The 54,686-nt window shown below is 70.2% G+C and carries 50 protein-coding genes, 9 pseudogenes and 1 riboswitch (1 of these 60 running past the window's edge); of the genes and pseudogenes, 24 read left to right on the forward strand and 35 right to left on the reverse strand.

Features of this window, described 5'->3' with window-relative positions:
* Window positions 1-409: 409 nt before the first annotated feature.
* From ACZ7HQ_RS31080 to ACZ7HQ_RS31110, 7 genes are all read right to left on the reverse strand, one after another.
* A complete protein-coding gene (locus ACZ7HQ_RS31080; RefSeq protein WP_470996995.1) occupies window positions 410-1,435 on the reverse strand; it encodes a transporter substrate-binding domain-containing protein in 1,026 nt (341 codons plus the stop codon).
* Window positions 1,436-1,498: 63 nt separating this feature from the next.
* A complete protein-coding gene (locus tag ACZ7HQ_RS31085; RefSeq protein ID WP_470996998.1) occupies window positions 1,499-2,296 on the reverse strand; it encodes an amino acid ABC transporter ATP-binding protein in 798 nt (265 codons plus the stop codon).
* On the reverse strand, window positions 2,293-3,273 hold the full coding sequence (locus tag ACZ7HQ_RS31090; RefSeq protein ID WP_470997001.1) for an amino acid ABC transporter permease: 981 nt from the start codon (window positions 3,271-3,273) through the stop codon (window positions 2,293-2,295). Before ACZ7HQ_RS31090 ends, ACZ7HQ_RS31085 begins: the two co-directional genes overlap by 4 nt.
* A 146-nt stretch (window positions 3,274-3,419) precedes the next feature.
* Window positions 3,420-3,581: a hypothetical protein gene (locus ACZ7HQ_RS31095; RefSeq protein ID WP_157857919.1), complete on the reverse strand. Its 162-nt coding sequence runs from the start codon at window positions 3,579-3,581 to the stop codon at window positions 3,420-3,422.
* Between the two features lie 30 nt (window positions 3,582-3,611).
* A riboswitch (SAM riboswitch) is annotated at window positions 3,612-3,720 on the reverse strand.
* Between the two features lie 367 nt (window positions 3,721-4,087).
* The gene (locus ACZ7HQ_RS31100; RefSeq protein WP_470997004.1) at window positions 4,088-4,723 is read right to left on the reverse strand and encodes an SMI1/KNR4 family protein; all 636 of its coding nucleotides are present in this window, start codon (window positions 4,721-4,723) and stop codon (window positions 4,088-4,090) included.
* A 138-nt stretch (window positions 4,724-4,861) separates the two neighbouring features.
* A complete protein-coding gene (locus tag ACZ7HQ_RS31105) occupies window positions 4,862-5,353 on the reverse strand; it encodes a hypothetical protein (RefSeq protein ID WP_470997581.1) in 492 nt (163 codons plus the stop codon).
* Window positions 5,316-5,504: a hypothetical protein gene (locus ACZ7HQ_RS31110; protein WP_470997007.1), complete on the reverse strand. Its 189-nt coding sequence runs from the start codon at window positions 5,502-5,504 to the stop codon at window positions 5,316-5,318. Before ACZ7HQ_RS31110 ends, ACZ7HQ_RS31105 begins: the two co-directional genes overlap by 38 nt.
* Before the next feature lie 409 nt (window positions 5,505-5,913).
* Between ACZ7HQ_RS31110 and ACZ7HQ_RS31115 the strand changes: the two genes are divergently transcribed.
* The 4 genes from ACZ7HQ_RS31115 (at window position 5,914) to ACZ7HQ_RS31130 (ending at window position 10,214) form a co-directional block, all read left to right on the forward strand.
* Window positions 5,914-6,438, forward strand: a complete 525-nt coding sequence (locus tag ACZ7HQ_RS31115; protein ID WP_470997009.1) for a hypothetical protein — start codon at window positions 5,914-5,916, stop codon at window positions 6,436-6,438.
* A 170-nt stretch (window positions 6,439-6,608) separates the two neighbouring features.
* Window positions 6,609-7,766, forward strand: coding sequence for a DUF4331 family protein (locus ACZ7HQ_RS31120; RefSeq protein WP_470997012.1), 1,158 nt, complete (start codon window positions 6,609-6,611; stop codon window positions 7,764-7,766).
* 169 nt (window positions 7,767-7,935) lie between these two features.
* Window positions 7,936-8,832 carry a tetratricopeptide repeat protein gene (locus ACZ7HQ_RS31125; RefSeq protein WP_470997015.1) on the forward strand — a complete coding sequence of 299 codons (897 nt, stop codon included), beginning with the start codon at window positions 7,936-7,938 and terminating at the stop codon, window positions 8,830-8,832.
* Between the two features lie 47 nt (window positions 8,833-8,879).
* Window positions 8,880-10,214: a Dyp-type peroxidase gene (locus tag ACZ7HQ_RS31130; RefSeq protein ID WP_470997018.1), complete on the forward strand. Its 1,335-nt coding sequence runs from the start codon at window positions 8,880-8,882 to the stop codon at window positions 10,212-10,214.
* Between the two features lie 72 nt (window positions 10,215-10,286).
* On the opposite strand, the gene ACZ7HQ_RS31135 is transcribed toward ACZ7HQ_RS31130, so the two are convergent.
* A complete protein-coding gene (locus ACZ7HQ_RS31135) occupies window positions 10,287-10,748 on the reverse strand; it encodes a hypothetical protein (protein ID WP_470997021.1) in 462 nt (153 codons plus the stop codon).
* A gap of 97 nt (window positions 10,749-10,845) precedes the next feature.
* On the opposite strand from ACZ7HQ_RS31135, the gene ACZ7HQ_RS31140 reads away from it, so the two are divergent.
* Window positions 10,846-13,296: an ATP-binding SpoIIE family protein phosphatase gene (locus tag ACZ7HQ_RS31140; protein WP_470997024.1), complete on the forward strand. Its 2,451-nt coding sequence runs from the start codon at window positions 10,846-10,848 to the stop codon at window positions 13,294-13,296.
* Between the two features lie 117 nt (window positions 13,297-13,413).
* On the opposite strand, the gene ACZ7HQ_RS31145 is transcribed toward ACZ7HQ_RS31140, so the two are convergent.
* Complete coding sequence (locus ACZ7HQ_RS31145; RefSeq protein ID WP_470997027.1) at window positions 13,414-13,986, reverse strand: TetR/AcrR family transcriptional regulator; 573 nt, start codon at window positions 13,984-13,986, stop codon at window positions 13,414-13,416.
* 237 nt (window positions 13,987-14,223) lie between these two features.
* Here ACZ7HQ_RS31145 and ACZ7HQ_RS31150 point away from each other — a divergent pair, with 237 nt between their 5' ends.
* The 3 genes from ACZ7HQ_RS31150 (at window position 14,224) to ACZ7HQ_RS31160 (ending at window position 17,203) form a co-directional block, all read left to right on the forward strand.
* Entirely contained in the window at window positions 14,224-15,240 is a 1,017-nt protein-coding gene (locus ACZ7HQ_RS31150) for an alcohol dehydrogenase catalytic domain-containing protein (RefSeq protein ID WP_470997030.1), read from the forward strand.
* A 72-nt stretch (window positions 15,241-15,312) separates the two neighbouring features.
* Entirely contained in the window at window positions 15,313-16,356 is a 1,044-nt protein-coding gene (locus tag ACZ7HQ_RS31155) for an SLAC1 family transporter (protein ID WP_470997033.1), read from the forward strand.
* Window positions 16,357-16,531: 175 nt separating this feature from the next.
* Window positions 16,532-17,203 carry an enoyl-CoA hydratase-related protein gene (locus ACZ7HQ_RS31160; protein WP_470997036.1) on the forward strand — a complete coding sequence of 224 codons (672 nt, stop codon included), beginning with the start codon at window positions 16,532-16,534 and terminating at the stop codon, window positions 17,201-17,203.
* 166 nt (window positions 17,204-17,369) lie between these two features.
* Here ACZ7HQ_RS31160 and ACZ7HQ_RS31165 read toward each other — a convergent pair.
* The 4 genes and pseudogenes from ACZ7HQ_RS31165 to ACZ7HQ_RS31180 all read right to left on the reverse strand — a co-directional run.
* Window positions 17,370-17,576, reverse strand: a pseudogene (locus ACZ7HQ_RS31165) (serine/threonine-protein phosphatase); the annotation flags it as partial.
* Between the two features lie 160 nt (window positions 17,577-17,736).
* The gene (locus tag ACZ7HQ_RS31170; RefSeq protein WP_470997039.1) at window positions 17,737-18,081 is read right to left on the reverse strand and encodes a MerR family transcriptional regulator; all 345 of its coding nucleotides are present in this window, start codon (window positions 18,079-18,081) and stop codon (window positions 17,737-17,739) included.
* A 769-nt stretch (window positions 18,082-18,850) separates the two neighbouring features.
* Entirely contained in the window at window positions 18,851-19,690 is an 840-nt protein-coding gene (locus ACZ7HQ_RS31175) for an RNA polymerase sigma factor SigF (protein ID WP_470997042.1), read from the reverse strand.
* A 534-nt stretch (window positions 19,691-20,224) separates the two neighbouring features.
* A complete protein-coding gene (locus ACZ7HQ_RS31180; protein ID WP_363218565.1) occupies window positions 20,225-20,395 on the reverse strand; it encodes a hydrophobic protein in 171 nt (56 codons plus the stop codon).
* A 134-nt stretch (window positions 20,396-20,529) separates the two neighbouring features.
* Between ACZ7HQ_RS31180 and ACZ7HQ_RS31185 the strand changes: the two genes are divergently transcribed.
* Window positions 20,530-20,703: a CsbD family protein gene (locus ACZ7HQ_RS31185; RefSeq protein WP_470997044.1), complete on the forward strand. Its 174-nt coding sequence runs from the start codon at window positions 20,530-20,532 to the stop codon at window positions 20,701-20,703.
* A 90-nt stretch (window positions 20,704-20,793) separates the two neighbouring features.
* Here the strand turns inward: ACZ7HQ_RS31185 and ACZ7HQ_RS31190 are convergent.
* The 4 genes and pseudogenes from ACZ7HQ_RS31190 to ACZ7HQ_RS31205 all read right to left on the reverse strand — a co-directional run.
* Window positions 20,794-21,004: pseudogene (locus tag ACZ7HQ_RS31190) on the reverse strand (glutamate synthase-related protein); the annotation flags it as partial.
* Window positions 21,005-21,064: 60 nt separating this feature from the next.
* A complete protein-coding gene (locus ACZ7HQ_RS31195; protein WP_470997047.1) occupies window positions 21,065-21,610 on the reverse strand; it encodes a hypothetical protein in 546 nt (181 codons plus the stop codon).
* Window positions 21,611-21,735: 125 nt separating this feature from the next.
* Window positions 21,736-22,377: pseudogene (locus ACZ7HQ_RS31200) on the reverse strand (methyltransferase); the annotation flags it as partial.
* A 113-nt stretch (window positions 22,378-22,490) separates the two neighbouring features.
* Entirely contained in the window at window positions 22,491-22,979 is a 489-nt protein-coding gene (locus tag ACZ7HQ_RS31205) for a GNAT family N-acetyltransferase (RefSeq protein ID WP_470997050.1), read from the reverse strand.
* A gap of 367 nt (window positions 22,980-23,346) precedes the next feature.
* Between ACZ7HQ_RS31205 and ACZ7HQ_RS31210 the strand changes: the two are divergent.
* The 5 genes and pseudogenes from ACZ7HQ_RS31210 to ACZ7HQ_RS31230 all read left to right on the forward strand — a co-directional run.
* Window positions 23,347-23,465, forward strand: a pseudogene (locus ACZ7HQ_RS31210) (MerR family transcriptional regulator); the annotation flags it as partial.
* A gap of 264 nt (window positions 23,466-23,729) precedes the next feature.
* Window positions 23,730-23,936, forward strand: coding sequence for a cold-shock protein (locus ACZ7HQ_RS31215; RefSeq protein ID WP_067116135.1), 207 nt, complete (start codon window positions 23,730-23,732; stop codon window positions 23,934-23,936).
* Window positions 23,937-24,178: 242 nt separating this feature from the next.
* Window positions 24,179-25,693, forward strand: coding sequence for a DEAD/DEAH box helicase (locus tag ACZ7HQ_RS31220; RefSeq protein ID WP_470997053.1), 1,515 nt, complete (start codon window positions 24,179-24,181; stop codon window positions 25,691-25,693).
* Between the two features lie 152 nt (window positions 25,694-25,845).
* Window positions 25,846-26,181, forward strand: a complete 336-nt coding sequence (locus ACZ7HQ_RS31225) for a CBS domain-containing protein (protein WP_470997555.1) — start codon at window positions 25,846-25,848, stop codon at window positions 26,179-26,181.
* A 118-nt stretch (window positions 26,182-26,299) separates the two neighbouring features.
* Window positions 26,300-26,545: an SCO5918 family protein gene (locus ACZ7HQ_RS31230; RefSeq protein WP_470997558.1), complete on the forward strand. Its 246-nt coding sequence runs from the start codon at window positions 26,300-26,302 to the stop codon at window positions 26,543-26,545.
* A 397-nt stretch (window positions 26,546-26,942) separates the two neighbouring features.
* Here ACZ7HQ_RS31230 and ACZ7HQ_RS31235 read toward each other — a convergent pair.
* Window positions 26,943-27,555: pseudogene (locus ACZ7HQ_RS31235) on the reverse strand (hypothetical protein); the annotation flags it as partial.
* A 50-nt stretch (window positions 27,556-27,605) separates the two neighbouring features.
* Between ACZ7HQ_RS31235 and ACZ7HQ_RS31240 the strand changes: the two are divergent.
* Window positions 27,606-28,226: a TetR/AcrR family transcriptional regulator gene (locus ACZ7HQ_RS31240; protein WP_470997560.1), complete on the forward strand. Its 621-nt coding sequence runs from the start codon at window positions 27,606-27,608 to the stop codon at window positions 28,224-28,226.
* Between the two features lie 190 nt (window positions 28,227-28,416).
* Here ACZ7HQ_RS31240 and ACZ7HQ_RS31245 read toward each other — a convergent pair whose 3' ends face one another.
* Window positions 28,417-29,484: an alkene reductase gene (locus ACZ7HQ_RS31245; RefSeq protein WP_470997056.1), complete on the reverse strand. Its 1,068-nt coding sequence runs from the start codon at window positions 29,482-29,484 to the stop codon at window positions 28,417-28,419.
* 248 nt (window positions 29,485-29,732) lie between these two features.
* On the opposite strand from ACZ7HQ_RS31245, the gene ACZ7HQ_RS31250 reads away from it, so the two are divergent.
* Window positions 29,733-30,266: a MarR family winged helix-turn-helix transcriptional regulator gene (locus ACZ7HQ_RS31250; protein ID WP_470997059.1), complete on the forward strand. Its 534-nt coding sequence runs from the start codon at window positions 29,733-29,735 to the stop codon at window positions 30,264-30,266.
* A gap of 16 nt (window positions 30,267-30,282) precedes the next feature.
* On the opposite strand, the pseudogene ACZ7HQ_RS31255 reads toward ACZ7HQ_RS31250, so the two are convergent.
* The 4 genes and pseudogenes from ACZ7HQ_RS31255 to ACZ7HQ_RS31270 form a co-directional block, all read right to left on the reverse strand.
* Window positions 30,283-30,724, reverse strand: a pseudogene (locus tag ACZ7HQ_RS31255) (ABC transporter); the annotation flags it as partial.
* 398 nt (window positions 30,725-31,122) lie between these two features.
* Complete coding sequence (locus ACZ7HQ_RS31260) at window positions 31,123-31,557, reverse strand: DUF2267 domain-containing protein (protein ID WP_470997062.1); 435 nt, start codon at window positions 31,555-31,557, stop codon at window positions 31,123-31,125.
* A 76-nt stretch (window positions 31,558-31,633) separates the two neighbouring features.
* Window positions 31,634-32,029, reverse strand: a complete 396-nt coding sequence (locus ACZ7HQ_RS31265; protein WP_470997065.1) for a DUF2267 domain-containing protein — start codon at window positions 32,027-32,029, stop codon at window positions 31,634-31,636.
* Window positions 32,030-32,132: 103 nt separating this feature from the next.
* Complete coding sequence (locus tag ACZ7HQ_RS31270; RefSeq protein WP_470997068.1) at window positions 32,133-32,564, reverse strand: Hsp20/alpha crystallin family protein; 432 nt, start codon at window positions 32,562-32,564, stop codon at window positions 32,133-32,135.
* Window positions 32,565-32,691: 127 nt separating this feature from the next.
* Here ACZ7HQ_RS31270 and ACZ7HQ_RS31275 point away from each other — a divergent pair, with 127 nt between their 5' ends.
* Complete coding sequence (locus tag ACZ7HQ_RS31275) at window positions 32,692-33,348, forward strand: type III effector protein (protein ID WP_470997072.1); 657 nt, start codon at window positions 32,692-32,694, stop codon at window positions 33,346-33,348.
* A gap of 156 nt (window positions 33,349-33,504) precedes the next feature.
* Window positions 33,505-34,725 (forward strand): metallophosphoesterase, encoded by a 1,221-nt coding sequence (locus ACZ7HQ_RS31280; RefSeq protein ID WP_470997075.1) that lies wholly within the window; start codon window positions 33,505-33,507, stop codon window positions 34,723-34,725.
* 180 nt (window positions 34,726-34,905) lie between these two features.
* On the opposite strand, the gene ACZ7HQ_RS31285 is transcribed toward ACZ7HQ_RS31280, so the two are convergent.
* The 5 genes from ACZ7HQ_RS31285 to ACZ7HQ_RS31305 all read right to left on the reverse strand — a co-directional run bounded on the left by ACZ7HQ_RS31285 (window position 34,906) and on the right by ACZ7HQ_RS31305 (window position 41,356).
* Window positions 34,906-35,523 carry a malonic semialdehyde reductase gene (locus tag ACZ7HQ_RS31285; RefSeq protein WP_470997078.1) on the reverse strand — a complete coding sequence of 206 codons (618 nt, stop codon included), beginning with the start codon at window positions 35,521-35,523 and terminating at the stop codon, window positions 34,906-34,908.
* Window positions 35,524-35,639: 116 nt separating this feature from the next.
* Window positions 35,640-37,658, reverse strand: coding sequence for an acetoacetate--CoA ligase (locus ACZ7HQ_RS31290; protein ID WP_470997081.1), 2,019 nt, complete (start codon window positions 37,656-37,658; stop codon window positions 35,640-35,642).
* Between the two features lie 16 nt (window positions 37,659-37,674).
* Window positions 37,675-39,279: a bifunctional 3-(3-hydroxy-phenyl)propionate/3-hydroxycinnamic acid hydroxylase MhpA gene (mhpA, locus tag ACZ7HQ_RS31295; protein ID WP_470997084.1), complete on the reverse strand. Its 1,605-nt coding sequence runs from the start codon at window positions 39,277-39,279 to the stop codon at window positions 37,675-37,677.
* Window positions 39,276-40,214 (reverse strand): fumarylacetoacetate hydrolase family protein, encoded by a 939-nt coding sequence (locus tag ACZ7HQ_RS31300; RefSeq protein ID WP_470997087.1) that lies wholly within the window; start codon window positions 40,212-40,214, stop codon window positions 39,276-39,278. The genes mhpA and ACZ7HQ_RS31300 overlap by 4 nt, the downstream gene beginning before the upstream one ends.
* A complete protein-coding gene (locus ACZ7HQ_RS31305; protein ID WP_470997090.1) occupies window positions 40,211-41,356 on the reverse strand; it encodes a VOC family protein in 1,146 nt (381 codons plus the stop codon). Before ACZ7HQ_RS31305 ends, ACZ7HQ_RS31300 begins: the two co-directional genes overlap by 4 nt.
* Window positions 41,357-41,493: 137 nt before the next feature.
* Between ACZ7HQ_RS31305 and ACZ7HQ_RS31310 the strand changes: the two genes are divergently transcribed.
* The 5 genes and pseudogenes from ACZ7HQ_RS31310 to ACZ7HQ_RS31330 all read left to right on the forward strand — a co-directional run bounded on the left by ACZ7HQ_RS31310 (window position 41,494) and on the right by ACZ7HQ_RS31330 (window position 46,253).
* Window positions 41,494-42,129: a TetR/AcrR family transcriptional regulator gene (locus ACZ7HQ_RS31310; protein WP_470997093.1), complete on the forward strand. Its 636-nt coding sequence runs from the start codon at window positions 41,494-41,496 to the stop codon at window positions 42,127-42,129.
* Window positions 42,130-42,273: 144 nt separating this feature from the next.
* Window positions 42,274-43,449: pseudogene (locus tag ACZ7HQ_RS31315) on the forward strand (glycoside hydrolase family 15 protein); the annotation flags it as partial.
* A gap of 33 nt (window positions 43,450-43,482) precedes the next feature.
* A complete protein-coding gene (locus ACZ7HQ_RS31320) occupies window positions 43,483-43,692 on the forward strand; it encodes a ferredoxin (protein ID WP_470997095.1) in 210 nt (69 codons plus the stop codon).
* Window positions 43,682-45,037, forward strand: a complete 1,356-nt coding sequence (locus ACZ7HQ_RS31325; RefSeq protein ID WP_470997098.1) for an NAD(P)/FAD-dependent oxidoreductase — start codon at window positions 43,682-43,684, stop codon at window positions 45,035-45,037. The genes ACZ7HQ_RS31320 and ACZ7HQ_RS31325 overlap by 11 nt, the downstream gene beginning before the upstream one ends.
* Before the next feature lie 31 nt (window positions 45,038-45,068).
* Window positions 45,069-46,253, forward strand: coding sequence for a cytochrome P450 (locus ACZ7HQ_RS31330; RefSeq protein WP_470997102.1), 1,185 nt, complete (start codon window positions 45,069-45,071; stop codon window positions 46,251-46,253).
* Between the two features lie 178 nt (window positions 46,254-46,431).
* Here ACZ7HQ_RS31330 and ACZ7HQ_RS31335 read toward each other — a convergent pair whose 3' ends face one another.
* The 6 genes from ACZ7HQ_RS31335 to ACZ7HQ_RS31360 all read right to left on the reverse strand — a co-directional run bounded on the left by ACZ7HQ_RS31335 (window position 46,432) and on the right by ACZ7HQ_RS31360 (window position 54,266).
* Complete coding sequence (locus ACZ7HQ_RS31335; RefSeq protein WP_470997105.1) at window positions 46,432-47,103, reverse strand: TetR/AcrR family transcriptional regulator; 672 nt, start codon at window positions 47,101-47,103, stop codon at window positions 46,432-46,434.
* 542 nt (window positions 47,104-47,645) lie between these two features.
* Window positions 47,646-51,230 carry a sodium/proline symporter PutP gene (gene putP / locus ACZ7HQ_RS31340; protein WP_470997108.1) on the reverse strand — a complete coding sequence of 1,195 codons (3,585 nt, stop codon included), beginning with the start codon at window positions 51,228-51,230 and terminating at the stop codon, window positions 47,646-47,648.
* A 325-nt stretch (window positions 51,231-51,555) separates the two neighbouring features.
* On the reverse strand, window positions 51,556-52,293 hold the full coding sequence (locus ACZ7HQ_RS31345; RefSeq protein WP_470997111.1) for a flavodoxin family protein: 738 nt from the start codon (window positions 52,291-52,293) through the stop codon (window positions 51,556-51,558).
* 738 nt (window positions 52,294-53,031) lie between these two features.
* The gene (locus tag ACZ7HQ_RS31350; protein WP_470997114.1) at window positions 53,032-53,628 is read right to left on the reverse strand and encodes an XdhC family protein; all 597 of its coding nucleotides are present in this window, start codon (window positions 53,626-53,628) and stop codon (window positions 53,032-53,034) included.
* Window positions 53,625-54,059 carry a MarR family winged helix-turn-helix transcriptional regulator gene (locus ACZ7HQ_RS31355; protein ID WP_470997118.1) on the reverse strand — a complete coding sequence of 145 codons (435 nt, stop codon included), beginning with the start codon at window positions 54,057-54,059 and terminating at the stop codon, window positions 53,625-53,627. The genes ACZ7HQ_RS31350 and ACZ7HQ_RS31355 overlap by 4 nt, the downstream gene beginning before the upstream one ends.
* 24 nt (window positions 54,060-54,083) lie before the next feature.
* Window positions 54,084-54,266: a TetR family transcriptional regulator C-terminal domain-containing protein gene (locus tag ACZ7HQ_RS31360; protein WP_470997122.1), complete on the reverse strand. Its 183-nt coding sequence runs from the start codon at window positions 54,264-54,266 to the stop codon at window positions 54,084-54,086.
* A gap of 16 nt (window positions 54,267-54,282) precedes the next feature.
* On the opposite strand from ACZ7HQ_RS31360, the pseudogene ACZ7HQ_RS31365 reads away from it, so the two are divergent.
* Window positions 54,283-54,444, forward strand: a pseudogene (locus tag ACZ7HQ_RS31365) (3-oxoacyl-[acyl-carrier-protein] synthase III C-terminal domain-containing protein); the annotation flags it as partial.
* A gap of 198 nt (window positions 54,445-54,642) precedes the next feature.
* Here ACZ7HQ_RS31365 and ACZ7HQ_RS31370 read toward each other — a convergent pair.
* A pseudogene (locus ACZ7HQ_RS31370) lies at window positions 54,643-54,686 on the reverse strand (serine hydrolase); its annotated part runs 152 nt beyond the window's last position; the annotation flags it as partial.

The raw sequence follows: 54,686 nt of genomic DNA on the forward strand, positions 1-54,686 counted from the left end.
GCGATGGTTGGGCCGTGTGTTGTGTTGTGTTCGCCCTCGCATCCTTGCGGGTTTTTGCTCGCCCCGCGAGCGGGGGGGGGGCGGCGGGGGGGGGGGGGGGGGGGGGGTCCCCCCCCGGCGCGCGGGTCGTCCTCGTCGGAGACGGCGGGGAAGGGAGCCACGCCCTGGTGAGAGCGAGCGGCGTGGCCGATGCGTTCGGCGATGGGGGTACCGCCCATGCCCTTAAGGCTATGAGGGAGGGCGTGGGGGCCGGTGAGCGCGGCCCAGGCGGGGTTGTCCAGGATGTGCGAGGAGGTGGTGTCGAGGGTGGTGACGGACATGGTGTGGCGGTCTCCGGGGTGCGGCTCGGGGTGTCCAGCGCGCGGGGACTCCACCGCGGGGCGACGGTGGAGTCCCCGGCGCGTGGTGGTCAGGAGTTGTCGAGCGGCAGGCCCGGCGGGTTGACCTCGGACTTGGCGACGGCCTCGTTGGAGAGGTTGTGCGCCTTGAGCCACTCGGCGTACTGACCGTGCTTGATCAGGTAGTTGATGGCGTCGGCGAGCGGCTTGGCGAGTCCGCTGTCCTTCTTCGCCGTTGCCGCGATCAGGCCCTGCAGGCTCGCGCCCGCGCCGGAGTAGGTGCCCGCAGTGCGGGTGGCGTTGGGCGTGTTGGCCACCTGACGGTTGTGGTAGGCGAAACCGGGGTTGGGGCCGAAGGAGGCGTCGACCTTGCCGCTGTTCAGGGCCAGGTAGGTGCTGGTGCTGTCCTGGAAGTACTTGACGGTGAGCTTCTTGCCCTCCTTGGCCAGCTTGTCCTTCCACTCCAGGAGGATCTTCTCCTGGTTGGTGCCGGAGCCGACGGCGATCGTCTTGCCGGCGAGGTTCTCGTAGTTGCCGTCGAAGTTCCAGGTGCTCTTCTTCGGCACGATGAAGGCGAGGTTGTCCTTCCGGTAGGAGGCGAACTCGTACTTCTTCTTGCGCTCCTCGGTGTCGGTGACGTTCGAGAAGGCCACGTCGGCCTTGCCGCTGTCGATGCCGACGAAGAGGTTCTCCCAGGTGGAGTTCCTGACCTCGGCCTTGAGCCCGAACACCGCGGCGACCAGACGGCCGAGGTCGGGCTCGGAGCCGGTGAGGGTCTTCTGGTCGTTGCCGACGTACGCCAGCGGCGGGAACCCGGCGGGCAGGGCGCCGATGCCGATCTCCAGCTTGCCGCTCTTCTTGACGTCGGCGGGCAGTTCGGCGCTGATCGCCTTGACCTCGGAGACCTTGATGGTGGTCTGGGTGGCGGCGCCGTTGGAGACCCGTCCGATGACGACCTCGCCGGCCTTGGCGGCGTCGGTGGAGGTGGCCGCGTCGCTGTTGCCACCGCAGGCGGCGAGCCCGGTGGCGAGGGAGGCGACGGCGGTCGCCGCGGTGATGCCGCGTATCAGGCTGCGTCGGGTGAAGTGGGTGCGCATGGACGTTCCTTGTCGCTGGAGGTGGTGAGGGTGGTGTGGGGGAGGTCTTGGGGATGCGGCGGGTCAGAGGACCTTGCTGAGGAAGTCCCGGGTCCGCTCGTGCCGCGGTTTGTCGAGGACCTCGGAGGGCGGCCCCTGCTCGACGATCCTGCCGCCGTCGATGAAGACGACCCGGTCGGCGATCTCGCGGGCGAAGCCGATCTCGTGGGTGACGATGAGGAGCGTGGTGCCGCTGGTCGCCAGGTCCTTGATGACAGCGAGGACTTCACCCACCAGTTCGGGGTCGAGGGCGGAGGTGGGCTCGTCGAAGAGGATGACGCCGGGGCGCAGTGCGAGGGCGCGGGCGATGGCGACACGCTGCTGCTGTCCGCCGGAGAGCTGGCGGGGGTAGGCGCCGGTCCTGTCGGCGAGGCCGACGCGGCCGAGGAGTTCGCGGGCGAGTTCCTGTGCCTCGGACTTGCCGAGCCGGCCGGTGGCGACGGGTGCCGCGGCCACGTTGTCCAGCACGGTCAGGTGCGGGAAGAGGTTGAAGTTCTGGAAGACGAAACCGATCCGGCCGCGCTGGGTGAGGATGGCCCGCTCACTGAGTTCCTTGAGCCGTTCGCCGTGCCGCTTCACGCCGATCAGCTCGCCGTTGACACTGACGTAGCCGATCTCCGGCTTCTCCAGGTGGTTGATGATCCGCAGCAGGGTGGACTTGCCGGAGCCGGAGGGGCCCAGGATGACGGTGACCTCGCCGGGGCGCACGGTCAGGTCGACGCCGTCCAGCACCCGGTGGGTGCCGTACCACTTGTGCACGTCGTGGACCTCGACGGTGGCGGCCTCGACGTCCGCCAGGGATTCGCGCGTCTTGGCGGTCATACAGCGGCCTCCCGGCGGATACGGGCCCGCAGGTCGGTGAGACCGGTGCGGAGCTTCTGCAGCGGCGTCGGCGGCAGGCTGCGGGTGGCACCGCGGGCGTAGTGCCGCTCGACGTAGAACTGGATGACGGAGACGACGCTGGTCAGGACCAGGTACCAGACGGTGACGACCAGCAGCAGCGGCACGATGTCGCCGGGGTAGGTGGAGCCCATGGTCTGCGCGGAGCCGAACAGGTCGAGCAGGGAGACGTAGAAGACCAGCGAGGTGCCCTTGATCAGGCCGATGAGCTGGTTGACGTAGTTCGGGACGATCGAGCGCAGTGCCTGCGGGAAGACGATCCTGCGGAACTGGTAGCCCTTCGGCAGGCCGAGCGCCGCGGCCGCCTCGTGCTGGCCCTGGTCGACCGAGAGGATGCCGCCGCGTACCACCTCGGCCGCGTAGGCGGCCTCGTTGAGGCTGAGGCCGACGACGGCGACGACCATGTCGGTGGCGAGTCTCGACTCGTCGAAGGAGAAGAAGGCCGGGCCGAAGGGGATGCCGATGCTCAACGTCTTGTACAGGGCGCTGAAGTTGTAGAGGAAGATCAGCACCACGATGAGCGGGATGGAGCGCAGCGCCCAGACGTAGGTCCAGCTGACCGCGCGCAGCACCGGGCTCTTCGAGAGCCGGCCCAGTGCGAGCACGATGCCGCCGGCAAGGCCCAGCACCGCGCTGTAGGCGGTGACTTCGAGGGTGATCAGCAGGCCGTCGAGGATGGTGGGGCGCAGGAACCAGTAGCTCCAGCGGTCCCACTGGTAGAAGGGGTTGGTGACCAGTCCGTGCACGAACTGGGCTACGAGGACCAGCACGACCGCGGTGACGATCCAGCGGCCTGGCCGCCGCAGCGGAAGAACCCGCTGGGCGGTCAGGAGCTTTGACGGCTCGTCGGTGGTCGGCGCCTCGGCGAGGGTGACGGTGGCACCAGGGGGTTCACTCATGGTGGGCTCCGGCTGGGTGGGAACGCCCCGGAAGCACGGCGGCATGCGGCGGCGCACACGACGGCGAGGTACCGGGGACGGGAGGGCAACGGCACACCGCGAGGGGCGCGGTGTGCGTCAGGAGGTGCGGGGGCTGCGGGGAGGTGTCAGCCTCGACAGCGGGCGCGGCCGCCCGGTGCGGTACACAGTGCGCTGCTCACGCGGAGCAGATCGACGGCACGATCGGCGACGAGCAGGGTCAGCAGACTCGCGTACGGCTGTGCGCAGCCCTGGGGGCGGCGCGTCGCCGTCCGGGGGGCTGCGTACATGGCGTCACCGTCACCGTTCCGGCCCCAGGGGCCTCGCGCTTACCGAAACATCATCGGTCGGGTCGTCACCTGGGGCACCCCACCGCGGTGGGAGGGTTGCCGGTCAGCAAGCCAGGGCTTGTCGCTGACGCTCATGACCGTTCTGGGCGGTAATTAACACAACTCCACGGACGTATGTCAACGCCGGTCCAGCAGGTGGAACAGCTGGGCGGGCGGCGTGGGCCGTCCGGTCCAGGATGCGGACGGCCGTTCCGGCGGTCTCCACGCCCTGGCAGCGGGTGCGGTGGTGGGAGCGGTCGCCTTCGTGCCCGGCAACTCGACGTGCCCGGCGGCCGGATGACCGGTCTCGAACTCCCCGACCCCGACTACAACGCCCCCGGCGTCGACTTCATCGACAACGACCAGTGCCGGAAGGGTGCCTTGCCTTCACCACTCTCGCCCACTGGACCAAGAAAGACCCCCACGGCACCATCGAAACCGCGTCCGAACAAGAACAGAGAAACCATTCATGCCCACATCACGTGTGCATCGTGACCTGCGCCGCTCACGATTGGCGTCTGCGGCTCGGCATAGTCGGCAAGGCGCATGGGAGCTTCCTCCGTGAGAGCTCCCAGAAGCCGCTGGAACATCTGATGAAGACTGTCCCAAACCTTCACCGGCGCGTCCGTGTCACCGGTCTGCAGGCCGTATAGCACGTTCCCGAACCCGTCTCCGGCACGGTGATCAACGATGAGCTTCCCGCCCGTGAGATCAGAGGCGATCGGAACCCACCGTACGTGGAACGAGTACCCATACACACCGTCGTAAATGTCACGTAGGTCAGGGTCTTCCGACTCGTTCGCATCGATCCACTCAGCGATGCCTTCCTCCATCCACCGCTGACCGTCACGCATTCCAGCCGAGGTGAGCAAGATGAAACCCCCGGGAAGGATGACTCCTGGGCCCGCATGGCTGGTGGCGGACGATCCGTCATGACGCCGCAACCACGTCACGAGATCGGGATGCAGATCGAACCGTCGGTCAGTAAGGGCGTCGATATCATACTGCGTAGCCGGAGGATTCAACGCAGCATAATCCGCTGGCACGTTAGCCCCCAGCCACGCATCGAGGTGGCCCAGTACGTCATCGAGTGAATCAGTCATGCGACGACCCTAACGACTGCCAATCCATTTTCAGCGAGGCTGAGGTGGATGAGCTGGGAGGATCCGTTTATGCCTTCCCGGCATGCAGCTCGCGGGCTCGCGCCACGGTCAGGCAGGTGTGGGCGGCCATGGCCAGGGTCATGTGGCGGTGCCGGCCGGGATGGCGGCGGACTCGGTAGTCGTGAAGACGTCCCCCTGGGCCCCCTTGCTCGTGATCGCGCCGGCCCTGACCGCGTCCCTGGCCGGGCCGCGACTGACCGACCTCGTCGGAGCACCGGCTGTGGCCGCCCAGGTGCTCATCGCCGTGTTCCACGGCGGACCGGCCACACCCAACCACCTCTCGCAGATCACTGCCCTGGCGCTGCTGTCCGCCTTGGTCGTCCTCGTCTGCCACGTACGCGAGCGGCGCAGCCGGGAGCTGAACCGGGCACGGTCGGTGGCCGAGGCGGCCAGCTCGTACTGCTGCGGCCACCACGCCGCCGGATCGGGCCGCTGCGGGTGGCCCGGCTGTACCTGGCGGCCGAGGACGAGACCCGCGCAGGTGGCGGCGACCTGTTCGCGATCGCCCGCCCCGACCGCAGCACCCGCGTGATCATCGGCGAACGTCCGCGGCAAGGGACTGGCCGCCATCCGCGAGGCATCCATGGTGCTGGGCGCGTTCCGCGAGGGCGCGCACCGCTATGGCACCCTGCCCGAACTCGCCGCGGGCCTGGAGGTGAGCGGCTGCAGAAGCCTGGAAGACGTCGCCGACACCGAGCACGATCCGGGTGAGTGGCGTCATCGAAGCCCGCTCGCCCGAAGGAGCCTTCCACCCCCTCGCCCGAGCGGGCCGCCTCCGCGCCCCCGTCCTGACCCGAAGCCCTGGTCCGCCACATCCATCGCGCCCTGCTGAACCACATCGGCCACGAGCCCGGGGACGACGCCGCGCTCCTGGACATCGACCGCTACGGCGCCCACCACCTGCACCGGCCGCACACCACGGCCCGCTCCCTCGACGGCCGCCGTCGACTCGACTCCGGCTCAAAGCCGGTTGCGGAGGACCCTTCCTGAGCCTGCGACCCATGCTGTCGTGATCGTCTTGCCGACGCCCCGCGGGGCGACAAAGCTGGCAGTGGGAAGAATTCGAACAACCTCGGAGCGGAGAAGGAGCCCGCAGACCGGCCGGGAGAAGATCAAAGGGAGAGGGAGTCATGACGACGCAAAGGTCCGAGACGTCGGCGACTCCGGCGGACGCGACTCCGACAGTGGCCAGGCAGCCCGACGGTTACGGCAAGCGGGTCGGGGAGGTCGCGGAAATAACCGTTCTCTTCGATGCCAAGCCGGGCGGGGCGGAGAGGTTCCGCCAGAACGCCGCCAAGATCCAGGACGATGCCTTTCGCTACGAAAAGCTCGTCGGTACTGTCCACGACTTCCGCGTCACGTTCATCAACAACGACACGCAGGTCATCGGCGCGGTCACCTATGACGGTGACTTCAAGCCGTACATGGCGGACATCTTCGCCAACGCCGCGCCATGGTTCGACGAGATGTTCGAAGGTGTCGCGGAGGGTTATCCCGGGGCGGCCGATCCGCACATCGTCGACTGGCTTGCGACGAAGATCGTGGAGGCCGACATGTGGTACGCCTCCAATCCGACCATGACGGTCCAGGACACCGCCAAGGCACAGAAGGTCACACAGGCGTTCAACACGTTGCTGGATGCGGCGGCCGACTGACGGCATGGCCCCCGTCGGTCGAGGCCCCCTCGGCGGGCCGTCCGTCGGAAGCCCCTCCCCAGGAGTTGTTTTCCCAGGTGCCGTGGCCGTGGCACCTGGAACATCATCCAGGCGGCCCGGCACCGGCGCGTGATCGCCGGACCCGGCCCTTCAGCGAAGGTCGCACCGCCATGTCCGACCACCTCTCCGGTACCCGCGCCGAGGTCGACCCAGCCATCGACCTCGCCGACCTCTACGCCTTTCCCAGCCCCTCCCGGACGGGACGACTCGTCCTCGTCATGGATGTCTTTCCCAATGCGCGACCCGGGGCCCTGTTCTCCGACGCCGCCAGCTACCGGTTCCGGGTCCGTCCCGCAGCCATTGGGGCGGATCATTCCGGTGCACTCTTCGAGCTGGGCGCCGATGAGTATGCGTTCACCTGCACGTTCTCCGGCCCGGTTGAGTCGGACACCGACGGGGAGGTGACGCAGCGGGGAACCTGCGTGCTCCCGGGCGGGGAGGCGGTCGCGTTCCAGGTGAACGACGAGCGCGGCGGCGAGGACCATGGCGTGCGCGTCTACGCGGGGTTGCGGCTGGATCCCTTCTTCATGGATGTCGGCAAGGAGGTGGAGACACGGGCGCAGCGGCGGCTCGCCTTCCTCCCGATGGGCACCAACTCGCTGGAAGGTGTCGATGTCCTGACCGTCGTCGTCGAGTTCGATGTGGCAAGGCTGCTCGGGCCGGCCTCGGGCACCATGTTCGCCGTTGCCGCGGAAACCGTCACGGCCGGCCCCTATCCCCTGCGCCTCGAACGGCTCGGCCGCCCGGAGGTGAAGAACGTCCTGATGTCGGAGAACGGGGTCGACACCGCGAACAGGATCGTGGATCTGCGCGATCTCTACAACGAAGAAGATCCATTCCAGCTGGGGTCGCACTACCTGGGTGCCTACCGCTCGCGGCTGAACGCCAACCTGGCCTTCTTCGACGGTCTGGACGGCAAGCTCGACTGGCAGACGGACCAGGACGGGGCGCATCCGCTCACCGACCTGCTGCTCGCCGACTTCCTGGTCGTGGACGTGGCCAAGCCGTACGCCGAGGACAGCTACTTCGAGATCGAGCGCGCCCTGCTGGAGAGGCGGGCGCACACGACCTGCGGCGGCCGCACGCTCAACGACGACGTCATCGACACGCTGTACACGCTGATCGTCAACGCCTTCCACGGCCCGCGGGTCAGCGACGGCGTCGACCGGGCGACCGCGCCGGCCTCCCGGGAGTTCCCGTACCTGGCACCGCCCAACCCCGACCCGCCTGTGCCCGTGTCCGTTCCCACGCCCGCGGCAAGCCGATGAGGGGCAGCTCCGCGGCCGGCTGTGTGAGCAACGGGATGCGACTCGATCTTGCCGACGGTCCGGCGACGACGGCCGGTGTGATCGCGGGGGCAACCTAGACGCACGCATCGAGGGCCTCACCGGCCAGGCGAGACGGGGAAGCCTGACCGGTGGAGGGTGGGGCGAGCTGGTGGAGCTGACCGCTCTGCGCGGGCACGTGCTGGGCCGTATCGACGAGGCCGAGCGCGCCGCGTCACTGGCCGAGGCGTTCGTCGACCAGGCGCCGCACGATCCGCAGTCTCATGTGGCCCGCGCCAGGCTGGCCGCCCTCTTTCATCGGTTCCCGGCAGCACTGGCCGATCTCGACGCGGCGGCCGAGCTGGGACTCGATCGGCGAACCCTGGACGAGGAGCGGGCCGCCATCCATCAGGCGGTCGGGCGGTACGACGAGGCGCTCGCCCTGCATCAGAACGCGCTGCTGCGACGGCACGACTTCCACGCCCTGGCCGCCCTGGGTCGCTGCCATGCCGAGCGCGGCGAGGTGGCCGAGGCCGAGAGGTGGTTCCTGGCGGCGAGACGCGGCTACCGCGGGGTGAGTCCCTTCCCGCTCGCGGTACTCGAATTCCAGTGCGGGCAGGCATGGCTGTCCATGGGCGACCTCGCACGCGCGCACGTCTGGCTGGAGTCGGCGGTTCGCCGGCTGCCGGCCTACGTGCCGGCGCAGGGCCACCTCGCCGAGATCGATGCCGCCGAAGGCAGGGCCGCCGTGGCGATCCGACGCCTGCGCCGACTTGCGCCGGCGAGCGACGATCCGCACTACGAGGCCCAGCTCGCCCGCATCCTGGGCACGCGGGAGCCGGGGGCCGAGGCAGAGTTCCGGCGCGCCCACGCCGCTGCTCGCTACGAGAACTTGATGGCGCGCCACCCTGAGGCGTACGCCGATCACGCGGCGGAGTTCTGGCTGACGGTCGGCGCCGACCCTCAGCGGGCCCTTGACCTTGCCCGGCAGAACCTCGCCCTTCGGCCGACCCCACGCGCCCGAGCGCTCGTGTATCGCGCGACCTGCCGTGTCGGACAGCACCGATAGATCAGAAAATTGATACAAATCGGCCGAAGTCTGACTGAGGGGACGACATGACGACGGTCAAAGGCCCGGCCCTGCAGCTGGACGAGATCCAGGGCATCGTGCTGCGCACCCGGCCGTCACCGTACGTCGGCACCTACATCCTGCTGCGTGTGGACGACCCCGGCGCCGGCCGTGAGCTGATGGGGCGCCTGGCCGGACTGGTCGACTCCGCTGCCAACTGGTGGCAGCCCCCGCTCCCGGCGCTCCTCAACGTCGCGGTGACGTACCGGGGGCTCGAAGCGCTCCGGGTGCCACAGACCTCCCTGAACAGCTTCCCCGAGGAGTTCCGGCAGGGCATGGCGGCGCGGGCCGAGTTCCTGGGCGACACCGGCGAGAGCGCGCCCGCACACTGGGAGCCGCCCTTCGGCACCGGCCAGGTGCACGTCCTCCTGTCCCTCGTCGCCGCCGACCAGGAGTCGCTGGCAGTCGTTCTCGAACGGGCCCGCCAGGCGCGCGCGCAGCTTCCCGGTCTTCACGTGGTGTACCGGCAGGACCTGTACCAACTGGCCTCGGGGCGCACCAGCTTCGGCTACAAGGACGGCATCAGCAACCCAGCGGTGGAAGGCAGCGGCGCGGACAGTCCACCCGGTGGCGGTCCCACGCTCAAGGCCGGCGAGTTCGTGCTGGGCTATCCCGACGAGACGGGGAACCTGCCCCCGATGCCGGAACCGGACGTGCTGGGCCGTAACGGCACGTTCGTGGTCTGGCGGAAGCTGCACACACGCGTCGCCGCCTTCCGTCGCTATCTCCACGACAGCGCCGGCAGCCCGGAAGAGGAGTCGCTGCTCGCCGCGAAGATCGTGGGCCGCTGGCCGAGCGGTGCCCCGTTGATCCTGGCGCCCGAGCACGACGACCCGGACCTGGGGTCGGACGAGCAGCGCAACAACGACTTCGCCTACGCGTCCGATCCGCATGGCGCGGTCTGCCCCCGTGGCGCCCACGCCAGGCGTGCCAATCCGCGTGACTCGGAGATCATCGGTGACGTCGACCTCCACCGCCTGATCCGGCGGAGCACCAGCTACGGGCCGCCGCTGCCGGCCGGCACCCTGGACGACGACGGCGCCGACCGCGGCATCGTGTTCATCGCCGTCAACGCGCACCTCGACCGCCAGTTCGAGTTCGTGAAGTCACAGTGGTTCAACGACGGCAACTTCACCGGCCTCGATGTGGAGAAGGACCTGCTCACGGGCGACAACGACGGCACGGGCGTCTTCACGATCCCCCAGCGCCCCGTCCGGCGTCGCCTGCACGGCGTCGAGCGCTTCGTCATCACCCGTGGCGGCGAGTACTTGTTCCTGCCGAGTCTCAGCGCGCTGCGTTGGCTGGCCGACCTTGGTGGCTGAGCCCGCCGTTGAGACGGTACAAGGCGCGCAGCCACCAGTCCCGCCCAGCACGCGCCACGTACAGGCCCGATGTCAGGAGAACCGAGCGTTGCTGACGTCGATGGAGACCATGGTCCGTTCCAGGATCGGGCGGTTGTCCGCGTCGCTTCGGTAGGCCCGGCGTTTGGTGGGCAGGCGGATACCGTCCGCTTCCACGGTGTCGTACACGTACTGTGCCGCGGCGAATCCGCCTGCGATGTCGACGTGATAGTCGTGCCGACGCAGGAGACGGTCGGGGCCGAAGTAGAAGTCCTGCTGAATGCTGTGGCCGGCGATGTGGCACGGGAAGGTGGCCCGCAAGCCCCGCCAGAGTTCGTCCCCTTCCCGCCATGGTTCGATCACGGTGACGGCGAAACCGGGCATCGCCAGCAGGAAGGGCGAGGTGAGATACGTCCACAGCGCGTATCCGTTGAAGTAGGCGCGGTCCAGTGGGTCCCACGGGGTGTTGAGGTCGTGCCCGGTGAACGACGTCCGCGGTTGGCTGCGTTCGGCCACGACGCGGCCGTCGGCCTTTTCGATGCTGACTCGCTCGGCGCTCGGCCGTGAAGTCGGTCCTCCGGCCGGGGGCGCCGAACGGCATCAAGGGCCACCGATGGGTCTTCTCGTAGCACCCTTCGTGCAGACCCGCAGCTGGGTGCCGGTCTGCGGCGGCGCAGCCCCTGACCGCCGGGCAAGCTGGAAGGCGGAGGTGGTTGCCGTGGCCGGTGAGACGCCCCTGATGATCGTGGACGGCAAAGGCGTGGTCGTGCTGTGGAGCCACCGAGCGGAGGAGTTGTGGGGGCGCCCGGCGGGCGAGGTGGTCGGGCGGCCGGCCACCGACCTGGTCGGCTCTGGCCCCGCCCCAGACGGTGATGCCGCGGAGGGCTGCTGGCATGACGCCCTGCGCGATGGTGCAGCGCGAGCCGCCCTCCGTGGCCTGAGCGTGCAGCCGGCGCTGCGCGAAGACGGCTCGGTGACGTGGGAGATCTTCCTGCCACCTGCGAGCGGGATGGTGCCCGGCATGGAGACCGCGGTGCTCGAGGCACTGTCCGCCCACACGGCAGGGGCTCTGTTCGTGGTGGACGAGGAGTTGCATGTCGTGTCGGCCAACGCTGCCGCGCAGGCCCTGTCCGGCGCGAGCGCACGGCAGATCCGAGGACGCCCCCTGGCCGATGCGTGGCCCCTTTCATCCCCCGGCGAACTGGAGCACATCCTGCGCCGGGCCATGGCGGAGGGTACGCCGACGACCGACCACGTGATGCGGACGGACCGCGAGCCCCAGCACACGCACACCCTCTCGGTGCTGCCCCTGCACGACGCACCGGGGGCGGTGGTCGTGGCACACGACATGACCGGACAGGAGAAGGCACGCCGCGCGGTCCAGGCCCTGTATGCCGTCCGGGAGCGGGTGGGACAAACCCTGGACGTGGTGGCCACCTGCCAGGAGTTGGTCGACGCGCTGGTCCCCGGGTTCGCCGACATCGCCGTGGTGGAAGTGGTGGAGCCGGTGGTGCGCGGAGAGGAACCACCGCTGAGCCCCCTGGGACGGGATGTGCCACTGCGCCGGGCCGCCTTCGGGAACAGCGGCGGTGATCAGCAGTCCCGGGCGCATCCGGTGGGAGACGTCCGCGCGATGCCGTTCCCGACCCCTTATGCGCAGTCACTGGCCGACCTCAAGCCACGCACGATCGTCCTGGGCCCCGACACGCCCTGGCTGGCGGCCGATCCGGCGCGGGCCGCAGCGATTCGCGCATCCGGCGCACGTGCCCTGCTCGTCGCACCACTGACGCTGCGCGGAAAGGTGCTCGGACTGCTGAGTCTCTACCGCAGCCGGCGATCCGACGGCTTCGACGAGAAGGAACTCGCCCTCACTCTGGAACTGGCCACGCACACCGCCCTGGGCATCGACAACGCCCGCCGCTACACCCGCGAGCACACCATCGCCGCGGCACTGCAGCGCCATCTGCTGCCCCCGGCACCTCCTTCGCAGACCGCGATCGAGACCGCCGGCCTGTACGTGGCCGACGACCGGGGGGCGGGTGGCTGGTCCAACGCCTGCGCCCTGCCCGGCGCCCGCACGGCCCTGGTGGTCGGGGAAGTCGCCGGCCACGGCATCCACACCGCCGTCACCATGGGGCAGCTGCGGACCGCCATGCTGTCGCTCGCCGCACTGGACCTGGAACCCGACGAACTCCTCGCCCGGCTCGACGACGCCATGGCACGTCTCGCACGTGAGCGGAGGGCGCTGCCACCCGGCGATCCCGTGCGCGGGCAGCCCCTCAGCGCGACGTGCCTGTGCGTGCTCTACGACCCGTTCACTCACACGTGCACCATCGCCTCCGCCGGACACCCCCCGCCCCTCGTCGCCGGCCCCGCCTGCGGCACCCGAGTCGTCGAGCTGGCCGCCGGTGGTGCCCTCGGCGGCGGCGGAGGGCCCCCGTACACCACCACCAACGTCACCCTTGCCGACGGAGACGTACTCGCCCTCTACACGACCTCACTCCTGTCCGTCGTACAGGGCCAGGACGGCACAAGCGACCCGCAGCCGCTCCGACGCATGCTCGCCGACGCCGACCGGCCCCTCCAGGACCTGTGCGACGACGTCCTGTACCGGGTGCGCACCGACGCCATGCCCGGGGACGCCATCCTGCTTCTCGCCCGCACCCACCCCTTCCCCGCCGACCACGTGGCCACCTGGCCACTCGACGAAGCGCCCACCGCCCCCGCCCTCGCACGGCGGCACACCCGGCACCAACTCGCGGCCTGGGGCATCGACCAGGACACCGCTTACGACACGCAGGAAATCGTCAGCGAGCTTGTCACCAACGCCCTGCGGTACGGCGCCCCACCCGTACGACTGCGCCTCATCAACGACCGCACCCTCACCTGCGAGGTCCAGGACCGCGGCGCCTCTGCCCCGCGGCTGCGCCACGCACGGTCCGTCGACGAAGGCGGCCGCGGCCTGTTCATCTGCGCCCAGCTCGCACACAACTGGGGCATCCGCTACACCAACGACGCGAAGACGGTCTGGACCGAGCAAGCTGTCCCCCCGCAGCGCCCATAGGCCGCTGCACGACGAGTGGTGCGCTGAGACGCTCAGGCTCGTCCGCACCTGCCGTGCGGGCCCGCGGAACAATGGCGTGGGCGGCGGTGGCTGCGAGTCTTCAGCGACCGGCTGCGATCAGCGCAGGAGGACGCCGAAGACCATGTGGAAGAAGGCGTCGAAGGGGGCGTGGGACTTGTCGGCCCGGGCCGCGATCAGCGTGCCCTCCCAGGCGCTGAGGATGAACAGCGCGGCCTCCTCGACGTCGAGTGAGGCGTCCAGCTCACCCGCTTCCTGTGCTTCGGTGAGCACCCGCCGGATGCGCGCGGCCCACCGCTGGAAGCCGCCCTGGACGGCGGAGCGGATCTCCTCGGAGTGGTCCGCCACCTCCGCGCCCAGGTTGCCCACCAGGCATCCTCGGGCGAAGCCGCTGGCAACCGTGTCCGCGCCCAGGAACTCGAAGTGCGCCCGCAGCCGCTCCAGCGCAGGGCGTCCGGGCGTGTCGAGCAGGTCGAACCGCAACCCGGCGGCGTAGCGGCTCAGCGCCTCGAGGGCGCTCTCCTCCTTGCTGGCGAAGTGGTTGTAGAACGAGCCCTTGGGAGCCCCGGCCGCCGAGGTGATGTCGCTGATTCCGGTGGCATGGAAGCCCCGCGTGCGGAACTGCTCCAGGGCCGCCTGCGCGATCTCCTCGCGCTTGGACGCGCGTGCCATCCTCACCACCACCTCTCGGCCAATATGTCCGGTCGCCTTACCGCAGGTCAAACCGAAGTCCTCAGAGACGCGGCACCCGCCCGACGCCACGTGACCCACGGCTCAGCCTCCTCGGGCCTGCTTGACTAAATTTAAAGCGACCGGTCATATTAAAGCGACCGGTCATATTGGATGCCGGTCCCCGCCCGCCCTCGGCCCTCCCCCGCGTCGGCAGAGGCAGCACCGAGGAGCAACGTCATGTCCGCCTACCAAGCCTTCGAGGCCACCGGTGTCCACCGGCTCCGGCTCGTCGAGCGCGAGCTGGTCGACCCGGAGCCCGGACACGTCCGGCTCAGGGTGCAGGCGTGCGGTGTCTGCCACTCCGACGTGCTGGCCGTGGAGGGGCTGCGCCCCGACCCGTCACGCCCCGTCGTCCCCGGCCACGAGATCGTCGGCGTGATCGACGCCGTGGGCGCGGGCGTCACCGCCTGGCGGCCCGGCGACCGCGTCGGCGTCGGCTTCCTGAACGGGCACTGCTGGCAGTGCGAACCGTGCCGCCGCGGCGACTTCGTCAACTGCCTGGACCAGGAACAGACCGGCACCACCATCGACGGCGGATACGCGGAGGTGGCCTACGCCCGCGCGAGCGGACTGGTGCGCATCCCCGACGGCATGCCCGCCGTCGAGGCGGCCCCGCTGCTGTGCGCCGGACTGACCACCCTCACCGCGCTCCAGCAGGCCCCCACCCGCGCGGGCTCCCTGGTCGCCGTACAGGGGATCGGCGGGCTCGGTCACCTGGCTCTGCAGTACGCACGCAGCCTCGGACACCGGGTGGCCGCCATCGCCCGCGGCCGGGAGAAGGAGCAACTCGCCAGGCAACTGGGTGCCCACGAGTACATCGACAGCACGAGCACCGACCCCGGCACGGCGCTGGCCGACCTGGGCGGCGCCTCGCTCATCGTCGCCACGGCATCCAGCGGTACGTCCATGAACCCCCTGGTCCGCGGACTGGCCCCGGGCGGCAGCCTGGTCGTGGTCGGCGCCGCCCCGGACCCGCTGACGGTCGCCACGCCCGACCTGATCTTCGGCACCCGCCGCATCGTGGGCAGCCTGACCGGATCGTCGATCCAGAACGAGGACAACCTCGCCTTCAGCCTCGCCCACGGCATCCGGCCCGCCACCGAGACCATGCCCTTCACCCACGCCATGGACGCCTACGAGCGGATGCTCTCGGGCAAGGCCCGCTTCCGCGTCGTCCTGGACGTGGACGCCTGACCCCGCCACGACCCACGCCGCTGGGCAGGCGAGTCCCGGCCCGCCCCGTGGCAATCCCCTTGAGGTTCCCCCATGACCAACATGGTCGATACGACAGAGCACACCAGCACGGCCCCACGCGGCAGCGGGCCTGCGCGTCCAGCCGCCGAGATCGTCTCCGACGTCAACGGTCCCCACGCCACCCGGGCCGCACGGATCAGGCTGCTGTCCGTCTCCCTCGGCACCGCCGGCCTCGGCGGAGCCTGGCAGGCGGCGGTGACCACCTTTCCGCCCGCTCTGCAGGTCAGCGACGCGCTGTTCATCCTCAGCGGACTGATCTGGCTGGTGTTGGTGGCCCAGTACCTGCGCCATGGCGGGATCCGATGGCGCAACCTGCGCCACGACCTGCGTCATCCCGGCGACGGCTTCACCCTTGGGTACGTCCCCATCATCGGCATGCTGATCACAGGACACTTCTCCCGGTTCGAGTTCACCGGGGCACGCTGGGTCTACGCGGTGTTCCTCGTCCTGGCCGCCTTCATCGCTGCACGTCTGCTCGCCCACTGGCTCACGGGCGCCCTGAGCAGCACCGCCCTGCACCCGGGCTATCTGCTGCCCGTCTCCTCGGCGCCCTTCGTCGCCAGCGCCGTCGCCTCCACGCTCAGACTGCCCGGCGTCGCCGACGCCGCCTTCGCGGTGGGGCTGCTGTACTGGCTCGCCTTCGGCACCGTCATCCTCGGCAGCCTCGTCACCGGTGGCCCCCTGCCCGGGCCCGCCCGCCCGGCCCTCACCGTCCTGACCATCCCACCGGCGACCGGCGGAATCGCCTGGATCGCAGCCCACAAGGGTGTCTTCGACGCCGTCGGCTACGGCTTCGCCGGGATCCTGCTCTTCACCGTCCTCCTCGTCGCCTTCCTCGTCCCCGAACTGCGCCAGCCCTCGTTCCATCCCGGCCTGTGGATCTTCAGCTTCCCGGTCGCGGCATCCACCAACTTCACCATCCGCTGGATCCATGCGTCCGCACTTCGCGGGGAGCCGGCCCTCACCGGCATTCTCCTCGCCGGTGCGACCTTGGCACTGGGCCTGCTGGCCACGGCCCCCCTGCGCCACCGGGTCCGGCGAGCACTTGCCGGATGACCTCCGCTCCGGCGGCGGAGAGACGACGCCAAAGGCATCACCGCATTCATCGAGCGCCGGCCGGCCCGCTTCGCCGGAAGGTGACAGCCCCCAGCCCCGGTCTGCGGCCCAGCAGCCCCCGACGCCCACTCGACCCATCCGCCCTGCCCCACCGATACGTCTCCAAGGAGCCCTCATGCCCACGCTCGACCGCCACGACGCCGTCTTCGTTCTCGACCTCGGCGACGGGGAGAACCGTTTCCACCCCGACTGGATCGCCTCGGTCAGCGCAGCCATCGACGAGGTGGAGAAGTCCGAAGGCCCCCGCGCCCTGGTGACCGCCGCGACCGGGAAGTTCTACTCCAACGGTCTCGATCTCGAACGGCTCGCCGCGCACAGCGACGAGCGCCAGGACTACGTCAACTCCGTCCACGACCTGTTCGCAAGGTTCCTGTCCCTGCCGCTGATCACCGTAGCCGCGCTGCAGGGACACACGTTCGCCGCCGGAGCGATGTTCTCGCTGGCCCACGACTTCCGTCTCATGCGCGCCGACCGGGGCTTCTGGTGCCTGCCCGAGGCAGACATCAACATCCCCTTCACTCCCGGCATGTCCGCCCTCATCCAGTCCCGGCTGACCCCGCAGACGGCCCAGCACGTCATGGTCTCCGCCCGCCGCTTCGGCGGCCAGGAAGCAGCCGCCGCCGGAATCGTCGACCAGGCCGTGGACGAAGGCGCCCTGCGCACCGCCGCCCTCGAACTTGCCCAGGCCCACGCGAGCAAGGCCGGCGACAGCCTCGGCACCATCAAGACGCGCATGTACGCCTCTGTCCTCACCACGCTCCGCGACACGACCCACCCGCTGGGCTGACGCCATGCCGAGGCGCCCCGAAGTGTGCCTTCACGGTGTCGAAGTGGACGTCAGCTGGGTGTTGGTCTCGGCGAGCAGGGCGAGTCGCTCGAAGTCGGTCAGCGTTCCGGCGGCCCGCCCAGGGCGCGGTCCGGTGTCAGGGGGCTGCGCCGGCTCTGCACGAAACCCCAGGTTCCCTGCGACGCGTTGCACGCCCGGTCAACGAGGGCGTGCGGAGCAGCGCGGAGTTGGTGTCGTGGCCCATGGCGTCGGTGGACAGGTGCAGTGTGTCGCGATCGAGTGTGTAGTCGTAGGTGTCGCCGCCGATGTCGTCGGCCGGCACCGGCCCTGCCGCGAGGGTGAACTGGGGAGCCTCGCAGCAAGTACCCGACGGATTCCCCGGGGGGGTGCCGCCTCAGCGGCGGCCAGAAGCTGCCCGAGTTCCAGACCCCCGCCATCCATGGCAACCTCCTGTCGGTTGCCGCTCCTTCTTCCCCCGGGTTCGCCCCTCGTCACCCACTACATGCATCACGCCCGCTCGCGGTTCTCTCTGGTCAGGCTGATGTCTTCGGCTGAGGCTTGCCGCCCTCGGCGCGCAGTTGCTCGTTGATGCGCTGTGCCTCTTCGAGCTGGTCTTCGAGGATGACTATGCGGCAGGCGGCCTCTATGGGGGTGCCCTGGTCCACGAGTTCGCGGGCTCGGGCGGCGATGCGCAGCTGGTACCGGGAGTAGCGGCGATGGCCGCCGTCGGAGCGCAGCGGGGTGATCAGGCGGTGTTCACCGAGGGCACGGAGGAAGGCAGGGGTGGTGCCGAGCATCTCGGCGGCCCGGCCCATCGTGTAGGCGGGGTAGTCGTCATCGTCGAGAGGGCCGACGGGACGGGAACCGGCAGGCGGCATAGACCTCTTCTTTCGGGGACGCGTCGGGGGGCCCGGGTGCCAGAACGGCACCCGGGCCCCGAGCTTTCAACACCATCTACCGGCGCGTTGCGCCGGCCTTCTTTTTCCGCAGGTGCCGCCTGGGAGGGCGGGGTTGCGGGGATCGCGAATGCGTGACCGGGGACCACCTTCCAATCCGGGGCCTTGCGTCGTACCCGGGCGGACTGCTTCCTCGCCCGGGCGATCCTGATGGCGTTCTGCTCCTTACCTTTCGATTGCGCGGATACCGCGGGTGCTGCTCACAGCCCCACTGGGGCCGTGTCCTTCTGATCTACCTGCACAGCAGTTCGTGCCTGCTGTGCCCACTTCGACTTCTGGGTACGGAGACAACGCTAACCCCGCCGCGGCGGAATGTCTACTATCACCATGACAGTTTTTCTCCATGGATGGTGCGTGTGCTTCTACCGCAGCTACACCAGGAAGGCCGCTCTCCGACGGGACTTCTCGATGCCGCAGCTACTCACGGCGTCGCCTCGTACCGGACGGTGCTGGACCTCGACGACGTCACGTTCATGGACTCCAGCGGCACCGACGCTCTCACCACCACCTGCGAACCGCGCGAAGCGCCGGGAGCCGGCTACGGCGGCAGCACCCGGTGCCTCCGTCGCACGCCTCTTCCAGATCGTCGGTCTCGATGACGTCATAGCCTGTCACCCCACCGTTCGCGACTCCTTGCACCCCTGGCTCGGGGCCGTGGCGCCATGTCAGGCGGGATGCGGACAGCTGGCTGTCAGTCGGTGGTGAGCAGGCCCTCGCGCAGGCGAGCGAGGCAGCGGGACAGCAGCCGGGAGACGTGCATCTGGGAGACGCCCAGGCGTTCGCCGATCTGGGCCTGGGTGAGTTCCTCCACGAACCGCATGTGGATGATCTGCCGGTCGCGCTCATCCAGGTCAGCGATCAGCGGGGCCAGGGAGTGGAAGTCCTCCACCAACTCCAGGTCGGTGTCTTCGACGCCGATGAAGTCCTGGAGGACGCTCTCGCCGTCCTCGCTGCCGCCCATGGCGGCGTCCAGGGAGGAGGAGTTGTAGCCGTTCGCGGCCAGACGGGCCTCCTCCACCTCGTCCTCGGGCAGGCTCATCAGCTCCGACAGTTCCTTGACCGTCGGCGTGCGGCCCAACCGGCTCCGCAGTTCTTCCGTGGCCCGGGCGAGCTGGACGCGGGCCTCCTGCAGCCGCCGGGGAACGTGCACGGCCCAGGTGGTGTCGCGGAAGAACCGCTTGATCTCCCCGACGACGTAGGGGATCGCGAAGGAGGTGAACTCCACCTCGCGGGACAGCTCGAACCGGTCGATCGCCTTGATCAGGCCGATCATGCCGACCTGGACGATGTCCTCCATCTCCTCCGGTCCGCGGCTGCGGAACCGGCCGGCCGCGTAGCGGACCAAGGACATGTTCATCTCGATCAGCGTGTTGCGCGCGTAGCTGTATTCGGGCGTGCCCTCCTCCAGCACTGCCAGCTGCTCGAAGAACAACCGGGAGAGTTCGCGGGCATCCTTGGGCGCCACCTGCGTGGGGTCGGCGACTTCGGGCAGCTCGGTGGTCTGCGTGTCCGGCGTGCTCATGAGCGCCATGTAGGTCCCCTCCCGGATTAGAACTCGTGCCACGGCCCGCTGTGAAACGGCCGACGATGCCCCGGCTACCCCTTCGTTTTCCACCCATGCCTGCCGCCACGCGATCTAGGGGCAGGGCTGTGAGCGGGCGCGTCCCCCGCTGAGAGGCCACCCGCCCGGTCCGGCCGGAAAACCCGCCGGCGTTCCGGAGCCGGCCCGGCGGCTCTCGTCGGGGCGTCGGGGGGCGTACCAGTAGTGGCGTCGGCCGCCGATGGAGTCCCCACGGAGTCGAGGAGGAACAGGATGAGCCCGATGGCCAGCAGGATGATGCCCATCGAGCGACTCAGGAGTGGTAGAGAAATTTCGGCTCCTGGTCGACCAACCGCCCACACCAGGACAGGCGACATAGGCGGAGGCAGGAATTGCCAGGGGCCGCGCAGGTTTCTTCGGCGTGTACCCACCCTGTCTCCACCGCACCACATTCGCGTCCAAGCCCGTAGGGCCTGGCCGGTGTCAGCCAGGCCCTACGACACGAAGGGGTGAGTACGGGTCAGGTCACCATCGATACCAGCGGCCGCGGCCACCCCCGGCGCTCGTGGAGCGCATGACGAAGCCGAGCAGCCACAGCACCAGGACGGCGAGGGCCACCCACCAAAGCATCTTGACGGCGAAACCGGCACCGAAAAGGACGAGTGCGAGAAGTAGAACGAGCAGCAACGGAACCATGGTTATCAACCTCCTGAGCCGCCGTATGCCCCGCGACTGCTCCTTCATTCCGCAGCTCTGCCTCGTTTGTGCAAGGAGAGCCGGGGCACGGGCTACAGCGAAAACAGCACCGAAACAATGAGGAGGCGCATTCCATGACTGCCGGCGAAAAGGCCAAGGCGAAGACCGAGCAGGCCAAGGGCAAGGCCAAGGAGGCCGTGGGAAGCACCATCGGTAATGACCGCTTGGCCGCCGAAGGACAGGCGGAAAAGAGCACGGGCGATGCCCGTGAGGCCAAGGAGAAGGCCAAGGACGCCTTCAGGCACTGACGACGTCTCTTTTCTCCGATGGGCCTTCCCGTACACGCCTCGGGAGGGCCCTTCCGGGGGCCATGCACGGTCCGCCAGGACCCCTTGCCCGCCTCCAATACCGGGCTTTGCGCCCTGCGACAGCTTCAGGGACACGCACGTGACGTGATCGTGTGCGGCCTTGTCGGCGATCTCGGCGGGTCGAAGTCGCCGTCGGGCGTGCGGCAGCCGAAGTACCCGGTGCCGGTCTCCCGACGAGGTCACCACCCGGGCGGAGGTGATACTCGGACAGTCCGCCCTCACCTGTGTCCGGGCGAACCCCCTGCCGTCGCGCTCACTGTGGTCGGTGAGCTCCGGAGGACCGCCATCTGGCAGCAACAGCTCAGCCGGTCGTCGTGCGTAGCGCTTCCTCGGCCTGGCGGGCGCGCCACTCCTCGATCGTTTCCTGCTGCTGTCGGGCTCGTTCGATCAGTGTGTCGAGCTGGGCAGGGTCCAAGCCCTGGTCCGTCGCACTGAGCCGACGCAGGGTCTGCCATCCGGCCGTCTTGCCCTCGGCCCCCAGCCGCAGCCCTTCCAGATCCCACAGGAGACCCAGCGGGGAGCGCCGTACCAGGCGGCCGTTGAGCTTGAGCCGCCCCAGTTTCTCGCCCGTCCAGCCTGCGCACACCTTGTAGCGGCGCACGGGAACGCCGAGATCCCGCATGATGCCGATCAGCGCTGTCCGGTCCTGGGCGATCTCCGCAGCAACAGGCTCAAGCGCGCGTCCGAGCGCGGAACCCCGGGCGGTGCGCACCAGACGGGCGGCGCGTTCCGTGCCGGCCGTCGCACCCGCGAGGTGATCGTTGAGATAGATGCCGAGGAGCTTCATGTCGACACCTCGTCCGGTGGAGCGGCGCTGGATCGCACCGGGATGCGCAGGGGCGTTCATCTGCAGACTCCCTTGGTTGCGGCGGTTCCGAAGTGCGAGCGGCGGATTTTCAGGAGCCGGGCGTGTGGGTTTTCGCCGCCATCGGTGTTCTGACCGGGTTGCGGCAGACCAGCCCGTGTGACGGGTTCTGCAAGTTCGGCGCGGACGACGCCGGTTCTTCCTCGTTCTCGGTCAGGGAGAACGGTCCCCGCTGCCGTAGCCGGTGCGCGCGGCGGCGCATCACGGGCCCGAACGCGATCCGCCGCCCCTGGGTCGCTGCGGGTCTTCGGGCCGTTCGACCGCAGACGCCTCACGGTCCGCTCCGGACAGCCGAGCGCGGACTGCACCAGCAGCAGCATCCCCTGCGGGCCGCAGCAGGTGGGGCGCCACCTCGCAGATCCGGTCCAGGACCATGCGTCCGTCGTGGCCGGCACCCCAGGCCGGGCGGCACCACGCGGAGGACAGGGCCCATCCGGTCCCGGCAGATACGGCGGACTGGCCAGGATCAGGTCGAAGGACTCAGCGCGCACCGGATCGAAGAGATGGCCGCGCCGTACCCGGACCCGCAGCCCGGCCCGCGCGGCGTTGAGCCGGGCGGTGCACACAGCACGCCGAGACACATCCACTCCGGTCCCCCGGCCGCCCCGACGCCCCGCCGCAAGGGCCGGAGCGCCGGTACAGGTGCCCACGTCGAGAACGGCCACGCCCGGCGGGAGCGGCTCCTCGGACGGAGCTCCAGCCAGCAGGGCCGCGTCCTCCTGGGGGACGTAGACGCCCGGTAGCACCACGTGATCCACGGACCCCGCGTACCCCAGCTGTCACGATCTATGAAAACGGCAAGGTTCCGGCAGGCCGGCCATCATGCAGGCGAGGCCGGTGCCCTGCGGACCGGCACACCGCGTCATTCCGAAGGAATGCGAAACTCGAATTCGGGACGGTCCCACGGTACGGCCGGCGGGTTCGCCGGCGCGGTCCCGATCCGCACTGCACCGGTCCGGTGGTAGAAGTCCTCGGCGGGACGATGCGACACGACCCTGACGCGGTCGAGCCCGGCGGCACGGGCCTCGGACTGCATGTGCGCGACGAGCAGTCGTCCAATACCCCGTCCTTGCGCTTCGTCGGCGACGAACAGCAGGTCGAGCTCCGGTGGAGCGAGGACGAGCGAGTAGAACCCGAGGACCCGGTCTCCATGCTCGTCGGCGCCGACGGCCACGAAGGCGCGGTGGGCCTCGATGTAATCAGGGCCGACCCGGTAACCCGCGACTGCGGCTGCGTACTTGCCCTCGTAGGCGCCCGAGCCACGCACGAGGCGCGTGAGCCGTTTGGCATCCCGCGCGACGGCCCTCCGTATGGTGATCGGCCGGCTGATCGGGGACGTGCGTGAGGTCATCGGGAGAGTATTTCGCACCGGAGAGTGCCTTCGTGCGGCGGGTCGGCTGCCGGGGGTCAGCAGCAGGGGGAGGCAGGGCCACGGGAACGCGCAGTATCCCGATGCCGAGCAGGGACTGATTCTCAAAACCCATGGCACCCGGACACGGGCGCAGGACCTTCTGGTCGTGCCACCGGAGGCGACCGAGCGGGGCGCCGCGTCGCTGTCCGCCGCCGGGCAGAGGGGAAGATCTGTCACGGCAAGTCCACATCTCCGTGCCTGCCCGAGTCAGGGTTGCCGCACGACGCGGACGGTGCCGGATCCTTCGGAGACCAGTGCCGGGCACGCCCGGGTCCCTCGCCGCGTCCCCGGAAAGCCGGACGTCGGACTGATCGCTCCTCTGCGTTCGGAAGGCGGCCACCGCCGTTGTTCCCGCCGCCAGTTGCGCATCGCCGCCGCGCCCGTGAGCTTGTCGACCAGGGCACCCCCGTCGAGGCCGCGTCACGCCGGAAGCTGGACGAGCACGGCGCAGATACCTAGTCCCGCCACTACAGAAATACGCCCCTACGCGGGAGGGTAATTGCCGGACACTCCCGCAAACGCATGACCGTCTCCACCCGGCCTGTGTTAACGTGAGAGCAGTTGCAGTTTTGGTTGCCAGAGATTTTTTTCTTTGCAGAGCTTTCCGGATCTTTCCGGAGGGGTGATCATCGCGGCGACTCGGCTCCGCAAAGTGCGGAGTCCGGCACTGCCCCCCAAGGGAGATTCAATATGGCATCTGGCACCGTGAAGTGGTTCAACGCGGAAAAGGGCTTCGGCTTCATCGAGCAGGACGGCGGCGGCGCTGACGTGTTCGCCCACTACTCGAACATCATCAGCAACGGAGGCTTCCGCGAGCTTCAGGAAGGCCAGAAGGTCAGCTTCGACGTCACGCAGGGCCAGAAGGGCCCGCAGGCCGAGAACATCGTTCCCGCCTGACGCAGACGCGAATCGTCGCGAGCCAGAGGTTCGCGCATCATGTGGCTGGGGCCCGTGCTCTTGGGGTACGGGCCCCAGCTCATTGATTTTCCCGTTTTCCGGGTTTTCCGGACCGCCGGCCGTCCCCGCTCCAGCGTCACGAGGCCCGGCTCTTTTTTCTTCGGCTCATTCTTGCGAATCCTCGTGCGGTCATCGCCGCTGGACGGAATTCCTCGATACGCCGCATCGAGGAAGGTTCTTCCATGAACCGCACCCCCCGTCACACCGGCACCGCTTCCGGCAGCCGCTTCCGTACGCAGGGGACGGGCCGCCAGGGCCCCCGTCCGGGTACCGGGCGAAAGACTGGCCAGGGCGCACGCTCCGCCCCGCGCCGACAGGAGTTCGCCCTGCCGGTCACCCTCACCGAGCCACTGCCGGCGGTCGAGACGTTCGCCGAACTGGACATGCCCGCACGGCTGCTGGCCGCGCTCGGCGCCGAGGGGGTGACCGTGCCCTTCCCGATCCAGGCGGCCACCCTGCCGAACGCTCTGGCCGGCCGGCACGTCCTGGGCCGGGGCCGGACGGGCTCGGGCAAGACGCTCGCCTTCGGCCTGCCGGTACTGGCCCGCCTGGACGGACAGCGGGCCCAGCCCAAACAGCCGCTCGCCCTCGTCCTCGTCCCCACCCGGGAACTGGCCCAGCAGGTCACCGACGCGCTCACCCCCTACGCCCGCGCCCTACGGCTGCGGCTCGCCACCGTGGTGGGCGGCATGCCGATAGGCCGCCAGGCGAGTGCGCTGCGCGACGGCGCCGAGGTCGTCGTGGCGACGCCCGGCCGCCTCAAGGACCTCATCGAGCGGCGGGCCTGCCAACTGGACCGGGTCGCCGTCACCGTGCTGGACGAAGCCGACCAGATGGCCGACATGGGGTTCATGCCGCAGGTGACCGCGCTGCTCGACCAAGTCCCCGCCCGCGGCCAGCGGTTGCTGTTCTCTGCCACCCTGGACCGCAACATCGACCTCCTGGTACGCCGCTACCTCCACGACCCCGTCGTGCACTCGGTCGACCCGTCCGCGGGAGCCGTCACCACCATGGAGCACCACCTGCTGCACGTGCGCGACGCCGACAAGGACACCGCCGCGACCGAGATCGCCGCCCGCGACGGACGCGTGATCATGTTCCTGGACACCAAACACGCGGTGGACCGGCTCACCAAGCACCTGCTGTCCGTCGGGGTACGAGCCTCGGCCCTGCACGGCGGCAAATCCCAGTCACAGCGCAACCGGACGCTCGCCCAGTTCAAGGACGGCCACGTCACGGCCCTGGTGGCCACCAACGTCGCCGCCCGCGGAATCCACGTCACGGGCCTCGACCTCGTCGTGAACGTCGACCCTCCCGGCGACCACAAGGACTACCTCCACCGCGGCGGCCGTACCGCCCGCGCCGGCGAGTCCGGCACCGTCGTCACCCTCGTGCTGCCGCACCAGCGCCGCGCGGTGGACCGTCTGATGGGTGACGCCGGCATCACTCCGCACACCGTGCGGATCCGTCCGGGCGAGGCCGAACTGCAGCGCATCACCGGCGCCCGGACCCCCTCCGGTGTGCCCGTCGTCCTCGCCGCACCGGTCGAAGGACGGCCCGAGGGCGGGGGATCCGTCGGCCGGCATCGCAGGAGCCGGGCCGCCGGGCGTGGGAGGAGCGGCCAGGGGGCCGGCCGTGGCGGAAGCGGCCGGGCCGCCGCCCGGGGCCGTCGGCCTGCACCGAGGAACAACCCATAGCCCAAGCCCGGGGAAGCGCTCCCTGCGGTCGGGACGAGCAGTCGCCCGTGCTGTCCCGCGCCAACGAAGAGGAGAAGCCCTTGACGACGTTTCCGCCCCGAACACAGAAGCTCGACAGCGGCGACGGCACCGGCCTGACCGCCCGGGACGCCATGCATGCTCCCGGGCCGCAGGTCGACGACCACATGGCGGTCGACGTGGCCCTGTCCGTCCTCATCAGCGCGCGTGTCCCGCATCTGCTCCTCCGGGCCGAGGACGGCCGGTGCGCAGGACTGGTCACCCGGGCCCAGCTCGCCGCACACCGCGGCGGCTCGTGGTACAGCGACCGGACACGGCTGCGGGACATCCCACTCGACCGCGGGCCCTTCACCTCGTCCACATCGATACTCGGTGAGGCGGAGGCAGCCATGCGGATCCGGACGCTGGACGTGTCCCCCGTGATCGACGAACACGGCTACGCCCTGGGCGTGCTCGCTCTCACGCCCTGACCGTCGTACCGACCCCGCCCGACCGCCGTCACCCGGTCACCGTCCCCGGCATTCCCCCCACTTCGTGGAGGCAGCCATGCGCTGTCTCATCGCCCGGTACCCCTTCGACCTAACCTAGATCGAGATCGAACAGTCCATGACCGGCGTCCCGCCCGAACCCGTCACCGGTGTGTATGTCACCATCGACCGCCGCGTCTACCCCGTGATGCAGCTGGGAGAAGTGGTCACCAGGCAGAACCGCCGTGACTTCCCGGTGGCCGAGATGCGCCGGGCGCTGACCCGGCTCGGCTTCACCTGCCACCGCCCATGCCCGGTCACGCCAAGCCGGGATGCGCGGGCGGACGACGACGCGCTCGGCTGGTGAACGATTCCGAGATCGACGGCAGGTGAACTGCCGTCCGCGGGTTGGAACACCGAAGGATGTGGCACCCGGCTGGTGGCGGGCCGGACGCGAGAACCACGTCCCGTGGGAGCCAACGGTTCGGCAATGAGCCGCGAGGCCGCACGAGGCCGGTACGACCCGTCGGCCCGGTTGTCGTCGCGGGGCTGCCCGGCGACAACCGGTGCGGCCGGCCCGAGCCGTTACCGGCAGTGCTGCACATGTGCGACCGCAACCGCGCATGGACACACGGCGCCGAACCGCCGACAACTACTCGGCGGGGCCGCGCGCACCCTGCAGCACGCCCACCGATGTCGCCGTGCCCTCCGCGTGTTGCGTACGTGCGCCGCTTCAGTAGTTGCCCACAGGACGTGACGTCATGTCACCGGCGAGCCAAACGCGCGTGAGGCGGAGGCGGGCTCGGCCACTGAACCGGCACGTTCGACGTCTCCCTTGAACAGCAGCCGGAGCCAGCGCCGGGTGGTGGAGGGCGACGGCGCACAGGACCAGGCCGACCGGAAGGACCACTGCCCCCACGGTCAGGAGCCGGGGCAGTGGGAGGCGGCCCAGCACCAGCTGGGCGGTCGCCGCGGAACCGAACATGAGGAAGGCCGCCAGGCCGACCACAGGTGCGAGTCGATGTGCAGGGTGCCGTGGAGCACGCTCGCACGGGGGTCCTCGCCGTGTGCCCGGCCTCGACGAGCCGGTGCGACTGTCGCAGCAGCAGCGCGACGTCCGACGGGTGCAGCCCCGCCGTCGGCTCGTCGAGCAGGTGGAGCGCGTGCCCGCGGCGGGCTCGCCGCAGTTCGGTGGCCAGTTCGATGCGTTGCGCCTCACCGCCGCTGAGTTCCGTCGCGGGCTGGCCGAGCCGCAGGTACCCCGGTCCCACCTCGCGCTGCTTCCGCGATGTTCTTGCCTCAGCAGGTGACTTCCAGCGTTTCGGCGTCGTACCCGGCGCCTTCGCAGGTCGGGCACGGCGCGTAGGTGCCGGGCAGGTGTCCGGTACGGCTTGACTCTTCTTCGATGTGCTGTGCCAGCCGCGCGGGTGCCGTCGGGTCGTTCCAGGTGGGGTCGATGTTGGCGCCGGCCCGTCCACCGGCGTCAGCCGAATCCGGACAACCCTCGCGTCCGGCGCACCCGCGCCCGCATCCTGGCCGTCGCCCGTGAGCTGCTGCCCGAGGTCGGGCTGACCGGGTTGACCACCGCGCTGCTGGCCGAACGGGCCGGCGTCACCCGTCAGACCCTGTACCGGCACTGGCCAGGCCGCGCGGCCCTGCTCTCCGACGTCACCCTGCAAGGCCCCGACGTCGGCCACCCCGAACCCGGCACCGACGTACGCGCTGTCGCCACTGCCTGGCTGGTGAGCCTGCGCGCCGGCCCTACCGTCCCCGCAACCCGCACCGCCGCGCTGGCCATCGCCGCGGAAGCCGACCATGACGCCGACAGCGCCCAGGCCATGGCCCGGATCATGGAGGACCGCCTCGCCGCACTGAACAAGCTCCTGGAACCGTCCGGCCTGCAGATCACCGACGAGCAGTACAGCCTGCTCCACGGCCCCCTCCTCGTCCGCCTCTTCTTCGACCGGGCCGAAGCCACTGACGAGTTCATCGACACCCTCGTCACCCAGTGGCTCACCACCATCGACCCCACGCCCGCGCGGTCTTGAGGCACGCCCCAGCCGCACATCGAGCGCCGGCAGCGGTGCAGGAGCCGACTTCTGATCGACCTTCGGCCGGTACGGCGGCATCGAATACCGGCACGAGCACGAGCGGTCGCGAGCACCGGCGCGAACACGCACAGGGCGATCGCGCTGGTGCAACGCGGAATCCAGGCAGGCCGCAGCGCGGCGACGGACGTCAGTCCAGGGTCGGGTAGTCGGTGTAGCCACGGTGGTCGCCGCCGTAGAAGGTGGACGGGTCCGGGGTGTTGAACGGACCGCCCGCGGCGAGGCGACGCGGCAGGTCGGGGTTGGCCAGGAACAGGGCCCCGTAGGCGATCATGTCCGTGCTGCCGTCCTCGATCAGCTTCAGCGCGTCGGGGCCGGTGGCGTCGGGGTGCGTGAACGGGTTGAGGACGAACGTGCCGGGCCACGCCTTGCGCAGCGACGCGGTCAGGCCGCGGTCCGGGCCTTCCATCAGGTGCAGATAGGCAAGCTCCAGGCCGGCGAGCCGGTCCAGGAGGGCGGAGTAGACCTCGCCCGGGTTGTCCTCGGACATGTCGTTGTACGGGTTTCCGGGCGAGATCCGCAGGCCGACCCGGTGGCCGCCGATCGCCTCGGCCACGGCCGTGACGACCTCGACGGCGAAGCGGATCCGGCCCTCGGTGCCGTCGCCCCAGCCGTCGGTGCGCTGATTGGTACCGGGTGCGAGGAACTGGTGGATCAGGTAGCCGTTGGCGCCGTGGATCTCCACGCCCTCGAACCCTGCCTCGATCGCGTGATGGGCCGCGGCGGCGAAGTCGGCGATCGTCTGCCGGATCTCCGCCTCGCTCAGCTCCTTCGGCGTCACGAAGTCCTTCGGCCCCTCATGGGTGAAGACCTGGCCCTTGGCGGCCACCGCCGACGGCCCCACCGGCACCAGACCATCGGGGAGCAGGCTCGGGTGGCCGATCCGGCCGGTGTGCATCAGCTGCGCGAAGATCACGCCGCCCTCGCGGTGGACGGCGTCGGTCACCGTCCGCCACGCCCGTACCTGACCGGTCGTGTGCAGGCCGGGGGTGTCGGGGTAGCCCTGGCCGACCGGCGAAGGCTGGATGCCCTCCGTGACGATCAGCCCGGCGCCCGCGCGCTGTGCGTAGTACGTCGCCATCAGCTCGGTCGGCTCGGCGCCCGGCCCGTAGGCGCGGCTGCGGGTCATCGGCGCCATCACGACGCGGCTGGTCAGGCGGCGGCCGCCCAGGTCGATCGGCTCGAATGCAGTGGTCATGGTCTCTTCCTCGGGATGAGTGCAGCTCTGCGGCCCGGACCCGCTGGCCCGCACCATGGCATTTACCTGTCCGAACAAGTAAATCACCTGTCCGAACAGGTAAATACCGCGCGTTCATTCTTGGGAGGGTTGCGTGACGTGCATCACGTATCTGTACTGCGCGTATCGCTGACCGAAGCGGGGAGGAGCTGTCGGATCGCCTACCGGCAGATAGGATCAAGTTGCTCGGACAGGAAAGTGAGGGAGAGATGGCAGAGTTCGCCCCGGAAGCCGGAGGGAGTTCCACGGAAACGGGACAGGAGGCCACCGTCCCGGTGCCGGCCGCGGCCGGCAGTGGTCCGATCAGTCACGCGATCTTTCGCCTGGCCCGCCTGCACCGCATGTTCGCCGGACAGCTGCTGCGCCGTATCGGGCTGCATCCGGGCCAGGAGCTGGTCATGATGCATCTGTGGGAGCTGGGTCCCCAGCGGCAGGCCGCCCTGGTGCGCCTGTTGGACTCCGACGCGGCCACCATGACCCGCACCGTCCGGCGCCTGGAACAGGCCGGCTTCGTCCGCCGCCGCCCCGACCCCACCGACAAGCGCGCCTCGCTCATCGAGCCCACAGCGGCGAGCCACGCCCTGCGCCGCGAGGTCGAGCGGATCTGGAGCCAACTCGAGGACCTCTCGACCGCTGGTATGTCCGCCGACGAGCGGACCGCGGCCCTGCTCACTCTGGAACGCCTGGAGCACAACCTCGTTCAGGCGGCCGCCGATCCCGCAGGCGCACACGCGGAGCGTTAACGCCTTCAACGGACAGCAGGAACAGCAGTTCCACCGCGACGAATCCTTCGCCCCGGCAGGTCTCGCACCGCCCTTCGGGCACGCTGAAGGAGAACCGTCCGGCCGAGTAGGCGCGCGCCCTGGCTTCGTCCGTCTCCGCGTACAGCTTGCACACGGCGTCCAACGTCCCGGTGTACGTGGCCAGGTCGGACCGGGGAGTTCGGCCGATGGGCCGTTGGCCGGCCCGGACCAGCCGGTCGAACGACTCGGCCCCCGACGCGTCCTGGACGTCGACCTCCAGCTGCGCCTCGTCGGGTTCCTCGGGTACGAGTCCGGGGTGGCCGCGGACGGCCGGCGAGCACCTGCGTCACCAGCGTCGACTTTCCGGAAGCGGACACGCCCGTCACCGCCGTCAGTACGCAGAGCGGTACGTCGACGGACACGTCGTGCAGATTGTGGCGGGAGACGCCGCTCAGGTGCCGCGGGAAAGCGCGGTCATCGACAGCAGGGTGAACACCGCGTCGCGGAGCGGCCCCGCGTAGAGGTGACCGGCAGGATTTCGCTGCTGATGAGGCCGAACGTCGCGGTGGCGAACACGCCGGCGAGCGCTCGCAAGAGGCCCGTGGGCAGCAGCCCGGGCCGGTTGACGCGGGCCATCCCGCTTGAAGTGCCTGTTTGCGATCCTCGGAGCGCGTATGAGAGGTACTTCCAGCGTCGGTGTCGAACCGCGTGGCGGCCCTGGCCGCGTCAGCATGATGCCGGTGACCGTGACGCGCTACGCACGCTTTGCTGCGCGTGTACGCAGCACGGTCACCGGCATACTGGGGCGCCGGAAAGCCCCGCGACTCCGGCATGATCCGCCGGACAGGCCCCAGACCTAGGCGGCTTGGGTGAGTTCGGCGTGGCCGAACAGCAGCGCGTAGCCGGAGGGGAGCTGGCGCAGGATGCGGGTCAGCAGGTCGGGGCCGGCGAAGGCCGCGACGGCGGAGAAGACGGATCCGGTGTCCCAGCGGGTGGTGGCCAGAGAGGCGCCGGTGCGGGCGGCGAGGTCCTTGACGAAGGCCCAGCCGCCCAGCGGCTGGGTGTCGGGGATCTGGGCGGTGAGGATGCGCGCGGCCTCGACGGGGAGGCGGGCGGCCAGTTCGACGCGTTCGTCGCCGGTCAGCTGGCGTCCCAGTCCCGAAAGGACGAGGCGGACGGCTTCCTCGGCCTTCTCCCGGGTGGGGTAGGCGCCGTCGTAGCGGACCTTTTCCAGCATCTGCTCATACGCCCTGCCGTAGGGCTGCTGGAGCGGTGCGCTGTGGTCGGACATCACTGCGGTGGTTGCCTTTCTGTCACCAGGTCGTGGTGGCCCGGTGTGCGGTCACCGGGTCACCGGGGGTGGGTGGTCAGGTGGGCTGGGGGCGGCCGAAGAGGAGGTCGTAGCCTGCGGGGAGCTGGAGCAGGATCTGTTTGAGGAGGTCGTCGCCGGTGGCGTCGGCGACCGAGGACAGGACGGCGCTGACATCCCAGGCCGCGGTCTGTTCGGTGGCGCCCTCGATCCAGGCCGCGGTCGCCCGCACGAACCGCTCCGGGGGTAGCGGCTCGGCGCTCTGCAGCGGGTTGAGAAGGATCAGGGCGAAGCCCTCCGGCAGACGCGCCGCCAATTGGGCGCGTACCTCGCCGACCAGGTGTGCGCCCAGCAGGGCGAGCACCACGCGGGCCGCGCGTTCGGCTTCCTGCAGGGTGTCGTATTCGCCGCGTTCCTTCACATGCTGGAGGAACGCCTCCCGTCGCACTGTCACGTCAGCTGTCACCCCTTCCTCAGGCCCACGGGCGCGGAGGACGGGCGAGGGGGGAAATCAGGTACCCGTCCTCCGCCGCTGTTCACCCCTCACGGGGTCCGGCTCAGCCGGAGATCTCCTTGTGGCCGGATCCGACGCCGATGGCGATCTTGCGGGGCTTGGCGCGCTCGGCGATCGGGATGCGCAGGGTGAGCACGCCTGCGTCGTAGTCGGCCTGGATGTGCTCGGTGTCCAGCGTGTCGGCGAGCACGATCTGGCGGGAGAAGACGCCCAGCGGCCGTTCCGACAGCTCCATCTGTACGTCGTCGGCCTTCGTCCCGGGCCGGCGCTCGGCCTTGACGGTCAGCATATTGCGTTCGACGTCGATGTCGATCGCGTCCGCGCTGACGCCGGGGATGTCAAAGGCCACCACGTACTGGTCGCCCTCGCGGTAGGCGTCCATCGGCATCGGGGACGGCCTGGACCAGGTGCCCGGGCCCACCAGCTGCTGAGCCAGCCGGTCCAGCTCACGGAAGGGGTCAGTGCGCATCAACATCGGAAGACACCTCCAGGGAGTTCGGGCAGTTGCTGCCAATGCGCCTCACTGACACCGTTGTAACATGTCATCGAATGGATGACAAACGTAGCGTCGTCCAAAGGATGACCATCTGAGGGAGGTGCCCATGACCCCGGCCGACCAGCCGGCATCGTCCAGTGCCGACACTCCGAGCCCGGCGTCGTTCCTCGCCGCCGCGGCAGCCCTTCACGCCATAGAGGACGCTCTGCAGGCCGCCCAGCACAAGGACCCCGGCACCGGCGAGAACCATGACATCGGCCCGGAGCAGGCCCTTGCCTCGCTCCTGCTGCTGCGGCAGGTACGCGAGCAGCTCGCCGGATGGGAGACCGGCCTGATCGAAACCGCCCGCCACGCGGGCGCCAGCTGGGCCGATCTCGCCCACCCCCTTGGCGTCGCCAGCCGCCAGGCCGCCGAACGCCGCTACCTGCGCGGCCGGCCCGGCCCGGCCGGAACCACCGGCGAACAACGCGTCCAGGCCACCCGCGAACGCCGCGCCGCCGAACGCACCACCGCCACCTGGGCCCGCCGCAATGCGGCGGATCTTCGCCGCATCGCCGGCCAGATCACCGCCCTCACCGACCTGCCCACCGCGGCCCGCCAACCGCTCAGCCAGCTCCACGCCGCCCTCGCCCAGGACGACCCCGCCGAGCTCATCCGCCCCCTCAGCGACACCCGCCCCCATCTGGCCACCACCCACCCCGACCTCGCAGCACAACTCGACACCCTCACACCCCCTGACCTCACCCGTCACTCAGAGGCGTGACGCAACGCCTCCCCCTGACCAGCGATCCACGCAAACCAGTTCAGAACATCACGCACCAGCTGACGTTCACGCGCTCCGGAGCGGCGCACGCCCCGCGGTATCCGCGTACCCCGGGATACAGTGCGCGAGACGGCATCCTGGTCAGGGAGGGGAAGCGTGACCGCCACCAGCAACACCCGGCCCGCCGAGGGTGAGGCACAAGCGCCGCGGCAGAGCCGACTGCACCGCCTGATGCGGTACATCCCGCTGATCGCCCCCGTCCTGCTGTGGGCCGTGCCCTGCTGGGTGCTCCTGTACACCGGCCAGCACTGGCCGCTGCCCGTCACGCTGGCCGGCAGCGCCCTGTTCGCGCTCAGCCTCCTGTGCATGCCGCTCGCGATGGGGCGCGGCCATGGCCGGCGCCAGCAGGACCGGGCGGCGATCGTCGGTGACACCCTGCTGGGCAGCAGCTGGGTCCTGTTCACCTGGTCCGTTCTGCTCGGCGTCCTCTTGCGGCTCGCCCTGACCGTGGCCGGCGTCGGCTCGAGCCAGGACCGGGCCCGAATCGTCACCTGGGCCGTCCTCGGCGTCACCGCCGTACTGCTCGCCTGGGGGTACGCCGAGGCCCGCCGCGTACCACGCGTGCGCCGGCTCGACGTGCAACTCCCGCGGCTGGGTGCCGGGTTGGACGGCACCCGCGTCGTCCTCATCACCGACACCCACTACGGCCCGCTCGATCGGTCTCGGTGGTCGGCGCGGGTGTGCGAGACGGTGAACAGCCTGGAAGCGGACCTGGTCTGCCACACCGGCGACATCGCGGACGGCACGGCCGAACGCCGCCGCGCCCAGGCCCTCCCGCTCGGTACGGTGCGGGCCACCCGGGCCCGTGTGTACGTCACCGGCAACCACGAGTACTACAGCGAGGCCCAGGGCTGGGTCGACCTGATGGACGAGCTGGGCTGGGAGCCGCTGCGCAACCGCCATCTGCTGCTCGAACGCGGAGGCGACACCCTGGTCGTCGCGGGCGTGGACGACGTCACCGCCGAGTCCTCCGGCCTGGCAGGCCACCGCGCGCACCTCGCCGGAGCCCTGGACGGCGCCGACAGCGACCTGCCCGTCCTGCTCCTGGCACACCAGCCCAAGTTCGTCGACCGGGCGGCAGCCGCCGGCATCGACCTCCAGCTCTCCGGACACACCCACGGCGGCCAGATCTGGCCCTTCCACCACCTCGTCCGCATCGACCAGCCCGCCCTCGCCGGCCTCAGCCACCACAGCCCCCGCACCCTCCTCTACACCAGCCGCGGCACCGGCTTCTGGGGCCCGCCGTTCCGGATCTTCGCCCCCAGCGAGATCACCCTGCTCGTCCTCCGCTCCCCGCACCGGCCCACCTCGCCGTAACACGGGGCGGTCAATGGGCGCCTCCCAGCGCCCTCGATCGGGGGGCGGCCGCACCGTCGACGCCTTTCGTCGCCGTGGCGGGGCGAAGTAGGCGACCGCAGGGCGCCGCTGCGGGCAGCTTCCGCCCGCCGGCGGCAGGCTGCCCGCAGCGGCAGCAGTGCTACGAGTCCGGCCTCGCCGTCAGGCCCAGGCGACGGCGTCCTCGACGGGCACACGGGGCAGCCGCGGGAACCACGGGTCGGCACCGGGGTGACCGATGTTGACCACCAAGTGCGAACGCCAGCTGGTACCGGCGAAGAACTCCTCGTCCACGCCGACCCTGTCGAAGCCCGCCATGGGACCGGCTGCGAGCCCCGCCGCACGCACCGCGAGCAGGAACACGCCGGTCTGCAAGGCGGAGTTGTAGGAGGCGAGAATCTGGCGCTTGTCGTTCTGGTCGGCGAACGCCGCTCGCAGCATCTCGCCGCGAGCCGGGAAGACCGCCGGCATCTGCTCGTGGAAGTCGACGTCGTACGCCAGGACCGCCACGGCCGGTGCTTGAAGTGTCTTGGCCCTGTTGCCTTCGTCGAGATGCCGGACCAGGCGCTCCTTGCCCTCGTTGGTGCGCACGAAGAGCACACGAAGAGGCTGGCTGTTGGCCGCACTCGGCGACCAGCGGGCGTGTTCCCAGATCATGGCGAGTTCGTCGTCGGTGACGACCACGTCGGCGAAGGTGTTCGCGGTGCGGGCTTCGGTGAACAGCAGCTTTCGCCCGGCGTCGTCGAGGACATCGAGCGTCTGCGGTGCGCGGTCGGTCATACTCACGGTTTCTCTCTGACTTCGGTGTTGCGGAGGGTGCGGTGCCTGGGCGGGATCTCCGCCCTGGCACCACGCGTCGGGGCAGGCTCTGTTGGAGCCGAGCCTTTGGTCGCCAGTCACATGTCGTGTGCTGACCGCCTGGTGCGCTCTGCGCCCAACCGGGTGAAGTAGGCGACCAGTTCGGGGTTGTCGACCGCCGCGGGGTTGAGGACCTGCTCGGCGGGGGCGCCCTGGAGGAGGCGCTTGACGGGGACCTCGAGCTTCTTGCCGGTCTTCGTGTGCGGGATGGCCGGTACGGCGAGGATCTCGTCGGGGACGTGGCGGGGTGAGGCGCCGGTGCGGATGGCGTCTCGGATCTTCTCGCGCAGCGCGTCGTCCAGGTCGACCCCGTCGGCGAGGACCACGAAGAGCGGCATCCAGTAACCGCCGTCGGGTTCCTCCGCACCGATGACGAGGGCCTCGGCGATCTCAGGGAGATGTTCGACGATGTCGTGGATGTCGGCGCTGCCCAGGCGTACGCCGTTGCGGTTGAGGGTGGCGTCGGAGCGGCCGTGCACGATCACCGAGCCGTGGGAGGTGAGGGTGATCCAGTCGCCGTGCCGCCACACGCCCGGGTAGGCGCCGAAGTAGGCGTCTCGGTAGCGGCTGCCGTCGGGGTCGTTCCAGAAGTACAGCGGCATGGACGGCATGGGCCGGGTGACGACCAGTTCGCCGACCTGGTCGACGACCGGCCGTCCCGCGCCGTCGTACGCCGCGAGCGCCACGCCGAGGTTGGGTGCCGACAGTTCGCCCGCCCACACCGGGGTGGTGGGGGCGCTGCCGGCGAAGCCGGAGACGACGTCCGTGCCGCCGCTGGTGGAGGCCAGTTGGATGCCTGCGCCGACGTGGTCGCGGACCCAGGGGTAGGCGGAGGCGGGCAGGGCGGAGCCGGTGCAGCCGATGACGCGGATCGCCGACAGGTCGTGCACGGCGGGGTCGATGCCCAGTTTGGCCATGGCCAGCAAGTACTGGGGACTGGTGCCGAAGACGGTGACCTTGTGGCGGGCCGCCAGTTCCCACAGGATGTCCGGGCGCGCGACCGGCGCGGGACTGCCGTCGTAGGTGCAGGTGGCGGCGCCGGTCAGCAGGGTGGAGACGGCCAGGTTCCACATCATCCAGTGGGTGGTGGTGTACCACAGCAGGCGGTCTCCGACGCCCAGGTCGCTGTGCAGACCGAGGGTCTTGAGGTGTTCCAGCAGGACGCCTCCGTGGCCGTGGACGATGCCTTTGGGCAGGCCGGTGGTGCCGGAGGAGAAGACGATCCACAGTGGGTGGTCGAACGGCACCGGAGTGATGGTGAGGTACTCGGTACGGGAGGCCGCTTCCTCCCACGGGACACTCAGCCTTGTGTGCCCGCCCTCGGGCCAGTCGAGGTCCACGTGGTCCACAAGCACCGTGGCCTTCAGCGTCGGCAGGGCGGCGGCCAGGTCGAGCGAGGCGGCCCGGCGGTCGTGCGTGGTGCCGTTGAAGAGGTAGCCGTCCGCGGTGATGAGGACCGTCGGTTCGAGCTGGGCGAAGCGGTCGGCGGCGGCCTTGGGCGCGTAGTCCTGCCCGCACACCGACCACACTGCGCCCAGGCTGGCAGTGGCGAGGAAGGCGATGACAGCATGCGGGGTGTTGGGCAGGTAGCCCACCACCCGGTCGCCCTGTCCGACACCCAGATCGCGCAGAGTGGCTGCGACGGAGGCGACCTGGGCGCGCAGCTCCCTGCCCGTGATCTCGTAGCCGGCTCCGGTCTCGTCCAGTGCGGTGATCGCGGGTGCGTCCGGGTGCAGGTTGCGCAGCGCGTGGTGGGCGTAGTTGAGGGTGGCGCCGGGGAACCAGCGGGCGCCGGGCATGGTCTCCTCGGCCAGCACCCGCTCGTACGGAGTGGTGGCGTCGATGTCGAAGTACTCCCACACCGCGGCCCAGAATCCTTCCAGGTCCGTGACGGACCAGTGGTGCAGGGCCTGGTAGTCGGTCGGGTCCGGAATCCCTTCGGCGCCCTGGTGTCGGGCGGCCCAGCGGGCGAAGTCCGCGATGCGGCTGCCGGCGGCCGCTTGGGGGTCGGGCGGCAGGAAGGGCTCCGGACAGGGCGTGGAGCGCGGGGTGGTCATGGTGTGGTGTTCCTCGTCAGGGTGCGGGCCGGGCTTCGGCGGGGCGGCGGGCCGTGTACAGCAGGGGAGCCCAGGCGGCGGCGCCGGTGAAGTCACCGGTGCCGGTCGGGACGGTGTCCATCACGACGCGGTCGGGGCGCAGCAGGACGGCGTCCGCCCGGCCGCGTGACAGCCAGGCGGCCAGGGTCCCGTCGTCCCCCAGGTCGCCCACGTGGATCGCGGGTGCGCCCAGTGCAGAGGACACGGCCGTCATCCGCGGTGTCGGCGGCACAGCGGTCAGGACGGCGAAGGAGTCCCCGAGGACGTCGTCCAGGCGCACTCGCCTGCCGTCGTGTCGTACCCAGGGCTGAGGGCAGAAGGTGCCGGCCAGCACGCGGCCCGTCAGCCGGGGGCGGCGCCGCACGAGTGGACCGGCGGTCAGGGCGGGGCTGAGGTCACGGCTCACCGCCGCGGTCATGCCGGGGACGCGACACGCCGTGCCCACCACAGTTCGGCGGAACGCCGCTCCGCGGTCCTGTCCCCCGGTCATTGCCCAGCCGACGGCGACCGCGACACGGATCAGGTGGCGGGCGTGCGGCTTGCGCTCGCGCTCGTATGTGTCCAGCAGGCCGTCGTGTGCGCCCTGTTGAAGGACGCGGGCCAGTTTCCAGGTGAGGTTGTAGGCGTCGCGCAGGCCCGCGCACAGCCCCTGCCCGATGAAGGGCGGGGTGAGGTGGGCGGCGTCGCCCAGCAGGAAGACGCGTCCCCGGTGCCACCGGTCGGCGAGGCGGGCGCGGAAGGTGTACTGCGCCTGCCGGATCACCTCGAAGTCGTCGTCCTCCGATCCGTCGGACGGCAGATCCACCCAGGGGGCTACCAGCTCCCGCAGGCGCGCCCGCCCCTGCGGGCCGTCCAGGGGCTCGCCCTCGGCCATCCGGAACTCCCAGCGGTAGCGGTCCTCGCCGACGCGCATGTAGGTGGCCGGACGGGTGGGGCAGCAGATCTGCTCGGCGCCGTCCCAGCTGTTCACCCGGCGGCTGGTGCGCACGTCGATGACCCGCCAGCTCTCCTCGAAGTGCAGGTCCTCCCAGACGGCGCCGATGGCCTCCCGGGTGATGCTGCCCGCGCCGTCGCAGCCGAGGACGGCGTCGGCCCACAGGTACTCCTCCTCGTCGCTGCCGTCGCGGCGGAAGGCCACCCGCACCGGAGCCGTACCGTCGGCGGGCTGCGTGACGGACACGGCCTCCACCCCGCCCCACAGCTCGCACTCGGGGCGGCGCTTCAGGGCATCGCGCAGCAGGCGTTCCAGTTCAGGCTGGTCGAACATGTTGGTCTGGGCGAAGCCGTGGTGACCGTGCGGGGAGCGCGGGAACTCGGTGATCACGCGGCGCCGGGGATCCAGCAGCCGCAGGCCCGGTGCCGGGCGTGCGGCTGCGGCGAACTCCTCGTGGACGCCGACGCTCTGCAGGATCCGGCAGATCTCGTCGTCCGCGACGACGGCCCGCGGCAGGGGGTAGATGTCCCGGTGGCGTTCGAGGAGCAGGCTGCGCACTCCGTGTCGTGCGAGCAGGAGGGCGGCCGTGACCCCGACCGGTCCCGCGCCGATGATCACCACCGGTCTGCGGGCTGCTGCGGCGCTCACCTCGCGTCCGCCACGGCGTTCCGCTGCTCGCCGAGGTCGATCCGCCCATCCGGGGTGGCGATCGTGGCGGTGATGAGGTCGCCGTCGCGCAGGTAGAGGGGGTTCTTGGCCTGCCCCTTGAAGAACGCCTTCCACCTGACCGCGGGCGGCAGCAGCGCACTGATCTTCGCGACCGGCTTCGGCGGGGCCTTCAGGGCCGTGCCGCCCGGAGTACCGGTGAGCAGCAGGTCACCCGTGTCGAGGGTCTGGAAGCGGGCGAGCAGGGTGAGGGCCTGCGCGGGCCGTACGATCATGTCGGCGAGGGTGCGGTCCTGGCGCGGTACGCCGTTGACGTTCAGCCGCAGCCGCAGGTTCAGCAGATGGGCGAAGTCCTCGGGCTCCAGCAAGGCCAGGTACGGGCCCGTCGGCGTGAAGGTCGGATAGGACTTGCTCTCGTAGAACTGGGTCTTGGTCAGCTGCACGTCGCGGGCGCTGACGTCGTTGGTCAGGACGAGGCCGGCGACGTAGCGCGGCAGGTCCTGCTCCTCGACGACGGTGCCCACGGGCAGGGGTGCGCCCATGACGAGGCCGAGTTCCACCTCGTAGTCGAGGAAGTTGACGTGCGACGGGCGGACGATCGTGTCGTGGGGACCGCTGACGGAGCCGGACGCCTTGCGGAAGAAGGTGGGCGGTATGTCGCCGGTGAACCCGGAATCCTTGGCGTGGCTGCGGTAGTTGACCATCTGGGCGACCACCCGGCAGGGGGTGGTCACCGGGGGCAGCGCCACCAGGTCGACGACCGGCGTGCCGCTGTCGGTGGAGGCGGCGGCCTCACGGACCGCGTCCCGGTCGGCGAGCAGTTCGGCGGTGGTGACGGCCTTGGTGTCGATGCGGACGGCGCGCTCGTCGCGGACGGCCCACCAGCCGTCGGGGGTGCGCAGGACGTTGGTGCTCATGAGCTCATCGCTTTCATCAGGCCCAGCAGGCGTGCGGGGTCGAGTTCGTTGTCGCCGCGCAGGGCATGCATGACCTCGCGCAGCTTGGCCGGGGACGGATTGGCCCCCAGGAAGTCGCGGGTGACCGGCGGGCCCCACTGGGCCAGGCCGCTCGCCGACATCGGCGCCCAGCCGGGCTCGAGGTCGCAGGAGAAGAGGTCGCCGTCGGCGAAGTGCTCCAGCATGAAGTGGTCGGGGTCGCGCCAGTAGTCGAAGAGCTGGCTGCCCTGGATGTGCCGGCCGATCCCCCAGCTGCGCTTGTAGCCGCGCTCGGCGAGGTACTCGCCGCCGGCGGCGATCGAGTCGAGGTCGGTGACCTGGTAGGCGGAGTGGACGTATCCGGTGCCGGGACCCAGGTGCAGGGCCAGTGTGTGGTGGTCGACGGCCAGGCTGCCCTGGTCGCAGCGGATGAATGCCATGGTCGGCCCGCGCTGACGCTGGCCGTCGAGGAACAGGAAGTCGGACACGATCATGCCCAGGGTGTCCAGGTACCAGTCCAGGGTGCGGGCGAACACTCTTGTCTCCAGCACCACATGACCGAGGCGCTGAATGCGCGACGGCTCGCGCGGGGCTCGCTGGGTGGTGTTCGTACGACGGTGGTCCGTGCCGGAGTTCAGGGTCAGCGGCTCCTGCTCGGGCAGCGCGGGCAGCTGCTCGCCGCAGTACACGACGCGGACCGGGAGGCCAGAGGGGTCGAGCAGGGAGATCGACTTCCCTCCCCCCGGTACGTTGATGTCCCGGACGGTGTTGCCGGTGGCTGCGGCCAGCCGGTCGAGGTCGGTGCGCTCGGCCGCGCGGAACGCCGGCCCGACGAAGCGGGACGCATGCCCACGCCGGATGACCATGCAGGGTGGGCCCGCGAAGGTGCCGCGCAGCCACAGCTCCTCCTCGGTGCGGGCGGCGATCGCGAACCCGAAGTCGCGCGCGAAGACCTCGGCCCGGTCCAGGTCCGGCTTCTCGAACTCCAGCCAGGCCAGGTCCGCCGCCTTGATCAGGGGATCACGGGACCGGCCGGGGTGTTCGCCGCGAAGGGCTCCCTGCTCGCTGTGGAGGCCTTGATGGGGCGTCGGCGGATCAGCCCTGTTAACGGAGATGTGGGACATGGTGTCCTCCAAGCAACACTGCTGTAATGAGGAAATCATCAGCTTTGCCAAGTCTCATCGTCAATAGGATGTGGTCAAATAATTGAGGATCTCATCAGTAATGGCACACTCATCGCGACGGCGGTTACACTCGCCGTATGCCGACGTCAGCCCCGCCCAAGAACCGCTTCGAGCGGCGCCGTGCCGAAACCCGTCAGGCGCTCGTCCGCGCGGCCCGACAGATCCTCGCTGAGACCGGGGACACCAGCGCCAGCATTCAGGCCATCGCCGAGCGCGCGGACGTGGGCTTCGGCTCCTTCTACAACCACTTCGAGTCCAAGACGGAGCTGTTCGACGCCGCGGTGACCGACGCTCTGGACGAGTTCGGTCAGCTCATTGACGAGCGGGTGGAAGGGATCGACGATCCGGCCGAGCTGGTCGCCGTCGGATTCCGGCTCACCGCCAGGATGGCGGACTCCCACCCCGAGCTCACGCGGATCCTGCGTGACCGTGGTCTGGCCTACATCCACTCCGACCGCGGTCTGGCGCCGCGAGCGCTGCGCGACCTGGAGATCGGCATCGCCTCGGGCCGCTTCGACTGCGCCAACGCGACCACCGCCCTGTCTGCCGTGGGCGGCACCCTGATGTCTCTCGTGGCGCTACGGCTGGCCCGCCCCGACCTCGACGGCGACGAGACCGCCTCCGAACTGGCCGCAATGGTCCTGCGGATGCTCGGCCTCCCCGCGGACGACGCCCGTGAGGTCACCCGGCGCCCACTGCCCGACCTCGACTGACGGCTCAGCGGGCGCAGTGCCCTGGTCGCGGACGAGACTGCCGGCACCGGAGATCCCGCACGTTGCCGCCACACTGTGCGCCGTGTTCACGGGCTGTTGTACGGCGAAGTGACCGGAGCACTGCAGCGCCGTGCCGGCCGGCACCTGGGGGAGATCCAGGATTTCATGCCGGTGGGGATGCTGCCGATGTCGACCGCCACAGGCTGATCCGGCGGGTGGTCTGCGTCTGCGGGAGGATCCCGTTCCGGGCCCGGGTTGCTCCCGGTTCGGCTACGGCACCCAACCGCACACCGTACGGATGCTGGCCCAGGCCGCCGTACTCACGTCCGAGGCACTGTCACTGGCGCTGACCGCCACGGTGCCGCTGAAGAGCGAAGAGAACGACGTGCAGACCGAGTTCCCACTCGCCCAGGGCGAGACGGCGGTCTTCGCGCTCGAGCGTGTCGGCGGCGAGACCCCGCCGCGCGGCTGCTCCCAGGCCGAGGCGGAGTCCGAGTTCACCGCCACGGTCGCCTTCTGGCGGGGCTGGCTGCAGCAGTCCCGGTGTCGTGGCCGCTGGCGGGAGTTGGTGCACCGCTCCGCGCTGACACTGAAGGTGCTCACCTACGCCCCCACCGGCGCGATCGTGGCAGCCCCCACCACCAGCCTGCCCGAGCAGCTCGGCGGGGGCCGGAAGTGGGACTACCGCTACGCCTGGATCGGCGCGAGCTCTCCCACCTGGAGGGCTACCGCGGCTCGGCGCCTGTGGCGTGCGGCGTGCGATCTGGTGGACTGGGTCTGCGAGCACGGGGACGAGCCGGACGAGAGCGTGTGGGAGACCCGCGGCGGACGCAAGAAGTTCCTCTGCTCCCGTCTCATGTGCTGGGCGGCCGTCGACCGCGCCGTTCACAGAGCCCTGAAACGAGGCCTGCCCACGGAGCTCTACCGCTGGGAAGGGCCGGGACACGATCTACTGGCGGATCCTGGACGATGGCTGATCGCCCACCCGGCGGGCGTTCGTCCAGTACGAGGGCGGCGACGAGGGGACGTTCTCCATCTGCTCCTTCCGGTACGTCGAAGCCCTCACCCGCGAAGGCCGCCTGGACGAAGCCCGCCTGGCCGTTCGAGAAGATGCTGACCTACGCCGACCATGTCGGCCTGCACGCCGAGGAGATCAGCCGCACCGGCGAGCAACTGGGCACCTTCCCCGAGGCGTTCACCCACCTCGCTCTCATCAGTGCGGCATTCAGCCTCGACCGGGCCCTGGGCCGAGGGCGGACGAGGGGCGTTGCTCGGCAGTCACCGTGCGAGCCCCCGGTTCTCCGGCCATGCTGGAGATGAGGGGGGGGTGAGACAGCGGAGGAAGTGATGAGGATGCGGACCGTTGTCGATCTCACTCGCTGCCAGGGCTACGCCCAGTGCGTGTTCCTCGCTCCGGACGTGTTCGAGCTGCACGGCGAGGAAGGCCTGCTGTACGCCACGGCCGTACCCGACGACCAGGTCGAGCGCGTGCGTCAGGCCGCGGCGGCGTGTCCGGTGCAGGCGATCCTCCTCGGGGAAGAGGTGACCAGCGGTGCCCGATGACCTGAAGGACGGCAGGATCGTCATCGTCGGAGCGTCACTGGCCGGGCTGAGGGCCGCGGAGGCGCTGCGCGAGGAGGGCTTCACCGGTTCACTGACCGTGGTGGGGGACGAACCCCACGCGCCCTACGACCGTCCGCCGCTGTCCAAGCAGGTGCTGCTCGGGCAGGCGACGGCGGACACCACCGAACTGCCGATGCGGCGCGACCCCCAGGCCGAGTGGCGGTTCGGGGTACCCGCCACCGGTGTGGACCTGCTGGCCAAACGGGTTCTGCTGGAAGACGGCGAGTCGCTGCCGTACGACCGGCTGCTGATCGCCACCGGAACCCGGGCACGCCCCTGGCCCAACCCTGAGGAAGCCGCCCTGGACGGGGTGTTCACCCTGCGCACGCGCGAGGACGGGCAAGGCCTGGCCGAGCGGATGGCCGCCCGGCCGGATCGGGTACTGGTGATCGGCGCCGGCTTCACCGGCTCGGAGATCGCCTCCGCCTGCCGGGAACTGGGGCTGCAGGTCACGGTCGCCGAACGCGGCCCCGCGCCTCTGGTGGGCGCGCTCGGCGGCACCCTGTCCAAGCTCGCGGCCGTCATGCAGCGCAACCACGGCGTTGACCTGCGCACCGGGGTGACGGTCACCGCCCTGAACGGCAACGGCGCCTTCACCGGCGCGCAGCTGTCCGACGGCAGCCGCGTCGACGCGGACGTGTGCGTCGTGGCGCTGGGCGCCATCCGCAACGTGGAGTGGCTGGCCGAGTCCGGGCTGGCGGCGGGCCCGCGCGGGATCGCCTGCGACGCCGGGTGCCGCGCCTTCAACATGTACGGGATCGTCACCGACGACGTCTTCGTGGCCGGCGACGTCTCCCGTTTCCCGCACCCGCTGTTCGGCTACCAGATGCTGTCCCTGGAACACTGGGGCAACGCGGTCGAGCAGGCCGGGGTGGCGGCGCACAACATGGTCAACCCGGGACCACTGCAGCGCCCGCACCTGGCCGTCCCGGTGTTCTGGTCGACCCAGTTCGGGCTCAACATCAAGTCGGTGGGCGTGCCCACCTACTCCGACCACGTGGTCATCGCCCAGGGCTCCCTGGAGGCGCGCCGGCTCGCGATGGTCTACGGCTACCAGGGCCGGGTCACTGCCGCCGTCACCGTCGACATGGCCAAGGCGCTCGACTACTACCGGCACCTGATCGAAACGGCCGCCCCGTTCCCGCCCCCGCCCGGCGCGGCCGACCGGGCGATCGCGGCCGACGTCCCGATCCCGTCCGACGTACCGGATCCGTCGGGGCTGTCCCACGGCCCGACCGTCGCGCTCACCGGGCACCTTCCCGACCGCCGGCTGACCGTGGTGTAGCCCGCGTACCGTTCAACCACGAGGAGCCACGATGGCCTCCGAGACCTTGCTGGCACGCATCACCGACTACGCCAGCCGCCCCAACCCCTACCCGCTGTACGCGGAGCTCCGCGAGGCCTGTCCCGTGGTTCAGCAGGCTGACGGCAGTTACCTGATCGGCACGTACCACGAGATCGCCGCCCTGCTCCACGACCCGCGGATGAGTGCCGATCCCCGTACCGGCGGCGGGGAAGCACAGCAGCTGCCCTTCCTGCGGCTCGACGACCCCGAACACCACCGGCTGCGCACCCTGGCCATGCGGCCCTTCGGCCCGCCGCACAGCCCCCGCCGCGTCGACGGCATGCGTGGCGAGATCGACCGGATCACCGAGGAGCTGGTGGCGTCCTTCGAGACGGGTGAGCAGATCGATCTCGTCGACGACTTCGCGTATCCGCTTCCCGTCACGGTCATCTGCCGCCTGCTCGGCGTGCCGCGCGAGGACGAGTCGCTGTTCCGGGCCTGGTCCGACGCCCTCGTTGCCGCCGCTGACGTCCGGCCCGGCGCGGACACCACCGAGACGGACAAGGCAGGCGACCAGGCCCGGCTGGAGATGGGCGGGTACCTGCTGAACCTCGCCGAGCAGCGCCGCGGCAAGCCGAGCGACGACATGCTCTCCGCGTTCGTCAACGAGCCGGATCCTGTCCTGCGGCTCACCCAGCAGGAGCTCGCGGAGACGGCCGTGCTCCTGCTCATCGCGGGTCATGAGACCACGGTCAACCTGGTCACCAACGGGGTGCTCACCTTCCTGCGCCAGCCCGAACAGCTGGACCACCTGCGCCGTGAACCCGAACTGCTGCCGCGAGCGGTGGAGGAACTGCTGCGCTACGAACCCCCTGTCCACATGCGCGAACGCATCCCCCACGCCGACATGGACATCGCCGGCACCCCCATCCCCCGAGGGGCGTCCGTCATCCTGGCGCTGGCGTCAGGCAACCGCGACCCCAAGCGGTTCCACGACCCCGACCGGTTCGACCCCGCCCGGGCTGACAACCAGCACCTGGGCTTCGGCAGCGGCATCCACATCTGCTACGGCGGACCCCTCGCCCGTCTGGAAGCGCAGGCCGCGCTCGGCGCACTGCTCCCCCACCTCGGCACGGCACGCCTCGTCGAGGACCCGCCCCCGTACCGGCAGAACGCCATGCTCCGCGGCCCCCGACACCTGCTCCTCCACCTGTGATCCCGGGCAGCCCTCGGAGGATGTGGTCGACTGCGCCAGGACTCGCTTCATCCACAGCGGCGGTGTGAGGCGTCGGGCCGGCTTTCTGCGGCCCGTGCAGGAACTTTGCGTGCGGGTGTGCCGGCAGCGGCATCCCGCCCGGCCTGTCGCACGACGATGCCGGCGCAGAGTCCGGGATTCAGGCCGCAGCGGGCAGCGGACGTCGGGCGACCTCGCAGGCCTCGTCCGGTGGCAGGCCGAGCATGTGCAGGAACATCTGCGCCATCGTGTCCGCGGCCTGGTGGATATCGGCCTCGGGCCGGTTGAACCAGAGCTCCAGGAGCGCCAGCAGGCTGCCGTTGAGCACCGTCAGGGCGATGACCGGATCGACCACGGCGAAGCGGCCCGACGTCATACCCTGCTCCATGTCGCGCCTCGCGCGCGGGGCCAGCCCATGGCCGGCGCCTATGCGGCCGAGCTCGCTGTGACACAGGATCCGCATGATTTCCGAGTGCGAGTCGGCCAGACGTGTGCTGAGCCGCAAGCCGCCGGCGAGGCGCTCGGCGGGATCGGTGACGCGGTGCAGGCGTGCGTCGATGGCCCGGCCGTACTCCTCCAGCGCATCGGCCACGGCCGCGGCGAACAGGTCCGGCTTGCACGTGAAGTGGTTGTAGAAGGAGCCGAAGCCGACGTCCGCGCGCTCGGCGATGGCCCGAATGCTCGCGCCGGTGTCGCCGGATTCGGCCAGGATCCCCCGCGCGGCGCGGACGAGTGCCTGCCGGGTCTCAGCCCGACGGCGTTCGAATCGGTTCGTGAGTGAGGCTGACATCTGGATGCACCACGATAAATCCGACAGTCCTGATGAATCCATCATTGCACTGTCTCGGCCGAACGCAACTGATCGATTCGTCACTACCAGGTGAGGTGGTGGGCCGGTCCGCCGCACAGGTGTTGGCATCGGGCGAGGACGGCGTGCGCGCTTCGGTGCACGGCGAGGAGTGCCGGGCCCGGGGCGGCTGGTCCGGGCCGGTGGCCGTCCGGCCAGCAACCGACGGGCACGCGAGCGCCTTGCCATCCCGAGCGAAGCCGGCACGCGCATCGGCAGCACCCTCGACGTCATGCAGACCGGGCAGGAACTGGCCGGCCTCACCGTGCCCCTGCTGGCCGACCATGCCCTCGTCGACCTTGTGGAGTCGGTTCCGTTCGCCCTGGAGCCCTCGGCACGGATCGGCACGGGGAACGGCCGCACTCATGGAGGCCCATGTCGGCCCGTGGGTCCACCACGACCCGGCGCGGAGCTACATGGGCATGGCGCCCCTCCGTCACCGCAGCCCGACGGACAGTCAGCGTCCCGCTGCCCCGGCTGCGGGAGCCCTTGGAGCCACGTTGTGCGGCGATGGCGGATCCGCCCGGCTAGCCGATCGGCTCGGCCGCAATGACCTGCTCCGTCCAGATGATCTTGCCGGTCTTCGTGTAGCGAGTCCCCCACCGGCGGGCCATCTGGGCGACGATCAGCAGGCCCCGTCCCCCCTCGTCGGTGGTCCGTGCGTGACGCAGCCGTGGCGCGGTGCTGCTGGCGTCGGAGACCTCGCAGATCAGGCCGCGATCCCGGATCAAGCGCAGGCAGACCGGCCCGGCCGCATGGCGGATCGCGTTGGTCACCAGTTCGCTGACGATGAGTTCCGTGGTGAAGGTGAGATCGAGGAGGCCCCACTCCGTCAGCTTCTGAGCCGCGAGGTCGCGGGCGTGCGCGACGGCAGCCGGATCGCTTGGCAGGTCCCAGGAGGCGACGCGGTCCGGAGCCAGGACACGCGTACGGGCGAGGAGCAGGGCCGCGTCGTCGGCAGGCGGACCCGTCAGCAGGCTGTCGATCACTCGTCGGCCGGTCTCCGCCAGGGTCGGCAGCGGGGCCGCGAGGGCACCGCCCAGCCGGGAGAGCCCGACGTCGATGTCCCGGTCGACGGACTCGATGAGGCCGTCGGTGTAGAGGGCGAGGAGGCTGCCGTCTTCCAGCTCGGTCTCGATGGACTCGAACGGGAGGTAGCCGAGGCCGAGTGGCGGTCCGGCGGGCAGGTCCAGAATGCCGGCGGCGCCGTCGGGAGCGACGATCATCGGCGGGAGATGACCGGCCCGGGCCATGGAGCACAGCCTGCTGACCGGGTCGTAGACGGCGTACAGGCAGGTGGCGCCCAGGAACGCGGTGCCCGTCGCCTCGCCCTCGGCCGCCAGCGGAGCATCGATGTCGTGCGCCCCCATGAGGCCGATGACCAGATCGTCCAGGTGGGCCAGCAGTTCGTCCGGAGCCAGGTCGAGGTTGGCGAGCGTGCGCACCGCGACGCGCAGGCGCCCCATGGTCGCCGCCGCGTTGATGCCGTGCCCGGCCACGTCGCCGACGACCAGGGCGACCCGTGCTCCGGAGAGCGGGATCACGTCGAACCAGTCGCCGCCCACACCGCTGGGGGCATCCGCCGGGAGGTACCACGAGGCCACGGTGAGAGCGGACCCTCCCGTCAGGTCCTGCGGCAACAGGTAGCGCTGCATGGATCGGGCCGCCGTACGCTCACGGGTGAAACGGCGGGCGTTGTCGATGCACACCGCCGCACGGGAGACGAGTTCCTCGGCGAGGCGGACGTCGTCGTCCTCGAAGGGCCCCAGCCGCCGGGACCGGGCGAACGTCGCCACCCCCAGGGTGACGCCGCGCGCCCGCACGGGGACCACCATCACCGAGCGGAAGTCGTAGTCCAGGAACGAGGCGCCCAGCGTCTCGTCCACGGTCACCCACGGACTGTTGGTGCGGTCAAGGACCCGTTCGACGAGGGTCCTGCTCTCCAGCAGACAGCGGGTCACGGGCGACGCGGGCGCACGTCGGACCGTTTCCCCCACGGCAAGGGACGCCTCGGGGCATCCCTCACGGACCGACCGCTGGGCCGCACGGCGGATGACGGGGGACATGCCGACCGGCCCTGGGGCCGGCTCCTCGCCCCTCGTGACCGAGTCCAGCAGGTCGACGGCGACGAAGTCCGCGACGGCCGGCACCGCGTCGTCGGCCAGTTCCTGCGCGGTCCGCGTCACGTCCAGGGTGCTGCCGATGCGCGCAGCGGCGTCATTGAGCAGGGCCAGGCGCTCCTGCGCACGCCACCGCTCGGTGACATCGATGATCATGTACCAGACACCGACATTCCGGTCGTGGCGGTCCTTCATCGCGAAGAAGGAGGCAGAGATCGCGCGGCCCCGGTCGTGCACCGTGTAGCCGGCGCCGCGGTACTCGAAGTCCATCACCGGCGCACCGGTCCGAAGAACCTCGTGCATCTTCTCCTCGAAGGCGTCGGCCTCGGCCTGCGGCAACACCTCCGCCATCCGCCGCCCCAGCCGCCGCTTCAGCGGGATCTCGCGGTCCAGCGGCTCGTTCACCCAGACGTATCGCAGATCCGTGTCGAGAACGGCGATGCCGACCGGCGCGTGGCTGAGGAAGGGGGTCAGCATCAGCTGGCTCACCCCGCCGCCCGGCATCCGCCAGAAGGCCCGTTTCGGAGGCCGGCCGACGAACCTGCCGAAGATCAGGGCCGCGACCGTGGCGACCAGGGCGCCCGGAATGATCTCGTAGACGCCCGACCAGAAGGGGCCGTGCAGCGGCTTGACCACACGCCACAGGAGCACCGTGACCGCGCCGGACACGATCCCGGCCATGGCCCCCGCCCAGGTCATGCGCGGCCAGTACAGCGAGAGCAGGACCACCGGGCCGAAAGCGGCCCCGAAGCCCGCCCAGGCGTAACCCACGATCCCCAGCAGCTCGCCGCCTCTCAGCGCGATCACGGAGGCCACGAGGGTCACGGCGACGACGGCGGAGCGACCCACCCACACCAGTGCCTCGTCCGAGACGCGCCGCTTGAGGAACGCGTGGTAGAAGTCCTCCGTGAGCGCGACGGACGACACCAGCAGCTGGCTGTCCGCGGTCGAGATGATCGCGGCGAGCACCGCGATCAGCATCACGCCGGCGCCCCACGGACTGAACAGGGTCCGGCTCAGAGCGATGTACACCGTCTGCGGATCATGGAGCGGTGTGCCGAACCGCGCGATGCCCAGCAGGCCGACCACCGTGGCACCGGCCAGCACCACGACCACCCACCCGGTCTCGATACGACGGGCCGCGGGTACGGCACTGGTGCTGCGGATGCCCATGAAGCGGGCCAGGATGTGCGGCTGCCCGAAATAGCCGAGGCCCCACGAGAGCAACGAGATGATCGAGACGATGCCGAGCGTCCCGCCGCCCCCCGACCACCGGCCGTCCGTGAAGTCGACTTTGGCACCCATGTCCAGCAGGCCGGGCGTCTTGCTGTCGAGGGAGTCACGAAGCGCACCGAAGCCGCCGAGCGTCGCGATACCCACGACGGGGAGGACGAGCAGGGCGAGGAACATCAGCGTGGCCTGCATGACGTGGGTCAGGCTCACGGCCAGAAAGCCGCCCAGGCATGAGTAGACGACGATCACCAGGGCGGTCAGGGCCACCCCGAGCCGGAAACCGGCGCCGAAGATGTGCCCGAAGAGCAGCCCGCCGGCCACCAGTCCACTGGCCACGTACACGGTGAAGAACACAAGGGTCACCGCCGCCGAGACCATCCGGAGCATCCGTGTGCGGTCCTCGAACCGCTCCTCCAGGTAGGCCGAGAGGCTCACCGCGTTCCCTGCGCGCTCGGTGTAGGTGCGCAGCCTCGGCGCGACGAACAACCAGTTGAGGTACGTACCGAGCACCAGGCCGACCGCGATCCAGCTGGCGCCCACCCCGGCCGCGTACACCGCTCCGGGGAAGGCGAGGAACAGCCAGCCGGACATGTCGCTGGCCCCGGCGGACAGGGCGGCGACGAACGCGGGGAGCCTGCGGCCGCCCAGGGCGAAGTCGGCGAAGGTGTGCGTACGGCGGTAGGCCCAGACACCTGTTCCGATCATGACGGCCACGTACACGAGGAACGTGGCCACGATCGGCGCACTCAAGTCGGACATAATCCCTCGCCTGCGAGGTTCATGCATGGCCCTGCAACCGCACGACCGACAGTCGTGATCCCTACTTCACAAATGTACAGATTCCGGTCGCCGTCGGCGGCCGGTGCCGCCCGCGCCGGTGCGGGCACGGGGACGCGCCAAGTCGAGCGTGCGGGCGAGGGTGTCGATCTGCGGCGCAGCCGGCTACGGGGACTCCCCTCACCGCCCGGAACGGCCCGGGACGCGGGCAGCGGCCCGAGGCCGTGCACAGCCCTCGGCTGTGCACGGTCGCCCAGCCGCCGCAGCCGACCCCGACGGCCGCCCGCCGGTTTCCCTGGGCATCGCGTTACCGGTGCTCGGGGTTCTCGTAGTCGCGGCGGCAGCCGGCGTCCCAGGCGGTGCGCTGGTTGCCGTAGGCGGGGATGCCGCCGAGATCCTTCAGCGCCCGGGCCAGGTGCAGCAGGTTCCAGGTCATGAAGGTGGTGTTGCGGTTGGTGAAGTCGTTCTCCGGTCCGCCCGAGCCCGGATCGAGGTACGAGGGGCCCGGGCCCGCCTCGCCGATCCAGCCGGCGTCCGCCTGCGGCGGGATGGTGTAGCCCAGGTGCTGGAGGCTGTAGAGGACGTTCATGGCGCAGTGCTTGACGCCGTCCTCGTTGCCGGTGATCAGACAGCCGCCGACGCGGCCGTAGTAGGCGTACTGTCCCGCGTCGTTGAGCAGGCTGGAGCAGGCGTAGAGGCGCTCGATCACCCGCTTCGTCACGGAGCTGTTGTCGCCCAGCCAGATGGGTCCGGCCAGCACCAGGATGTCGGCCGCCATGACCTGCCGGTACAGCTCGGGCCAGGCGTCCGTCTCCCAGCCGTGCTCCCTCATGTCCGGCCACACACCGGTCGCGATGTCGTGGTCCACCGCCCGTACGACATCCACGTGCACGTCCTGCGCGTCCATGATGGCGGTGCAGCGGTCGACCAGTCCCTGGGTGTTGCTCGTCTCCGGTGAGCGTTTGAGGGTGCAGTTGATCACCAGCGCACGCAGGTCGTCGTACCGGGCCGGCGGTGCGTCGGTGTCGGGCGACGAAGCGGTCACACGGTCCTCCCGGAGTTCCGCCGCCGCTCTGTGCGCGGCGGCTCGTTCTCACTTCGCCAGCGTGCGGTCCGACCGCGGCGGTCGCCACCACAACGCGTCCGAACAGCCACAGCGGTCCACGCCCGGCCGGCGGCGGACGCGTGACCTGGGCGTGTACCCACGTTCGCCTCATGAGCTCCGAGGGCGCGACCGCGCCCTGAGCGGTTCCGGGATCCGGTACGTCCTGTGCGCCACGAGCAGGCCGCGCGTCACTCGGTGGGCAGCCCGCGTGGAGTGCCCTGACGCGGTGCCGGAGACGACACGCACGGCTTCAAGATCGCGCAGAGCGAGCGCCCCGGTGCCGTGTTCCTGGCCGGGCCCGAGGAACCTCGGTTCGGTCGGCTTCATGCGCCACGACCACGGCAGCTTCGGGGCGCATCAGCGGCCGCCTGCGTCAGCTGGGCACGATCGCGGAGACGGCGGTCCCGATGCTGGAGACGAAGTACCCACCGGGTGAAATGCGGGCCTCCGACTTCTCCGTCCACCCCCTTCTCGTGCCACTGATCAACGTGTTGGCGGGAAAGGACGAGGAGTGACCTGACATCCCGAGATCAGTCCCGAATCGAGTCGCGATCCTTGAAGGAGGACCTTGTGCCGCGGGCGAGCAGTTGCTGACCCGAGGTGCGTCAGCAGGGACTCTGGCCTGCACAGATACCCAACGTGTCGAGCCCATCGCGCCGACGTACGCCACTGTCGGTTTCAGTCGCCGTCCCCGCCGATGACGACGCCGCCGGTCCGACCGGCGTCCAGCCTGGCGTGGGCCTCGCCGGCTGCGGCCCGGTCCAGGTCGAGGTGGCCGCCGAGCCCTCCCTCGTACCTGCCGTCGAGGTGTACCAGAAGGCGCGGCCGAGCAGTTCCGCCTCGCCCGTCGGTGTGCTGCCAGGGAAAAGGTGCAAGGTCGGGGTCGACCCAGCCGGTCCTGGCCCGGGCGCCGGCCAGCGTCGAGGGCTGGTAGAAGCGAGTGAGCAGCTTCTTGTCGAGCAGCGCGGGGTGCTGGTCGGTGAAGGCGTCGAAGTCGCCGGCGTCCTCCTGGTCCGCGTGGTGGCCGACCAGCTCGACCCACGCACGGCTGACGGTGGCGTTGTACTTCTGCGGGGCGCCTGCGTAGCGGGCGGTGCGCTGGATACCGTCGCTGATCAGGTCCACCGCCGCGTCGGTTCCGTAGCGCCGCACGGCCAGCCAGGTGAGGTGGACGTGCTGGCGGTGCCCGAACCGCTCGGCAGCGGCCATCACCTCCCCCATCAGCTCCGTGAACGCCGACGTCTGCTCGTTCGCATCGTGTTCGTTCGTGCTCATGCCCCGTCCTTGATCAACGCATCCAGCACGGCGTGGAACCCGGCGATCGCTCCGGCAGGCAGTCCGGCCAACGCTCGGCTCTCGAGGTCGGCCAGCGTCTGCCTGATCAGGGCCGCTGTGGCGCGTCCGGACTCGGTGAGCTGGATCAGCACCGAGCGGCGGTCGCCGGCCCGCGTGCCCCGGGTGATGTGACCGCGTCGCTCCAACCGGTCCAGCACGCCGGTCAGTGTGGTGGGGCGCGTGCCGACGGCAGCGCCCAGCTGGGACACGGTACGGCCCTTGCCGTCCGCGAGGTTGGCCAGGGCGTTGATCTCGGAGGCGGTCAGATCGAGGTCGACGAGCTCGGCGGCGATCAGCTGCAAGGTGGCATGGGTGGCGCGCTGCAAGGTCAGCAGCACCGACGGGGCAGGTGATGCGGTTTCGGACTTCACGCTTTCGGATACTACGGAATCGTATTAATGAGTCGCAAGCTTCCGCCCCGGGCGCGGGTGGATCTCCTGGTTGAGGGCCAGATAGAGGCCGACCAGCTCGTACACGACCTGTTCCGGGTCGGTGTCCGCCGGCAGTTCGCCCGCCGCCACGGCTGCGCGCACCTCGGCGGCGAGGCGCCGACGCCAGATCCGGGCGAACCGGGCCACCGAAAGCACGGTGATCGCCCATGTCGTGGTCGAGTCCGGCAACACGTCGGCCGCGTCCGTCCCTCTCGCCCTGTCCACACTCGTCGAACGGGGCGAACTCCGCACCGGCGCACCGGTCCTGCTTCTCGCGTTCGGAGGCGGACTGTCCTGGGCAGGTCAGGTCATCGACTGCCCTTGAACCCTTCGAACGAGCCGCCGGGAAGACGTCCGCAACCTCGCCGGCAGCGCTCGACCGGTGCCACGGGTTGAACGCGCACCGCCGGCACCGGGATTCGTCTGCACCATGCCGTTGGCGGCGGCCCGTCAGCAGGTGCGGTATCCAGCCGTCGCAGCAGGCCGACCTGGCCGTCCCCGTACGTCTGCGCGCCGCGGGCCGTCAGAAGGCACGCAGCGCGTCGACGGCGATGCGCGCGGCCGTAC

Source organism: Streptomyces sp. NPDC037290, assembly GCF_055603245.1.

What these genes read in the sequence shown, in the direction of transcription:
- ACZ7HQ_RS31080 (WP_470996995.1), bottom strand. Translation starts at nt 1,435, where the DNA reads ATGCGCACCCACTTCACCCGACGCAGCCTGATACGCGGCATCACCGCG.
- ACZ7HQ_RS31085 (WP_470996998.1), bottom strand. Translation starts at nt 2,296, where the DNA reads ATGACCGCCAAGACGCGCGAATCCCTGGCGGACGTCGAGGCCGCCACC.
- ACZ7HQ_RS31090 (WP_470997001.1), bottom strand. Translation starts at nt 3,273, where the DNA reads ATGAGTGAACCCCCTGGTGCCACCGTCACCCTCGCCGAGGCGCCGACC.
- ACZ7HQ_RS31095 (WP_157857919.1), bottom strand. Translation starts at nt 3,581, where the DNA reads ATGTACGCAGCCCCCCGGACGGCGACGCGCCGCCCCCAGGGCTGCGCA.
- ACZ7HQ_RS31100 (WP_470997004.1), bottom strand. Translation starts at nt 4,723, where the DNA reads ATGACTGATTCACTCGATGACGTACTGGGCCACCTCGATGCGTGGCTG.
- ACZ7HQ_RS31105 (WP_470997581.1), bottom strand. Translation starts at nt 5,353, where the DNA reads ATGGCGGCCAGTCCCTTGCCGCGGACGTTCGCCGATGATCACGCGGGT.
- ACZ7HQ_RS31110 (WP_470997007.1), bottom strand. Translation starts at nt 5,504, where the DNA reads ATGACGCCACTCACCCGGATCGTGCTCGGTGTCGGCGACGTCTTCCAG.
- ACZ7HQ_RS31115 (WP_470997009.1), top strand. Translation starts at nt 5,914, where the DNA reads ATGACGACGCAAAGGTCCGAGACGTCGGCGACTCCGGCGGACGCGACT.
- ACZ7HQ_RS31120 (WP_470997012.1), top strand. Translation starts at nt 6,609, where the DNA reads ATGTCCGACCACCTCTCCGGTACCCGCGCCGAGGTCGACCCAGCCATC.
- ACZ7HQ_RS31130 (WP_470997018.1), top strand. Translation starts at nt 8,880, where the DNA reads ATGACGACGGTCAAAGGCCCGGCCCTGCAGCTGGACGAGATCCAGGGC.
- ACZ7HQ_RS31140 (WP_470997024.1), top strand. Translation starts at nt 10,846, where the DNA reads ATGGGTCTTCTCGTAGCACCCTTCGTGCAGACCCGCAGCTGGGTGCCG.
- ACZ7HQ_RS31145 (WP_470997027.1), bottom strand. Translation starts at nt 13,986, where the DNA reads ATGGCACGCGCGTCCAAGCGCGAGGAGATCGCGCAGGCGGCCCTGGAG.
- ACZ7HQ_RS31150 (WP_470997030.1), top strand. Translation starts at nt 14,224, where the DNA reads ATGTCCGCCTACCAAGCCTTCGAGGCCACCGGTGTCCACCGGCTCCGG.
- ACZ7HQ_RS31155 (WP_470997033.1), top strand. Translation starts at nt 15,313, where the DNA reads ATGACCAACATGGTCGATACGACAGAGCACACCAGCACGGCCCCACGC.
- ACZ7HQ_RS31160 (WP_470997036.1), top strand. Translation starts at nt 16,532, where the DNA reads ATGCCCACGCTCGACCGCCACGACGCCGTCTTCGTTCTCGACCTCGGC.
- ACZ7HQ_RS31170 (WP_470997039.1), bottom strand. Translation starts at nt 18,081, where the DNA reads ATGCCGCCTGCCGGTTCCCGTCCCGTCGGCCCTCTCGACGATGACGAC.
- ACZ7HQ_RS31175 (WP_470997042.1), bottom strand. Translation starts at nt 19,690, where the DNA reads ATGGCGCTCATGAGCACGCCGGACACGCAGACCACCGAGCTGCCCGAA.
- ACZ7HQ_RS31180 (WP_363218565.1), bottom strand. Translation starts at nt 20,395, where the DNA reads ATGGTTCCGTTGCTGCTCGTTCTACTTCTCGCACTCGTCCTTTTCGGT.
- ACZ7HQ_RS31185 (WP_470997044.1), top strand. Translation starts at nt 20,530, where the DNA reads ATGACTGCCGGCGAAAAGGCCAAGGCGAAGACCGAGCAGGCCAAGGGC.
- ACZ7HQ_RS31195 (WP_470997047.1), bottom strand. Translation starts at nt 21,610, where the DNA reads ATGAACGCCCCTGCGCATCCCGGTGCGATCCAGCGCCGCTCCACCGGA.
- ACZ7HQ_RS31205 (WP_470997050.1), bottom strand. Translation starts at nt 22,979, where the DNA reads ATGACCTCACGCACGTCCCCGATCAGCCGGCCGATCACCATACGGAGG.
- ACZ7HQ_RS31215 (WP_067116135.1), top strand. Translation starts at nt 23,730, where the DNA reads ATGGCATCTGGCACCGTGAAGTGGTTCAACGCGGAAAAGGGCTTCGGC.
- ACZ7HQ_RS31220 (WP_470997053.1), top strand. Translation starts at nt 24,179, where the DNA reads ATGAACCGCACCCCCCGTCACACCGGCACCGCTTCCGGCAGCCGCTTC.
- ACZ7HQ_RS31225 (WP_470997555.1), top strand. Translation starts at nt 25,846, where the DNA reads ATGCATGCTCCCGGGCCGCAGGTCGACGACCACATGGCGGTCGACGTG.
- ACZ7HQ_RS31245 (WP_470997056.1), bottom strand. Translation starts at nt 29,484, where the DNA reads ATGACCACTGCATTCGAGCCGATCGACCTGGGCGGCCGCCGCCTGACC.
- ACZ7HQ_RS31250 (WP_470997059.1), top strand. Translation starts at nt 29,733, where the DNA reads ATGGCAGAGTTCGCCCCGGAAGCCGGAGGGAGTTCCACGGAAACGGGA.
- ACZ7HQ_RS31260 (WP_470997062.1), bottom strand. Translation starts at nt 31,557, where the DNA reads ATGTCCGACCACAGCGCACCGCTCCAGCAGCCCTACGGCAGGGCGTAT.
- ACZ7HQ_RS31270 (WP_470997068.1), bottom strand. Translation starts at nt 32,564, where the DNA reads ATGTTGATGCGCACTGACCCCTTCCGTGAGCTGGACCGGCTGGCTCAG.
- ACZ7HQ_RS31275 (WP_470997072.1), top strand. Translation starts at nt 32,692, where the DNA reads ATGACCCCGGCCGACCAGCCGGCATCGTCCAGTGCCGACACTCCGAGC.
- ACZ7HQ_RS31285 (WP_470997078.1), bottom strand. Translation starts at nt 35,523, where the DNA reads ATGACCGACCGCGCACCGCAGACGCTCGATGTCCTCGACGACGCCGGG.
- ACZ7HQ_RS31290 (WP_470997081.1), bottom strand. Translation starts at nt 37,658, where the DNA reads ATGACCACCCCGCGCTCCACGCCCTGTCCGGAGCCCTTCCTGCCGCCC.
- ACZ7HQ_RS31300 (WP_470997087.1), bottom strand. Translation starts at nt 40,214, where the DNA reads ATGAGCACCAACGTCCTGCGCACCCCCGACGGCTGGTGGGCCGTCCGC.
- ACZ7HQ_RS31305 (WP_470997090.1), bottom strand. Translation starts at nt 41,356, where the DNA reads ATGTCCCACATCTCCGTTAACAGGGCTGATCCGCCGACGCCCCATCAA.
- ACZ7HQ_RS31310 (WP_470997093.1), top strand. Translation starts at nt 41,494, where the DNA reads ATGCCGACGTCAGCCCCGCCCAAGAACCGCTTCGAGCGGCGCCGTGCC.
- ACZ7HQ_RS31320 (WP_470997095.1), top strand. Translation starts at nt 43,483, where the DNA reads ATGCGGACCGTTGTCGATCTCACTCGCTGCCAGGGCTACGCCCAGTGC.
- ACZ7HQ_RS31330 (WP_470997102.1), top strand. Translation starts at nt 45,069, where the DNA reads ATGGCCTCCGAGACCTTGCTGGCACGCATCACCGACTACGCCAGCCGC.
- ACZ7HQ_RS31335 (WP_470997105.1), bottom strand. Translation starts at nt 47,103, where the DNA reads ATGGATTCATCAGGACTGTCGGATTTATCGTGGTGCATCCAGATGTCA.
- putP (WP_470997108.1), bottom strand. Translation starts at nt 51,230, where the DNA reads ATGTCCGACTTGAGTGCGCCGATCGTGGCCACGTTCCTCGTGTACGTG.
- ACZ7HQ_RS31350 (WP_470997114.1), bottom strand. Translation starts at nt 53,628, where the DNA reads ATGAGCACGAACGAACACGATGCGAACGAGCAGACGTCGGCGTTCACG.